General features: G+C 74.4%; 41 protein-coding genes and 1 pseudogene. 21 read left to right on the top strand and 21 right to left on the bottom strand.

Features of this window, described 5'->3' with window-relative positions; translation table 11 throughout:
- Positions 1–111: 111 nt before the first annotated feature.
- Both ACFW1I_RS22165 and ACFW1I_RS22160 read left to right on the top strand, forming a co-directional pair.
- Positions 112–519: pseudogene (locus tag ACFW1I_RS22165) on the top strand (GNAT family N-acetyltransferase); the annotation flags it as partial.
- 102 nt (positions 520–621) lie between these two features.
- The gene (locus tag ACFW1I_RS22160) at positions 622–1,098 is read left to right on the top strand and encodes a GNAT family N-acetyltransferase (protein WP_384672589.1); all 477 of its coding nucleotides are present in this window, start codon (positions 622–624) and stop codon (positions 1,096–1,098) included.
- Positions 1,099–1,179: 81 nt separating this feature from the next.
- Here the strand turns inward: ACFW1I_RS22160 and pssA are convergent, their stop codons facing one another.
- The 9 genes from pssA to ACFW1I_RS22115 form a co-directional block, all read right to left on the bottom strand.
- A complete protein-coding gene (gene pssA, locus ACFW1I_RS22155) occupies positions 1,180–2,055 on the bottom strand; it encodes a CDP-diacylglycerol--serine O-phosphatidyltransferase (protein ID WP_384672586.1) in 876 nt (291 codons plus the stop codon).
- Positions 2,048–2,704: a phosphatidylserine decarboxylase gene (locus ACFW1I_RS22150; protein WP_030497080.1), complete on the bottom strand. Its 657-nt coding sequence runs from the start codon at positions 2,702–2,704 to the stop codon at positions 2,048–2,050. Before ACFW1I_RS22150 ends, pssA begins: the two co-directional genes overlap by 8 nt.
- A 169-nt stretch (positions 2,705–2,873) precedes the next feature.
- The gene (locus ACFW1I_RS22145) at positions 2,874–4,079 is read right to left on the bottom strand and encodes an acyl-CoA dehydrogenase family protein (RefSeq protein WP_031004478.1); all 1,206 of its coding nucleotides are present in this window, start codon (positions 4,077–4,079) and stop codon (positions 2,874–2,876) included.
- A gap of 2 nt (positions 4,080–4,081) precedes the next feature.
- On the bottom strand, positions 4,082–4,594 hold the full coding sequence (locus ACFW1I_RS22140; protein ID WP_318101974.1) for a MaoC family dehydratase: 513 nt from the start codon (positions 4,592–4,594) through the stop codon (positions 4,082–4,084).
- A 5-nt stretch (positions 4,595–4,599) separates the two neighbouring features.
- Positions 4,600–5,574 (bottom strand): HpcH/HpaI aldolase/citrate lyase family protein, encoded by a 975-nt coding sequence (locus tag ACFW1I_RS22135; RefSeq protein ID WP_384672583.1) that lies wholly within the window; start codon positions 5,572–5,574, stop codon positions 4,600–4,602.
- Positions 5,571–7,631: a protein meaA gene (locus tag ACFW1I_RS22130; protein WP_384672581.1), complete on the bottom strand. Its 2,061-nt coding sequence runs from the start codon at positions 7,629–7,631 to the stop codon at positions 5,571–5,573. Before ACFW1I_RS22130 ends, ACFW1I_RS22135 begins: the two co-directional genes overlap by 4 nt.
- A gap of 10 nt (positions 7,632–7,641) precedes the next feature.
- Positions 7,642–8,979, bottom strand: a complete 1,338-nt coding sequence (gene ccrA, locus ACFW1I_RS22125; protein ID WP_384672579.1) for a crotonyl-CoA carboxylase/reductase — start codon at positions 8,977–8,979, stop codon at positions 7,642–7,644.
- A 420-nt stretch (positions 8,980–9,399) separates the two neighbouring features.
- Positions 9,400–10,233, bottom strand: coding sequence for a TetR family transcriptional regulator (locus ACFW1I_RS22120; protein ID WP_384672577.1), 834 nt, complete (start codon positions 10,231–10,233; stop codon positions 9,400–9,402).
- A 100-nt stretch (positions 10,234–10,333) separates the two neighbouring features.
- Complete coding sequence (locus tag ACFW1I_RS22115; protein ID WP_384672574.1) at positions 10,334–12,115, bottom strand: 3-hydroxyacyl-CoA dehydrogenase family protein; 1,782 nt, start codon at positions 12,113–12,115, stop codon at positions 10,334–10,336.
- A gap of 353 nt (positions 12,116–12,468) precedes the next feature.
- On the opposite strand from ACFW1I_RS22115, the gene ACFW1I_RS22110 reads away from it, so the two are divergent.
- Positions 12,469–13,086 carry a HEAT repeat domain-containing protein gene (locus ACFW1I_RS22110; protein WP_384672572.1) on the top strand — a complete coding sequence of 206 codons (618 nt, stop codon included), beginning with the start codon at positions 12,469–12,471 and terminating at the stop codon, positions 13,084–13,086.
- On the opposite strand, the gene ACFW1I_RS22105 is transcribed toward ACFW1I_RS22110, so the two are convergent.
- The 4 genes from ACFW1I_RS22105 to ACFW1I_RS22090 form a co-directional block, all read right to left on the bottom strand.
- Positions 13,033–14,307 (bottom strand): MFS transporter, encoded by a 1,275-nt coding sequence (locus ACFW1I_RS22105; protein ID WP_384672570.1) that lies wholly within the window; start codon positions 14,305–14,307, stop codon positions 13,033–13,035. The two genes, ACFW1I_RS22110 and ACFW1I_RS22105, sit on opposite strands and share 54 nt — an antisense overlap.
- 145 nt (positions 14,308–14,452) lie before the next feature.
- On the bottom strand, positions 14,453–14,896 hold the full coding sequence (locus ACFW1I_RS22100) for a RidA family protein (protein ID WP_384672569.1): 444 nt from the start codon (positions 14,894–14,896) through the stop codon (positions 14,453–14,455).
- A gap of 80 nt (positions 14,897–14,976) precedes the next feature.
- Positions 14,977–16,641, bottom strand: coding sequence for an alpha/beta hydrolase (locus ACFW1I_RS22095; RefSeq protein ID WP_384672567.1), 1,665 nt, complete (start codon positions 16,639–16,641; stop codon positions 14,977–14,979).
- Positions 16,642–16,753: 112 nt separating this feature from the next.
- Positions 16,754–17,785, bottom strand: coding sequence for an Rv2578c family radical SAM protein (locus tag ACFW1I_RS22090; protein ID WP_384672565.1), 1,032 nt, complete (start codon positions 17,783–17,785; stop codon positions 16,754–16,756).
- Positions 17,786–17,949: 164 nt separating this feature from the next.
- Here ACFW1I_RS22090 and ACFW1I_RS22085 point away from each other — a divergent pair, with 164 nt between their 5' ends.
- Positions 17,950–18,393, top strand: coding sequence for an SRPBCC family protein (locus tag ACFW1I_RS22085; protein ID WP_384672563.1), 444 nt, complete (start codon positions 17,950–17,952; stop codon positions 18,391–18,393).
- Positions 18,394–18,667: 274 nt separating this feature from the next.
- Entirely contained in the window at positions 18,668–21,124 is a 2,457-nt protein-coding gene (locus ACFW1I_RS22080; RefSeq protein WP_384672562.1) for an MFS transporter, read from the top strand.
- A 14-nt stretch (positions 21,125–21,138) separates the two neighbouring features.
- Here the strand turns inward: ACFW1I_RS22080 and ACFW1I_RS22075 are convergent, their stop codons facing one another.
- Positions 21,139–22,323, bottom strand: a complete 1,185-nt coding sequence (locus ACFW1I_RS22075) for a hypothetical protein (RefSeq protein WP_384672559.1) — start codon at positions 22,321–22,323, stop codon at positions 21,139–21,141.
- 174 nt (positions 22,324–22,497) lie between these two features.
- On the opposite strand from ACFW1I_RS22075, the gene ACFW1I_RS22070 reads away from it, so the two are divergent.
- The 5 genes from ACFW1I_RS22070 to ACFW1I_RS22050 all read left to right on the top strand — a co-directional run bounded on the left by ACFW1I_RS22070 (position 22,498) and on the right by ACFW1I_RS22050 (position 29,471).
- Positions 22,498–24,207 carry a hypothetical protein gene (locus ACFW1I_RS22070; protein WP_384672556.1) on the top strand — a complete coding sequence of 570 codons (1,710 nt, stop codon included), beginning with the start codon at positions 22,498–22,500 and terminating at the stop codon, positions 24,205–24,207.
- 99 nt (positions 24,208–24,306) lie between these two features.
- Positions 24,307–25,140 carry a M55 family metallopeptidase gene (locus tag ACFW1I_RS22065; RefSeq protein WP_384672554.1) on the top strand — a complete coding sequence of 278 codons (834 nt, stop codon included), beginning with the start codon at positions 24,307–24,309 and terminating at the stop codon, positions 25,138–25,140.
- Entirely contained in the window at positions 25,133–26,473 is a 1,341-nt protein-coding gene (locus ACFW1I_RS22060) for a M20/M25/M40 family metallo-hydrolase (RefSeq protein ID WP_384672552.1), read from the top strand. Before ACFW1I_RS22065 ends, ACFW1I_RS22060 begins: the two co-directional genes overlap by 8 nt.
- 62 nt (positions 26,474–26,535) lie before the next feature.
- The gene (locus tag ACFW1I_RS22055) at positions 26,536–28,536 is read left to right on the top strand and encodes a prolyl oligopeptidase family serine peptidase (protein ID WP_384672550.1); all 2,001 of its coding nucleotides are present in this window, start codon (positions 26,536–26,538) and stop codon (positions 28,534–28,536) included.
- Positions 28,533–29,471 carry an LD-carboxypeptidase gene (locus ACFW1I_RS22050; RefSeq protein WP_384672548.1) on the top strand — a complete coding sequence of 313 codons (939 nt, stop codon included), beginning with the start codon at positions 28,533–28,535 and terminating at the stop codon, positions 29,469–29,471. The genes ACFW1I_RS22055 and ACFW1I_RS22050 overlap by 4 nt, the downstream gene beginning before the upstream one ends.
- A gap of 20 nt (positions 29,472–29,491) precedes the next feature.
- Here the strand turns inward: ACFW1I_RS22050 and ACFW1I_RS22045 are convergent, their stop codons facing one another.
- The 3 genes from ACFW1I_RS22045 to ACFW1I_RS22035 all read right to left on the bottom strand — a co-directional run bounded on the left by ACFW1I_RS22045 (position 29,492) and on the right by ACFW1I_RS22035 (position 32,125).
- Positions 29,492–30,145 carry a GntR family transcriptional regulator gene (locus tag ACFW1I_RS22045; RefSeq protein ID WP_384672545.1) on the bottom strand — a complete coding sequence of 218 codons (654 nt, stop codon included), beginning with the start codon at positions 30,143–30,145 and terminating at the stop codon, positions 29,492–29,494.
- Between the two features lie 52 nt (positions 30,146–30,197).
- The gene (locus ACFW1I_RS22040; RefSeq protein WP_384672543.1) at positions 30,198–31,286 is read right to left on the bottom strand and encodes an adenosine deaminase; all 1,089 of its coding nucleotides are present in this window, start codon (positions 31,284–31,286) and stop codon (positions 30,198–30,200) included.
- Positions 31,287–31,363: 77 nt separating this feature from the next.
- Entirely contained in the window at positions 31,364–32,125 is a 762-nt protein-coding gene (locus ACFW1I_RS22035) for a GntR family transcriptional regulator (protein WP_384672540.1), read from the bottom strand.
- A gap of 159 nt (positions 32,126–32,284) precedes the next feature.
- On the opposite strand from ACFW1I_RS22035, the gene ACFW1I_RS22030 reads away from it, so the two are divergent.
- The 3 genes from ACFW1I_RS22030 (at position 32,285) to ACFW1I_RS22020 (ending at position 33,520) form a co-directional block, all read left to right on the top strand.
- Positions 32,285–32,536, top strand: a complete 252-nt coding sequence (locus ACFW1I_RS22030) for a lipopolysaccharide assembly protein LapA domain-containing protein (RefSeq protein ID WP_384672538.1) — start codon at positions 32,285–32,287, stop codon at positions 32,534–32,536.
- A complete protein-coding gene (locus ACFW1I_RS22025) occupies positions 32,533–32,874 on the top strand; it encodes a hypothetical protein (RefSeq protein WP_384672536.1) in 342 nt (113 codons plus the stop codon). The genes ACFW1I_RS22030 and ACFW1I_RS22025 overlap by 4 nt, the downstream gene beginning before the upstream one ends.
- A gap of 100 nt (positions 32,875–32,974) precedes the next feature.
- Positions 32,975–33,520 carry a GNAT family N-acetyltransferase gene (locus ACFW1I_RS22020; protein ID WP_384672534.1) on the top strand — a complete coding sequence of 182 codons (546 nt, stop codon included), beginning with the start codon at positions 32,975–32,977 and terminating at the stop codon, positions 33,518–33,520.
- On the opposite strand, the gene ACFW1I_RS22015 is transcribed toward ACFW1I_RS22020, so the two are convergent.
- Positions 33,501–33,836, bottom strand: coding sequence for a DUF6204 family protein (locus tag ACFW1I_RS22015; RefSeq protein ID WP_384672532.1), 336 nt, complete (start codon positions 33,834–33,836; stop codon positions 33,501–33,503). The two genes, ACFW1I_RS22020 and ACFW1I_RS22015, sit on opposite strands and share 20 nt — an antisense overlap.
- A gap of 157 nt (positions 33,837–33,993) precedes the next feature.
- Here ACFW1I_RS22015 and ACFW1I_RS22010 point away from each other — a divergent pair, with 157 nt between their 5' ends.
- Positions 33,994–35,955 carry a DUF5107 domain-containing protein gene (locus ACFW1I_RS22010; protein WP_384672530.1) on the top strand — a complete coding sequence of 654 codons (1,962 nt, stop codon included), beginning with the start codon at positions 33,994–33,996 and terminating at the stop codon, positions 35,953–35,955.
- A 7-nt stretch (positions 35,956–35,962) separates the two neighbouring features.
- On the opposite strand, the gene ACFW1I_RS22005 is transcribed toward ACFW1I_RS22010, so the two are convergent.
- Positions 35,963–36,799, bottom strand: a complete 837-nt coding sequence (locus tag ACFW1I_RS22005; RefSeq protein WP_384672528.1) for a methyltransferase domain-containing protein — start codon at positions 36,797–36,799, stop codon at positions 35,963–35,965.
- Positions 36,800–37,276: 477 nt separating this feature from the next.
- On the opposite strand from ACFW1I_RS22005, the gene ACFW1I_RS22000 reads away from it, so the two are divergent.
- The 3 genes from ACFW1I_RS22000 to ACFW1I_RS21990 all read left to right on the top strand — a co-directional run bounded on the left by ACFW1I_RS22000 (position 37,277) and on the right by ACFW1I_RS21990 (position 40,913).
- Positions 37,277–38,479 (top strand): sulfite oxidase, encoded by a 1,203-nt coding sequence (locus ACFW1I_RS22000; RefSeq protein ID WP_384672525.1) that lies wholly within the window; start codon positions 37,277–37,279, stop codon positions 38,477–38,479.
- A gap of 83 nt (positions 38,480–38,562) precedes the next feature.
- Complete coding sequence (locus tag ACFW1I_RS21995) at positions 38,563–39,876, top strand: aminotransferase class I/II-fold pyridoxal phosphate-dependent enzyme (RefSeq protein ID WP_384672523.1); 1,314 nt, start codon at positions 38,563–38,565, stop codon at positions 39,874–39,876.
- Positions 39,873–40,913 carry an MBL fold metallo-hydrolase gene (locus ACFW1I_RS21990; protein ID WP_384672521.1) on the top strand — a complete coding sequence of 347 codons (1,041 nt, stop codon included), beginning with the start codon at positions 39,873–39,875 and terminating at the stop codon, positions 40,911–40,913. The genes ACFW1I_RS21995 and ACFW1I_RS21990 overlap by 4 nt, the downstream gene beginning before the upstream one ends.
- Here the strand turns inward: ACFW1I_RS21990 and ACFW1I_RS21985 are convergent.
- Both ACFW1I_RS21985 and ACFW1I_RS21980 read right to left on the bottom strand, forming a co-directional pair.
- Positions 40,893–41,558, bottom strand: a complete 666-nt coding sequence (locus tag ACFW1I_RS21985; RefSeq protein WP_384672519.1) for a DedA family protein — start codon at positions 41,556–41,558, stop codon at positions 40,893–40,895. The genes ACFW1I_RS21990 and ACFW1I_RS21985 overlap by 21 nt on opposite strands.
- Positions 41,555–42,328, bottom strand: a complete 774-nt coding sequence (locus tag ACFW1I_RS21980) for an MBL fold metallo-hydrolase (protein ID WP_384672516.1) — start codon at positions 42,326–42,328, stop codon at positions 41,555–41,557. Before ACFW1I_RS21980 ends, ACFW1I_RS21985 begins: the two co-directional genes overlap by 4 nt.
- A 112-nt stretch (positions 42,329–42,440) precedes the next feature.
- Between ACFW1I_RS21980 and ACFW1I_RS21975 the strand changes: the two genes are divergently transcribed.
- The 4 genes from ACFW1I_RS21975 (at position 42,441) to ACFW1I_RS21960 (ending at position 47,128) form a co-directional block, all read left to right on the top strand.
- Entirely contained in the window at positions 42,441–42,845 is a 405-nt protein-coding gene (locus ACFW1I_RS21975; RefSeq protein ID WP_384672513.1) for a hypothetical protein, read from the top strand.
- 100 nt (positions 42,846–42,945) lie between these two features.
- Positions 42,946–45,108 (top strand): phage holin family protein, encoded by a 2,163-nt coding sequence (locus ACFW1I_RS21970; protein WP_384672511.1) that lies wholly within the window; start codon positions 42,946–42,948, stop codon positions 45,106–45,108.
- Positions 45,109–45,191: 83 nt separating this feature from the next.
- Positions 45,192–46,577 (top strand): amino acid permease, encoded by a 1,386-nt coding sequence (locus tag ACFW1I_RS21965; RefSeq protein WP_384672509.1) that lies wholly within the window; start codon positions 45,192–45,194, stop codon positions 46,575–46,577.
- A gap of 383 nt (positions 46,578–46,960) precedes the next feature.
- A complete protein-coding gene (locus tag ACFW1I_RS21960) occupies positions 46,961–47,128 on the top strand; it encodes a hypothetical protein (RefSeq protein WP_384672506.1) in 168 nt (55 codons plus the stop codon).
- The last annotated feature ends 4 nt before the right edge of the window (positions 47,129–47,132 follow it).

Here is a 47,132-nt window from a genome sequence, read left to right as displayed (position 1 = left end):
GCTCTCCACCCCCCCAGCCCCCCCGCCCCCCCCGGGCGCGTCGAGCGCCCCCCGCCCCCCCCCCGCCGCGCGCGTCACCTGAAGGAAATCTTCCGGTGTGATGCTCGGATCATGAACCTTGTGATCGAGGAGAACGCCGCACACCCCCGCCTGCCCGCCCTGCTCACCGCCTACCACCTCGCCACCGAGGCCGAGAAGGGCGCCGCGGTGACCGGGCCCGCCGACCTGCCGGCCGCCCGCCGTGCCGAGGCCGAGGACCCCGTCACCGCCTTCGCCGCCGACACCGTGCTGCTCGCCGCCGCGCCGGAGACGGGCGAGGCCGTCGGCTGCCTCGTCCTGAAGGCCGGGCCCGTGCCCGAGGTCAAGCGGGTGTGGGTCGAGCCGGCGGCCCGCGGCCGGGGCCTCGCCGGGGCCCTGATGCGCGAGGCGCTGCGCCGGGCCGCCGCGGCCGGGGCCGAGCGCGTCCGGCTCACCGTCTGGGAGTGGCGCCAGGGCCCCCTCGCCCTCTACCGCAAGCTCGGCTTCGAGTCCGCCCCGTCCTGGGACGACCGCCCCGGCCTGCTCTGCCTGGAGAAGCGCCTCGCGCCCGGCGACCGCGTCGAGCTCCTCACCCCCGACGCCGTGCGGGAGCACACCGGGGGGCTCGCCGCGCTCCTCGTGGACGCCGTCGACGGCGGCGCCTCCGTCGGCTTCCTGGCGCCCGTGGAGCCGGCCGAGGCGGCCGCCTGGTGGGCCGGGACCGCGGGCACCCGGGACGTCTGGGCGGCCTTCGGGCCGGACGGCGCGGTCACCGGGGCCGTCACCCTCGCCCGTACCGCCACCGCCAACGGCCGCCACCGCGGCGAGATCGCCCGGCTCCTCGTCCACCGCTCGGCCCGCGGCCGGGGCCTCGGCCGCCGCCTCCTGGCCGCCGCCGAGGCCCACGCGGCCGCCACCGGCCTCACCCTCCTCGTCCTGGACACCCAGACCGACAGCCCCGCCGAGCGCCTGTACCGGGGCGCCGGCTGGACCGCGGCCGGCACCATCCCGGAGTACGCCGCCGACCCGGCCGGCGTCCTGCGGCCCACCACCCTCTACTACAAGGTCCTGGCGGCATGACGGCATGACGGCATGACGGCATGACGAAGGGCCCGGAAGCGCGATGCTTCCGGGCCCTTCACCCGTTCCGTGCGGCCGGGGTCAGCGCAGCTGCGCCGCCTCCGCCTGCCGCGCCTCCCGGCTCTCCCGCCGGTTGCCGCGGAAGGTGTTGACTCGGCGGGCCGTCGCGAAGAGGGGGATCACGGCGCCCAGCACGACCTGGAGGGCACAGCCGGCCTGGAGCAGGAACTGCCCGCCCGGGGCGTCGAACGCCCAGGCGGCCAGCATGGCCATCGCTCCGACGATCCAGCTGAGCATGGCCGCGGCGAGGACACCCCGCGGCTTGGGGTACTCGACCCGGCTCACCATCAGCCACGCCGTGCCGATGATCGCCAGCAGCGTCGGGATGAACGGCAGCTCAAGGAGGATGATCGAGACCACCGTCAGCGCGCCGAAGGGGCTCGGCATGCCCTGGAACATGCCGTCCTTCATCGTCACGCAGGAGAACCGGGCCAGCCGCAGCACCACGGCGAGCAGCACCACGATCGCGGCGACGGCCGAGACCTTCTGCTGCGCGTCGTCCGCGACCATGCCGTAGACGAGCACGAAGTACGCCGGGGCCAGACCGAAGCTGATCAGGTCCGACAGGTTGTCGAGCTCGGCGCCCATCGGCGAGCTGCGGAGCTTGCGCGCCACGATGCCGTCGAAGAGGTCGAAGATCGCCGCGCACAGCATCAGTATCACGGCGGTGGCGGCGCTGTTCCGCGCCATGCCCGTCTCCGTGCTGCCGGTGAGGTGCGGGATGAGGATGCCCGTGGTGGTGAAGTACACCGCCATGAAGCCACACGTGGCGTTGCCGAGCGTGAGGGCGTCCGCTATGGACAGCCTCAGCGACAGCGGCATCTCCTCCGCCTCTTCGGCCGCCTCCGCCTCGGCGTCGGCGACCCAGTCGGCGGCTCGTGTGTCGGGATCAATCACGGTCAATGCGAGTCACCCCCGCGGTCGTGACCTGTCCGACCTCGACGGCGACCTCGACACCCTCCGGGAGGTAGATGTCGACCCGCGAGCCGAAGCGGATCAGGCCGATCCGGTCACCCTGCTCGACCTTCGTCCCCTGCGGGATGTACGGCACGATGCGCCGCGCCACGGCACCCGCGATCTGGACCATCTCGATGTCACCGAGCTCGGTGTCGAAGTGCCAGACGACGCGCTCGTTGTTCTCGGACTCCTTGTTGAAGGCCGGGACGAAGCCGCCGGGGACGTGCTCGACCGAGGTCACCGTGCCGGCCAGCGGCGCACGGTTGACGTGCACGTTCAGCGGGCTCATGAAGATGGCGACCCGGGTGCGCCCGTCCTTCCACGGCATGATGCTCTGCACCACGCCGTCGGCCGGGGAGATGACGCGGCCCTGAGCGATCTCGCGCTCGGGGTCGCGGAAGAACCACAGCATGCCGGCCGCGAGCGCGGTGGTCGGCACGGCGATTGCCCTGGCGCGCTTCGAGCGGCCGGAGCGCGCGAGGCTGAGCGCCGCCGTGGCGACGGTCGGCAGAAGCCACGGCGATGCTCCGCGTGCGATGCGTACGCCCTTGAGGCTGTCGCGGTGTGCAGAGTTTGGGCTGTGGGGCATGGATGACCTTCGTAGCGGATGATGCCGCGCTGGCAACGGGGGACGGCGGCTTTCCGGCGATGCTATCGGTTGCGGGGCGCAACTGGGCAAGCCAGGAACCGAGTCGACGGCCGGAAGACGAGCACAGTGTGTGATCTTCTTCGCGGCCGAATCGACTCAAAACCGACAATCAGCCCTGGAAGCGGTACTCCTCCAGCAGGCGGCGGCCAATGATCATTTTCTGGATCTCGGCGGTACCTTCACCGATGAGCAGCATCGGCGCCTCACGGTAGAGGCGCTCGATCTCGTACTCCTTCGAGAACCCGTAGCCGCCGTGAATGCGGAAGGCATCCTCCACGACCTCCTTGCAGTATTCGGAGGCGAGGTACTTCGCCATCCCTGCTTCGAGGTCGTTTCGTTCCCCGGAGTCCTTTTTGCGTGCTGCGTTCACCATCATCGCATGGGCGGCCTCGACCTTGGTAGCCATTTCGGCCAGCTTGAACTGGATCGCCTGGTGCTGGGCGATCGGCTTTCCGAAAGTGTGACGCTGTTGGGCATACTGGACGCCGAGTTCGAAAGCACGCTGAGCGACGCCGCAACCACGGGCCGCCACGTTCACGCGGCCGACCTCGACGCCGTCCATCATTTGGTAAAACCCTCGCCCGGTGACCCCGCCGAGGACCCGATTGGCCGGAATGCGCAGGCCGTCCATGATGAGCTCGGTCGTGTCGACGCCCTTGTAGCCCATCTTGTCGATCTTGCCGGGGATGGTGAGGCCGGGGCGGACCTCTCCGAAGCCGGGCTCCTTCTCGACGAGGAAGGTCGTCATCGACTTGTGGGGCGCGGTGCCCTCGGGGTGGCCTTCGTCACTTCGGACGAGAACGGCGACCAGCGTTGACGTACCGCCGTTGGTCAGCCACATCTTCTGGCCGTTCAGGACGTACTCGTCGCCGTCCTTCACCGCCTTCGAGGTGATGGCCGACACGTCCGAGCCGAGGCCCGGCTCCGACATCGAGAACGCGCCGCGCGTCTCGCCGGCCGCCATCCGCGGAAGGAAGTACTCCTTCTGCTCCTGGGTGCCGTGCTGCTTCAGCATGTACGCGACGATGAAGTGGGTGTTGATGATGCCGGAGACCGACATCCAGCCGCGCGCGATCTCCTCCACGCACAGCGCGTAGGTGAGCAGCGACTCACCCAGGCCCCCGTACTCCTCGGGGATCATCAGACCGAAGACGCCGAGCTCCTTGAGCCCGTCCACGATCTGCTGGGGGTACTCGTCGCGGTGCTCCAGCTCGGTCGCGACCGGGATGATCTCCTTGTCGACGAAGTCCCGCACGGTGGCGAGGATCTCCTGCTGGACATCGGTCAGACCGTGGGTCTGGGCGAGTCGCGCCATGACTACTTCCCCTGTTCCTTCAGCTCGGGCCGGCCGGCCTGCTCGCCGCCGCGCGCCTCGATGTACTCGGCGGTCGGGACCATCACCTTGCGGCGGAAGACGCACACCAAGGTGCCGTCCTGCTTGTAGCCCTTGGTCTCGACGTAGACGATGCCGCGGTCGCTCTTCGACTTCGACGGCGTCTTGTCGAGGACCGTGGTCTCGCCGTAGATCGTGTCGCCGTGGAAGGTCGGCGCCACGTGCCGCAGCGACTCGATCTCCAGGTTGGCGATGGCCTTGCCGGAGACGTCCGGCACGGACATGCCGAGCAGCAGCGAGTAGATGTAGTTGCCGACGACGACGTTCTTCTTGAAGTCCGTCGTGTTCTCGGCGTAGTTCACATCCATGTGCAGCGGATGGTGGTTCATCGTCAGCAGGCAGAAGAGGTGGTCGTCGTACTCGGTGACCGTCTTTCCGGGCCAGTGCTTGTAGACGGCACCGACTTCGAACTCTTCGTAGGTACGGCCGAACTGCATCGCTCTCAGGCCTCCGGGATCTCGAACTTGCTGGTGCGCTGCATGCCGGCGGCACGGCCCTTGCCGGAGATGACCAGGGCCATCTTGCGGGACGCCTCGTCGATCATCTCGTCGCCGAGCATCGCGGAGCCCTTCTTCCCGCCGGCCTCGGACGTGTAGTAGTCGTACGCGTCGAGGATCAGCTCGGCGTGGTCGTAGTCCTCCTGCGACGGCGAGAAGATCTCGTTCGCGGCGGCGACCTGGTCCGGGTGGAGCACCCACTTGCCGTCGAAGCCCAGGGCCGCGGCGCGCTGCGCCACCGCCCGGTACCCCTCCTGGTTACGGATCTGGAGGTAGGGGCCGTCGATCGCCTGGAGGTTGTTGGCGCGGGCCGCCATCAGGATGCTCATCAGGATGTGGTGGTACGCGTCCGCCGGGTAGCCGGGCGGCTGCTCGCCGACGACCAGGGACTTCATGTTGATGGAGGCCATGAAGTCCGCCGGGCCGAAGATGATCGTCTCGACGCGCTGGGAGGCCTGGGCGATCGCGTTGACGTTGGTCAGGCCCTGGGCGTTCTCGATCTGCGCCTCGATGCCGATCTTGCCGACCTCGAAGCCCATCGTCTTCTCGATCTGGGTGAGCAGCAGGTCGAGCGCGACGATCTGCTGGGCGTCCTGGACCTTCGGCAGCATGATGCAGTCGAGGTTCTGGCCGGCGCCCTCGACGACGGTGACGACGTCCCGGTACGTCCAGTGGGTCGTCCAGTCGTTGACGCGGACCACGCGGGTCTTGCCGGTCCAGTCGCCCTCGTTGAGGAACTTCACGATGGTGTGGCGGGCCTCGGGCTTGGCCAGCGGGGCGCAGGCGTCCTCCAGGTCGAGGAAGACCTGGTCGGCGGCGAGGCCCTGGGCCTTCTCCAGGAAGCGCGGGTTGGAGCCGGGCACCGCGAGACAGGAGCGGCGGGGGCGCAGCCGGTTCACAGGGGAAGCGGTGCTGGTCATGCGGGGACCTCCGTGCGTTCGAGGGGGTTCAGCTTGTTGGCTTTCCGGATCTCGTCGACGATACGGCCGATGATCTCGGTGATGCCGAAGTCCTTCGGGGTGAAGACCGCGGCGACGCCCGCCCGGCGCAGTTCCTCGCCGTCGGCGTGGGGGATGATCCCGCCCACCACGACCGGGATGTCGGTGGCGCCGGCGTCCCGGAGGCGGTCGAGGACGTCCGGGACGAGCTGGGCGTGCGAGCCGGAGAGGATCGACAGGCCGACGGCGTGCACGTCCTCCTCCAGGGCGGCGTCCACGATCTGCTCCGGGGTGAGCCGGATGCCCTGGTAGACCACCTCGAAGCCGGCGTCGCGGGCCCGGACGGCGATCTGCTCGGCGCCGTTGGAGTGCCCGTCGAGGCCCGGCTTGCCGACCAGGAAGCGGAGCTTGCCGATGCCCAGGTCCTCGGCGGTCCGGTCGACCTTGCGGCGGACCTCGGCCAGCGGGGAGCCGGACTCGGCCGGCACGGCGACCGGGGCGGAGGAGACGCCGGTGGGGGCGCGGTACTCGCCGAAGACCTCGCGCAGCGCCCCGGCCCACTCGCCGGTGGTGACACCGGCGCGGGCGCACTCCAGGGTGGCCTCCATGAGGTTCTCGGTGCCCCGCGCGGCCTCCTTGAGCTGCTCCAGGGCCTGCTGGGTCGTCGGGAAGACGAACGGGTCGCCGTTGCCCTGGCGGTCCGTGGACTCCTGCCGCTCGGCGCGCCAGCGGGTGACGGCGTCGACCACGCGGGCCTCGACGGCCGGGTCGACGGTCTGGATCGCGGTGTCGAGGTCGGCGGTGAGCGGGTTCGGCTCGGTCGTCTCGAAGACGTTCACGCCGACGATCTTGTCCTCGCCGGACTCGATCCGGGCGCGCCGCTCGGCGTGCGAGGAGACCAGCTGGGCCTTGAGGTAGCCGGACTCGACGGCGGCCATCGCGCCGCCCATCTCCTGGATCCGGTCGATCTCGGCCAGGCACTCGTCCACGAGGGCGTCGACCTTGGCCTCGATGACGTGGGAGCCGGCGAAGATGTCCTCGTACTCCAGCAGGTCGGACTCGTGGGCGAGGACCTGCTGGATGCGCAGCGACCACTGCTGGTCCCAGGGCCGGGGGAGGCCCAGGGCCTCGTTCCAGGCCGGGAGCTGGACGGCGCGGGCGCGGGCGTCCTTGGAGAGGGTGACGGCCAGCATCTCCAGGACGATCCGCTGGACGTTGTTCTCCGGCTGGGCCTCGGTGAGGCCGAGCGAGTTGACCTGGACGCCGTAGCGGAAGCGCCGCTGCTTGGCGTCCTCGATCCCGTACCGCTCGCGGGTGATCGTGTCCCAGATGCGGCCGAAGGCGCGCATCTTGCACATCTCCTCGATGAAGCGGACGCCCGCGTTCACGAAGAAGGAGATGCGGGCGACGACCTCGCCGAACCGCTCCTCGGGCACCTGGCCCGAGGCGCGGACGGAGTCGAGGACCGCGATGGCGGTGGACATCGCGTACGAGATCTCCTGGACCGGAGTGGCCCCCGCCTCCTGCAGGTGGTAGCTGCAGATGTTGATCGGGTTCCACTTCGGGATGTTGTTGACCGTGTACGCGATCATGTCGGTCGTGAGGCGGAGCGAGGGGCCGGGCGGGAAGACGTGCGTCCCGCGCGACAGGTACTCCTTCACGATGTCGTTCTGCGTGGTGCCCTGGAGCCTGGTGATGTCCGCACCCTGCTCCTCGGCCGCCACCTGGTAGAGCGCCAGGAGCCACATCGCCGTGGCGTTGATGGTCATCGAGGTGTTCATCTGCTCCAGGGGGATGTCCTGGAACAGCCGGCGCATGTCACCGAGGTGCGAGACGGGGACGCCGACCCGGCCGACCTCGCCGCGGGCGAGGACGTGGTCGGGGTCGTAGCCCGTCTGGGTCGGCAGGTCGAAGGCGACCGACAGACCGGTCTGACCCTTGGCGAGGTTGCGCCGGTACAGCTCGTTGGACGCCTCGGCGGTCGAGTGACCGGCGTACGTCCGCATGAGCCACGGCCGGTCCTTCTGGCGCTCAGTCATCTTCGGGACCTCAGATGTTCCGGAAGCGGTTGATGGCGTCGATGTGCTGGGCGCGGAGCTCGGGGTCGCTGACGCCCAGGCCCTCCTCGGGCGCGAGCGCGAGGACGCCGACCTTGCCCTGGTGCAGGTTGCGGTGGACGTCGTAGGCGGCCTGGCCGGTCTCGTCCAGCGAGTAGACCTTGGAGAGGGTGGGGTGGATCTTGCCCTTGGAGATCAGGCGGTTGGCCTCCCACGCCTCGCGGTAGTTGGCGAAGTGCGAGCCGATGATCCGCTTCAGCGACATCCACAGGTAGCGGTTGTCGTACTGGTGCATGTAGCCCGAGGTGGAGGCGCAGGTGGTGATCGTGCCGCCCTTGCGGGTGACGTAGACGGAGGCGCCGAAGGTCTCGCGGCCCGGGTGCTCGAAGACGATGTCGATGTCCTCGCCGCCGGTCAGCTCGCGGATCTTGGAGCCGAAGCGCTTCCACTCGCGCGGGTCCTGGGTGTTCTCGTCCTTCCAGAACCGGTAGCCCTCGGCGTTGCGGTCGATGACCGCCTCGGCGCCCATGGAGCGGCAGATGTCGGCCTTCTCCGGGGAGGAGACGACACAGATCGGGTTGGCGCCGCCGGCCAGGGCGAACTGGGTGGCGTAGGAGCCGAGGCCGCCGCTGGCGCCCCAGATGAGGACGTTGTCGCCCTGCTTCATGCCGGCGCCGTTGCGGGAGACCAGCTGGCGGTAGGCGGTCGAGTTGACCAGGCCGGGCGCGGCGGCCTCCTCCCAGCTGAGGTGCCGCGGCTTCGGCATCAGCTGGTTGGACTTGACGAGCGCGATCTCGGCGAGGCCGCCGAAGTTGGTCTCGAAGCCCCAGATCCGCTGCTCGGGGTCGAGCATGGTGTCGTTGTGGCCGTCGGAGGACTCCAGCTCGACCGACAGACAGTGCGCGACGACCTCGTCGCCCGGGTTCCAGGCGTTGACGCCCGGGCCGGTGCGCAGGACGACGCCGGCGAGGTCGGAGCCGATGACGTGGTACGGCAGGTCGTGGCGCTTGGTGAGCTCGGAGAGGCGTCCGTAGCGCTCCAGGAAGCCGAAGGTCGAGACCGGCTCGAAGATCGAGGTCCAGACCGAGTTGTAGTTCACGGAGCTGGCCATGACGGCGACGAGCGCCTCGCCCGGGCCGAGCTCGGGCAGCGCGACCTGGTCGAGGTGGAGCGACTTGCGGGGGTCCTTGTCGCGGCTGGCGACTCCGGCGAACATCTCCGCCTCGTCCTTGTGGACGGTGACGGCCCGGTACGACTCGGGGAGCTTGATGTTCGCGAAGTCGGCGGACGTGGCGTCCGGCGACTGGATCGCGTCCAGGATTTCCTTCACGGTGTGCCTCCGGCGGAGAGCGTCCGGGAGCGGACGCCTGAGGGATACGTCGGGGAGTGCTGCTGCTGTGGAGGTGTGCCGTCGGTTCGGCTCGGGTGGTGCGGTGGCGGCGCCGGTGGTGGGGCGCGAGGGTGCCTGTGACGCAGGCGTCCGGGCGCACGGCCGTAGGGCTGCGGGGACAGCCGGAACACGGTCTTTCGCTGTGCTCCGGCCGCCCGGACAACATCAACGTATGGCACGCCGTGTCACGTGACAAGGCACTCGGTGCCAACAATTTCTCTCAGATGCGAAAAGGTGCTCACGGATGAGCGATGATCGATCGAATGGGCCCGTGAGCTGGGACAACGCGACGAGGGCCGCCCCCGGAAAACCGGGGGCGGCCCTCGTGTCGGACCTTCGAAGGTGCGGGAGAAGTGCCTCTCAGCCCTTCGTGAGTGCCTGCTGGATGGTCCGCATGACCTCGTCCAGCGGAGCGTCGGTACGGGCCACGGCGACCACCACGTCACCCGAGGCGGCGACCCGGGCCGGCGGCGCCTCCTGAGGCGTCCGTTCGGCCTGCTGGGGGGAGGGGGCCGGGCGCCCCGCGCCTATGCCCGTCCCGAAGGTCTCCCGGACGATCGCGAAGGCGTGGTCGAGCTGGCTCTCCACGTCGCCCTGGCCGCCGGCCCGCAGCCACCGCCGCAGCACGTGGTTGTGGGCGGTGACCACCGCCGAGGCCGCCACCTCGGCGAGCAGCGGGTCGTCGTTGCCGTCGTGGTGGTCCCGCTCGTCGAAGTGGCCCAGCAGATAGCGGGTGAAGAGCCGCTCGTAGCGGGCCACCGAGGCGATCTCGCGCTCCCGCAGCGTCGGCACCTCACGGGTCAGCCGGTAGCGCGCCACGGAGATCGCGGGAGAGCCCGCGTACATCTTCATGACCTCCTTGATGCCCCGGCACACGGTGTCCAGCGGGTGCTCGTGCGGCGGGGCCGCGTTCAGCACCGCCTCCGCCCGCACCAGCGTGTCGTCGTGGTCCGGGAAGATCGCCTCCTCCTTGGACCGGAAGTGGCGGAAGAAGGTCCGCCGGGCCACCCCGGCCGCCGCCGCGATCTCGTCGACCGTGGTGGCCTCGTACCCCTTCGTCGCGAAGAGCTCCATCGCGGCGGCCGCCAGCTCCCGCCGCATCTTCAGCCGCTGCGCGGCGGCACGGGTCCCCGCCGCGCTCTCCTGAGCGTCGGACGGAGAGGTGGCACGGGGTGTCTTCACGGCCTTGGGCATGACCCGAACGTACTGCATCCGTGCAGGAAGACGCGCCCGCGGGGGCGGGCCGCCGAAGGGCTCGAGCAGCCCGCCCCACCCCTGTCCCGGATCGGTGGGCTCAGCGCCGGGCATATTCGCGGAAGCCGCGCCCCGTCTTGCGGCCGAGGCAGCCGGCCGCCACCAGGTGCTCCAGGAGCGGCGCCGGGGCCAGGCCCGGGTCGCGGAACTCGCGGTGCAGCACCTTCTCGATCGCCAGCGAGACGTCCAGGCCGACCACGTCCAGGAGCTCGAACGGCCCCATCGGGTAGCCGCCGCCCAGCTTCATCGCCGTGTCGATGTCGTCCAGCGTCGCGTAGTGCTCCTGGACCATCTTGACCGCGTTGTTCAGGTACGGGAACAGCAGCGCGTTCACGATGAAGCCGGCCCGGTCGCCGCAGTCCACACCGTGCTTGCGGATCTTCGCGGTGACCTCGCGGACGGTGGCGTGCACGTCGTCGGCGGTCAGCACCGTGCGGACGATCTCGACCAGCTTCATCGCCGGCGCCGGGTTGAAGAAGTGCATCCCGATGACGTCCTGCGGGCGCGTGGTGGCCTTGGCGCAGGCCACCACCGGCAGCGAGGAGGTCGTGGTGGCGAGCACCGCGCCCGGCTTGCAGATCTTGTCCAGGCGGGCGAAGAGCTCCTGCTTGATCCCCAGGTCCTCGGCGACCGCCTCGACCGCCAGGTCGACGTCGGCGAAGGCGTCCAGCGAACCGGCCGGGGTGATCCGGGCCAGCGTCTCGTCACGGGCCTCGCCGGTCAGCCGGCCCTTGTCCACCGAGCGGGCCAGCGACTTGGCGATGTACGCCTTGGCCGCGTCCGCCTTCTCCTGCGAGCGGGCGGCGAGGACGACGTCGTACCCGGCCTTGGCGAAGACCTCGGCGATGCCGGAGGCCATCGTGCCCGAGCCGGCCACGCCCACCGAGCGCACCTCGCGGCCCGCGCCGCCGGCGCCCGAGGCCGCGGGGGTCTGCGCGTCGGCGACCTTCTCGGCCGCGCCCGGCGCCGCGTACGTGTAGAAGCCGCGGCCCGCCTTGCGGCCGGTCAGACCGGCCTCGGAGAGCTGCTTCAGGATCGGGGCGGGGGCGTGCAGCCGGTCGTGGGACGCCTGGTACATCGCGTCGAGGACGGTACGGGCGGTGTCGATGCCCACCAGGTCGAGCAGCTCCAGCGGGCCCATCGGCAGGCCGCAGCCCAGCTTCATCGCCGCGTCGATGTCCTCGCGGGAGGCGTAGCGGGCCTCGTACATGGCCGCCGCCTGGTTCAGGTAGCCGAAGAGCAGGCCGTCCGCGATGAAGCCGGCCCGGTCGCCGACCGCGACCGGCTCCTTGCCGAGGTCCTCGGCCAGTCGGGTGACGGCGTCCACCGCGCGCGGGTCGGTCAGCACCGAGGAGACCACCTCGACCAGCTTCATCGCCTGCACCGGCGCGAAGAAGTGCAGGCCGAGGACGCGCTCCGGGTGCGCCGAGTCGGCGGCGAGCCGGGTCACCGAGAGGGCGTTGGTGCCGGTGGCGAGGATGGCGTCCGGCCGGACGATCCCGTCGAGCGCCCGGAACACCTCCTGCTTGGTCTCGTACGCCTCCGGGACCACCTCGATGACGAGGTCGGCCGCGGCGGCGGCCTGGAGGTCCGAGTAGACGCGGAAGCGCGCCAGCGCGTCCTGCCGCTCGTCCTCGGTGATGCGCTCACGGGCCACGGCGCGGGCGGTGGACGCCTCCAGGGCGGCGACGGCCCGGGCGGCCGCGGACTCGCTGATGTCGATGCCGACGACCTCGCGGCCGGCCCGGACGAGGACGTCGGCGATGCCGGTGCCCATGGTGCCGAGACCGACGACGGCGATGGTGGAGAGAGGGGTGTCCATCAGGGGACTCCTGGGAGGAAGAGTGACGACTGAGGGCGGTGCGCGCGCGGAGGGAGAAGGGGCGCGGGAAATACCGGGAGCGCGGTCGGCCGCCCGGAGGCGGCGCCGCGGTGTACGGGGGTACGGCCCCGGCGCACGGCGGCGAGGGCCTGGGAAAAGAAAGGACGAAGGCTCTGTCCCTGAGCCGCGTCGAGAACTGCCGAACCGACCAGCGCTCACCACGGCTGCGTCACCAGGCCGCGGCGAGAAGTGCGGGGGTTCCCCGCTCACTTGAGATTAACCGGCGGGTAACGAGCGCGCCAGTCCTGGGAAGTCGGGAAAATGTGATGTGGATCGCGGATAGCCTCGGATTCATGGAAAACGCCGAGGGATTCTCCGCGGATCCCGAATTCTGCTCGATGATCGATCGATTGCGGGACGAGATCGAGAACGAAGAAGGAACCGTTCCCGCCGCATTCGGAGAACTCGCCGCCACCACCGATCCCGAGGAACTCCACGCCCGGCTCACCGCCCCGGGGCAGCCGCTCTGGGCCCGCGAGATCGCCGCCTACCGGCTCGGCACGACCGGCGACCCGCGCGCCTTCGAGGCCCTGGTCCTCCTGCTCAACCACCGGGACCCCGAGCGCTGCGTCACCGCCGCCCACGCCCTCGTCCGGCTCGGCGACCCGCGCACCGCCCGGGCCGCCGCCGCCCTGGCCACCAACGAACTCCGGGCCGCCTACGCCCTCTTGCCGGTACGGCTGCTCGCCGACCTGCGGGCCCCGGAGTCCGTCCCGGCCCTCGTCACCGTCCTGGAGCGCCGGCTCGCCGCCGGCGACCCCCACTGGCGGGTCGGCCTGGCCTGCGTCGAGGGCCTCGGCGCCCTGGGCGACCCCCTGGCCCGGGACGTCCTGGAAGCCGCCCTCCCGCACCCCCGGCTAGGCCGCGCCGCCGAGCGCTCGCTGGCCCTGCTCGGCGGCCCGGCGGTCTGACCCGGCGCGGCCCCGGGCCGCGGCGAGGACCCCGGCGAGCCCGACGACGACCGGCGGGAGCGCCGCCAGCGCGAAGCAGACGACCAGCGGGAGCCGGCCCACCAGCAGCCCCGCTCCGGCGGTCGACGCCGTGTTGCCCGCGTTGAAGGCCGTGTTCACCCAGGCGCCGGCCCGGGTGCGCCGCTCGGCCGCGACGGCCTCGTCGGCGAGCAGATACGCGGTCGTGAGCGCCGGCGCCACGCACAGCCCGCCCAGCGCGACCCCCGCGACCAGGACGTACGGATGCGGTGCCAGCCCCGTCGCGCCGAGCACCGCGCCGAGCGCGAGCCCCAGGACCGCGAGCCGGGTCGCGAGCGAGCCCCGCCACGGCACCGCCCCGAACAGCAGACCGCCGACGGCGCTGCCCGCGGAGAGGGCCGCCATCGCCCACGGCATCAGCCCGGGCCGTCCGGCCGCGTCCGTGAACGCCACCACCAGCAGCTCCACCGCCCCCAGGCAGAGGCCCACGGCGGCCGACCCGGCCACCGCCGGGCCGAGACCGCGCAGGGACGTTCCGTCGTGCGGTGCGGCGGCGGGGGCCGCCGCCGCGCCCGGCACGGACCTGGTCAGCGGCGAGGCCGTGAAGAGCAGACCGCCCGTCAGGATCAGGGCCGCGCCCAGCGCGAGCCCGGCCGCCGGCGTCGCCGCCAGCAGCACCAGCCCCACCAGCAACGGGCCCGTGACGAAGAGCAGTTCCTCCGCCACCGTGTCCAGGCTGTACGCCCGCCGCAGCAGGTCCCGGTCGGAGAGCAGCCGGCTCCACAGGGCCCGCATCACCGGCCCCAGCGGCGGCGTCACCGTGCCCGCCACGGCCGACAGGGCCACCAGGACGGCGCCCGGGGTGCCGGGCCGGGCACAGACCGCGGCGAGGGCGGCCAGCAGCGCCCCGTACCCGAGGATCAGCGGCGGGAGGGCGCGGCCGGGGCCGTACCGGTCGACGAGGGAGGCCCGGGCCGGCGACAGCACGACGGAGGTGAGCCCGAAGGCGGCGAGCGCGGTGCCGGCCGTGGCGTACGAGCCGGTCGTCGCCTTCACGGCGAGCAGCAGGGAGAGCGGGGCCGTCCCGTAGGAGAGCCGGCCGAGCAGGGCGGCGCCGAAGGTCCGGCGCGCGTGCGGGGCCCGCAGGACCGCCGCGTACGAGGGGACGCGGGCAGGCGTGAGGGCGGGGGGTGACACGGACATGGTGGTGTTCCTCGAAGGAGGGCGCGCGTCACCCTTCGGGGGAGCGCGCCGGGCGTGCGGGGACGGCGGGACGCCGCGCCGGGGACAGGCCCTGGGCACGGTCGTCGGAACGCCGACTCCTACGCACGGAAGAGGAACACGCGGGTCAACGTATCAGCCGCAGCTCCGGCTGTCCGTCCTGCGGACGCCGCTCCGGGACCAGCGCGAACGCCTCCACCTCCATCAGCAGTTCGGGCCGCACCAGTGCGTCCACCTGCACCGCCGAGCTCGCGGGCAGCGGCAGCCCGGCGAAGGCCGCGTCCCGCGCGTCCCGCAGGGCCGGGAGGTGCGCCACGTCCGTGAGGAAGTAGGTCAGCTTCACCACGTCCCCGAAGCCCGCGCCGGCGGCGGCCAGGCAGCGCTCCAGGTTCGCGAAGACCTGCCGGGCCTGCGCGGCCGGGTCGCCCGCGCCCACCACGGCCCCCGAGGCGTCGAGAGCGATCTGGCCGGAGATCGCGACGAACCGGCCCGTGCCCCAGACGACGTGGCTGTACTGCGGGCTGGGCGCGACGCCCTCGGGAGCGGCGACGTGGGTCAGGTGGCTGGTCATGCCCCACATCCTCGCGCACGCCACTGACAACGCCCGCGCCCTGGAGGGGCGCGGGCGTCAGGAGTGACGAGGAGCACAGGTCAGCGCACGTGCCCCAGGAGTCCGTGCAGGGTCGTCCCGGACGGCAGGACCCGGGCAGACGCCTTCTTGACGGCGGCCTTCTCGGTGACCTTGGTCGCGGGCTTCTCGGTGGACTTCTTCTTCTCGGTGTCCTTCTTCGCAGGTGCCGGGTCGGGCTTCGGCGCCGGGAGGGCGGCGCAGACCGCGTCCACCTCGGACCCGCCCTCGGCCCGCGGCACGGCGCCGGTGGCGAGGAAGGTGCTCAGGTGCTCGTCGAGGCAGTCGTTGCCGGCGAGCGTGACGCCGTGGTTCCCGCCGCCCTCCTCGACGACCAGGCTGGAGCCGCGGACCATCCGGTGCAGGGCGAGTCCGCCCTCGTACGGGGTGGCGGCGTCGTCGGTGGCCTGGAGGATGAGGACCGGCGGCAGCTGGTCGTTGCTGACGTCCGGCGGGGTGAGCGGCTCCACCGGCCAGAACGCGCAGGGCGCGTTGTACCAGGCGTTGTTCCAGGTCGAGAAGGGCGCCTTGGCGTGGACGTCCCAGTTGTCCTTCCGCCAGACGTTCCAGTCCTTGGGCCAGGCGGCGTCCCGGCACTGGACGGCGGTGTAGACGGAGTAGCCGTTGTCGGCGGCGGAGTCGGCCTCGCCGTACCGCTCGTAGGCGGCGGTGAGCGGGGCCGGGTCCCGCTCGTTCACGTACGCCGAGAACGCGCTCGCCAGCTTCGGCCAGTAGCCGTCGTAGTACCCGCCGGGCAGGAAGGTGTCCTCCAGCTCGCCGGGGCCGACCTTGCCGCCGGCCGGGGAGTCGCGCAGCTCCTCGCGCATCCGGTACCAGGCGGCCTCGACGGCGGCCGGGTCGGTGCCGAGGCCGTAGGCGGCGTCGTGCTCGGCCACCCAGGCCATGAAGTCCTTGTGGCGGGTGTCGAAGGCGTAGTCCTGCGCGATGTTGTCCTCGTACCAGACGCCGTTCGGGTTGACGACGGAGTCCAGCGCCATGCGTCCCACCCGCTCCGGGTACAGCCGGGCGTAGACCGCGCCCAGGTAGGTCCCGTACGAGTAGCCGAGGTAGTGGAGCCGCTCCGCGTCGAGTGCCTTCCGGATGAGGTCCAGGTCGCGGGCGGTGGAGACGGTGTCGATGTACGGGAGGACGTCGGCGTGCTTCTTGCCGCAGGCGGCGGCGAACGCCTGGGCGCGCTCCAGGGCGTTGCGTTCGGCGTCGGTGCCGCGCGGCACCGAGTCGGGGCGGACCGGGTCGAAGTGGCCGGGCCGGCAGTCGAGCGCGGGCTCGCTCCTGCCGACGCCGCGCGGGTCGAAGCCGATGACGTCGTACCGGGCGGCGACCTCGGGGGGCAGCGAGGCGGCGACGTAGCCGGCCATGCCGCGTCCGCTGCCGCCCGGGCCGCCGGGATTGACCAGGAGGGGGCCCTCGGAGGTCTTGGCGGTGTGCGGGACCCGGGTCAGCGCGAGCGTGATGCTCCGGCCGGCCGGGTCGTCGTGGACGAGCGGCACCTTCAGGGTGGCGCACTGGAGCCGGGGGTACGCCTTCGTACCGCAGTCGGTCCAGGAGAGGGCGGGGAGGGGGCGGGGGGTCGGGTCACCGGTGCCTGCGGCGGACGCGGGCAGGACGGTGACCGTCCCGGCGACCAGCGCCCCAGCGGCGATCAGCATTCCTGCGCGGGTGGTCATGGAGCGTGGAGTGCCCCGCGGGGCACGGGACACGACCTGTTCCGCCGGTAATCGACCCGAACGGAGGGGGCGATGACGGCGTGTCAGGTGACCTTGCGGCGTGTCGCCGGGGTCAGAGCAGGGTGAGCTGTTCCGGATCGCCGGACGGCGGGGCGGGGGAGGGGTGCGGGACGCGCCGGGGGGCCGCCCGGTGGGCCGGTCCGATGCCGTACTCGGCGGCCAGTTCGTGGACCTGGCGGGTGATCCGGCGCTGGTACCAGGTCGGCGCGTAGGCCCCGCCGGCGTACATCCGCTCGTACCGTCCGACCAGCTGGGGGTGGTGGCGGGCGAGCCAGCTCATGAACCACTCGCGGGCACCGGGCCGCAGATGGAGGACGAGCGGGGTGACGGAGACGGCGCCGGCCTCGGCGATGGCGCGGACGGTGGCGCGCAGCTGCTCGGGGGAGTCGCCGAGGAAGGGGACGACGGGGGCCATCAGGACGCCGCAGCCGATGCCGTGCTCGCCGAGGACGCGGACCACGTCGAGGCGGCGGTGCGGGGAGGGCGTGCCGGGCTCGACGGTGCGCCACAGCTCCTCGTCGGTGAAGCCGACCGAGACGGAGACGCCGACCTCGGTGACCTCGGCGGCCTGGGTGAGCAGCTCCAGGTCGCGCAGGATCAGGGTGCCCTTGGTGAGGATCGAGAAGGGGTTGGCCCGGTCGCGCAGTGCCGTGAGGATGCCGGGCATGAGCCGGTACCGGCCCTCGGCCCGCTGGTAGCAGTCGACGTTGGTGCCCATGGCGATGTGGGCGCCCTGCCAGCGGCGGGAGGCGAGCTGGCGGGTGAGCAGTTCGGCGGCGTTGACCTTGACCACGATCTGGGAGTCGAAGCCGAGGCCGGTGTCGAGGTCCAGGTAGCTGTGGGTCTTCCTCGCGAAACAGTAGACGCACGCGTGCGTGCAGCCGCGGTACGGGTTCACGGTCCACTCGAACGGCATCCGGGAGGCGCCGGGGACCCGGTTGAGGATGGTGCGGGCGCGGACCTCGTGGAAGGTGATCCCCCGGAACTCGGGGGTGTCGAAGGTGCGGGTCGTGACCGCGTCCATGCCGAACAGGGCGGTGTCGGCGGGCGCGGGCGGGGTCTCGCCCAGATGGTCCCAGCGCATGGACGCCTCCTCGATCGACTTCGTTCGTACGTTCGACTCCTGTGGACCCCAGAATAGAACATCTGTTCTCTTGATCGTCGCAACCCGGATTTCGCGCCCCGCGAGGCACGTGGTTCGCTTGGCCCACACCCCTGGAAGAACCCATGACAGCTGGAGGAAATGCGATGGCGCAGGTCGAGGCCACGACGGAACGGATCATCGCGGCGGACGCGGAGACCGTGTTCGACACGCTGGCCGACTACAGCGGCGCGCGCGCGAAGCTGCTGCCCGAGCACTTCAGCGAGTACGAGGTGCGCGAGGGCGGCGACGGCGAGGGCACCCTCGTCCACTGGAAGCTCCAGGCCACCAGCAAGCGCGTCCGCGACTGCCTCCTGGAGGTCACCGAGCCCACCGACGGACAGCTCGTCGAGAAGGACCGCAACTCCTCCATGGTCACCACCTGGACCGTGACCCCGGCCGGCGAGGGCAGGTCCCGCGCCGTCGTCACCACCGTCTGGAACGGCGCCGGCGGCATCGGCGGCTTCTTCGAGCGGACCTTCGCCCCCAAGGGCCTGGCCCGGATCTACGACGCCGTGCTCGCCAACCTGGCGGCCGAGACCGAGAAGTAACGCCCGGGGCGTTCACCGATTCGAGTGGATTCCCCGCCGCCCCCGTACCGGCGCCCGACGCGCCGAGGGGGCGCGGGGAGTTCGCCAAACGCGCTGATGAAGCGCCACAAGTGCCCCCTCGCGCCCCGTCGTTCACCCCCGTCGCGCCACCCTCCGCCCGTACCGCCCGACTTGCTCCCGCTTCGCGCCCGATGCGAAGAATGGCCCGTCCCCGAGTCCGCCTCCCAGCCGAGGCCGCTACCGAGCCGGGGCGCCATGACGAGGGGAGCCGTACGTGGGTGCCATCACGCTGGTGAAAGACGCCGGGGAAGCCGCAGCGCTCCCCGAGGACGGCCCGCCCGCCGGACCCCCGCCGAAGCCCCCGGCCGAGACGCCCCTCGACCCCCGCCGCGTCCGGCTCGTCTTCTTCGGCCTGATGCTCGCGCTGCTCCTCGCCGCCCTGGAGCAGATGATCGTCGCCACCGCCCTGCCGAAGATCGTCGGCGAACTCCAGGGCCTGGACCGGATGTCCTGGGCGATCACCGCCTACCTGCTGACCTCCACCATCGGCCTGCCCGTCTACGGCAAGCTCGGCGACCTCCTCGGCCGCAAGAGCGTCTTCCTCTTCGCCATCGTCGTCTTCGTCATCGGCTCCGGACTCGCCGGCTGGTCCCGCAGCATGGACGAGCTCATCGCCTTCCGCGCCCTCCAGGGCGTCGGCGCCGGCGGCCTCATGATCGGCGTCCAGGCGATCATCGCCGACATCGTCCCGGCCCGCGAACGCGGCCGCTACATGGGCCTGATCGGCGCCGCCTTCGGCCTCGCCTCCGTCGCCGGACCGCTCCTCGGCGGCTTCTTCACCGACCACGTCTCCTGGCGCTGGTGCTTCTACTTCAACGTGCCCTTCGGGCTCGTCACCCTCGCCGTCGTCGCCGCCGTCCTCGAACTGCCCAAGCCGAAGGCCCGCGGCCGCTTCGACGTCCTCGGCACCCTGCTCCTCGCCGCCGCCTCCACCTGCCTGGTCCTGCTGACCAGTTGGGGCGGTACCGAGTACGAGTGGGACGACCGGGTCATCCTGGGCCTCGGCTGCGGCGCCGCCGGAACCGTGCTGCTCTTCCTGGTCGTCGAGCACCGCGCACCCGAACCCCTCATCCCACTGCGGCTGTTCCGCGACCCCGTCTTCACGGTCACCGCGCTCGTCGGCGCCGTCGTCGGCATCGCCCTGTTCGGGGCGGCCAGTTACCTGCCGAGCTTCCTCCAGATGGTCGAGGGCGCCTCCGCCACCGAGTCCGGGCTCCTGATGCTGCCGCTGATGGGCGGGATCGTCGTCGCCTCCGTCGTCTCCGGCCAGCTCATCAGCCGCACCGGCCGCTACAAGATCTACCCGATCCTCGGCTCCGCCCTCGCCGTCCTCGGCATGGCCCTGCTCTCCCGCATGGACATCGGCACCCCCCGCCTCACCCACAGCCTCTGGCAGGCCGTGCTCGGCACCGGCATCGGCCTGATCATGCCGGTGCTCATCCTCGCCGTGCAGAACGCCGTCCGGCCCGCCGACCTCGGCACCGCCACCAGCGCCCACAACTACTTCCGCCAGATCGGCGGCAGCGTCGGCGCCGCGATCTTCGGCACCCTCTTCGCCGCCCGCCTCGACTCCGCCCTCGCCGACCGGCTCCCCGCGGTCCGGAGCTCCGGCGGAGCGGCCGCCCTGCCGCCCGCCGAGGCGATCACCCCGCAGACCGTGCACGCCCTGCCGCCCGCCCTGCGCGACCTCTACATCCAGGCGTACGCGGACGCCATGCCGCGCATCTTCCTCTACCTCGTGCCGGTCCTCGTGCTCGGCCTCGTCCTCGCCTTCTTCCTCAAGGAGCAACCGCTGGTGTCCCACCACACCCCCGCCCCCGAGGCCGTCGACGCCCACCTCGACACCGGCGTCCAGGCCGTCCCGCACGCCCGCCACGCGGCCCCCGCCGCCGCCCCGGCCGCGCACCTCCACACCGGAGTCCCCGTCTGCGGCACCGTCCAGCACCACGACGGCAGCCGCGTCCCGCGCGCCGCGCTCACCCTCATCGACGTCGGCGGGCGCCAGATCGGCCGCGGCGCCAGCGGCGAGGACGGCCGGTACGCGCTCAGCGTGCCCGCCAGCGGCTCGTACGTGCTGATCGCCGCCGCCGGCGGCCACCAGCCGCAGGCCGTCTCCGTCACCGTCGGGGACCGGCCGGTCGACCTCGACGTCGTCCTCGGCGGCGCCGGACGCCTCGCGGGGTGCGTCCTCACCGCCGACGGCAGCCCCGTCCGGGACGCCGCCGTCACCCTCACCGACGTCCGCGGCGAGGTCGTCGCCTCCACCCGCAGCGGCCGCGAGGGCGGGTACGTGATCACCGAACTGGTCGCCGGCGAGTACACCCTCGCGGCCAGCGCCCCCGCCTTCCGGCCCGCCGCCGTCCCGGTCAGCGTCCAGTCCTCCCGCGAGACCCGCCAGGACATCGAACTGGCGGGCGGCGCGGTCCTGCGCGGCACGGTCAGGGCCGGCGGCGGGCGCCCGGTGGAGGACGCCCGGGTCACCCTGCTCGACGCGGCCGGGAACGTCGTCGACACCCTCACCACCGGGCCCGACGGCACCTTCCGCTTCGTCGACCTCTCCTCCGGCGAGTACACCGTCATCGCCGCCGGCTACCCGCCCGTCGCCACCGTCCTCCAGGTGGCCGGCGGCGGCCGCACCGAGCGCGACCTCCAGCTCGGCCACCAGGACTGACGGGCCCGGTCCCGTCAGGGGGCGGTCGGCGCGGCCTTGCGCAGAGCGGCGATGCAGCTGCCGATCGCCTCCTGGAGGGCTTCGAGGCGCTGGAGCATGTCCTCCTCGTAGATCTCCTCCTCCATCACCTCGTCGAGGGTCAGCTCCTCGAAGACCTTCGTGGCCTTCTGGAGCGAGCTGTAGAAGCGGGTCCGCCGCTCCTGGACCCGCAGCGCCGGGTCCTCCTCGACGGCCTTGGCGACGAGCCCCTTCACCGACTCGTACGCCTCGCCGGCCCACTCGCCGGCCTCCTCCGAGTCGTCCAGCTCGTCGATCAGCGACAGATGCCGCTCGGCCTCCGCGCGCACCTCGGGCGGCGCCTCCACGGTCTGCCCGGCGGGCGTCTTGATCTGCCCGTTCTCGACGATCTGGCGGACGTAGCCGATCCGGTCCGCGACCTTCGCCTCGGTCGCGACGGCCTTCTTCAGGTCGTCGGTGCGGGCGATGGCCCGCGCCAGCTCCGTCTGGAGCGCCGGGTCCTCCTTCATCCGGTCGAGCAGCGCCCCGCGCGCCGCCTCGGCCGTCCCCGGGTCGGCGAGGATCGCGGCCCGCAGCGCGGTCGGGTTCTCCGCCACCTCCAGCGCCTTCGTCGGCCGGATGCCCTCCGCCTCGGCGGCGGCGCTGATCGCCTGGCCGCGCACGGAGGAGGCGCTGTTGCGGGAGGTGTAGTACGACAGCCAGACGTCGGCGTCCGGCAGATCGATGTCGGCGCCCGGTTCGAGGAACTCGAACTGCGGCACGAGACCGTCGTCGGCCGCCATGTCCCACGCCTTGTAGTAGCGCATCACGCGGTCCGCCGAGCACCCGGCGAGCGCGGCGAACGCCCGCGCCGACACCTTCCGCGCCGCCGTGCCCTCGGCCGCCTGCCCACCGGGCCGCACGCTGCGCGCCACCTTGAGCGCGAACGCCCAGCCGCCGGTCCGCGCGTACACCCCGAAGTCCTGGGCGTCCCGGACGACGACCGGGTCGTGGTCGGCGGGGTCGGCGGTCACCTCCTCCTCGACGGTCTCCTCGGACGTCCCGGAGGCCTCGGGCGCCTCCGCCGCCCCGGTCTCCTCGGGCGCGGGGGAGGCCTCCGGGACCCAGAAGTTCTCCTCCGGCTCGGGGGAGGCGGCGGCGGTGTCGGGGGTGGTGTCGGACGGATCGAGGGCGATGGTCACCGAGAACACTCCGGTCGGTCGGGCGGGACAACTGCGGCCGACAGCCTATACGTACCCGTTGGCGATGTTTGGCCCGATTCGAAGGTCGGGTCGTCGGAGAAACACCTGGCGTCCGGGAGGCGCCACCGGGCAGGATGCCTCCATGATCCACGGAATCGAGACCCACCCCGCGCGGTGAGCGCCCCGCACGCGCGGCCCACGCCCGCGCCCTCCCTGTACGCGTACGCCAGAAGCCTGCGCGACGCGGCACCCGACACCCCGCCGCCCTGGGGCGGCCACCCCCTCCCCGACACGGCGCGACCGCCGTACGGAACGGGACACCACCCGCCGTACCGGGAAGCCCGCGAGGCCGTCACCCGCCTCCTGCTCGCCCGGCTGACCGCACCCGACACGGACCGGGCCGCCGCCGAGACCGAACGCGCCCTCGTCGCCACCCGCGTCCGCGAACAGCTCGTCTTCCCCACCGCCGCCGCGCTCGACCACGCCGACCCGGCCGCCGCCCGCACCCTCGCCCGGCGGCTCGTCCGCCACGGGACGACCGTCCACGGCGTCGCCGCGGGCCTCGGGCTGCTCGTCCGGCTCGGCGAGCCCGAGGACGTCCCGTACCTGCGCGAACTCGGCGCGCTCGCCGAGACGTTCCGCTACGTCGTCGCCGCCCTCGACCCCCTGGACCGGCCGGGCGCCGCCCTGGTGTGGCTGATCCATCGGGCCCAGGGCGAGGAACTGCGCCGACTCGTCGAGGCCGTCGCCGCGCGGGACCCCGAGGCCGTACGGGACCGGCTGCCCCGACTTCCCGAGGCACCACGGGGTTTCGGACCCGAGACCGCCCGGCGCGTCGCCGAGGCCACCGGCATCGCCGACCGCCTCGCCCGGACGCCCGAGGACCCCGTGCTCCTCGCCCAGGCCGTACGACTCCTCGCCAAGGCGACCGGCCGACGCGCCGACCAGATCGAGATCCTCCGCTACGACCGGGCCCCCGCCCTGTACGGGACGGTCGCCGAACGGGCCCACCTGCTGCCCCCGGACCCCGACCACCAGGCCCGGCTGCTCTCCCTCGCCCAGGACCTCCACAGCGGCCCCTCCCGCCTCCTCGACTGGCCCCCCGGGCGACGCGAGACGGTCCTGCGCCGACTCCTGGACGCCGTGCGCGAACCCGGGGAGACCGGGCGCCGCGCCGACTGGATCCGGCACACCGCCGGGCACCTGCGCGAGCGGGGCCCGGCCGCCCCGGCCCGACTGCGGATCGAGGTCGCCGTCTCCGACCCCGCGGACCCGGAGTTCGTCGAGACCCGCCTGCTGGTCGACGGACGCCCCCTCGTGCCCGAGGTGTTCGTCCACGGGACCGGCGACCCGCCCGAGCGGCTGCTCGACACCGGCTCGCTGCGCGCCGGCACCGAGCCCCGCGAGGTACGGCTCGCCGAGGCGTACTGCACCGAGGGCTGCTGCGGCGCGCTGTACGTCACCGTCCGCCGCGAGGGCCGGCACGTGGTGTGGGACGGCTGGCGGCGGCCCGGCCGGCTGCCGGAACTCCCCGCGTACCGCTTCGACGCCGACGCGTACGACGCCGAGGTCGCCCGCGCCGAGCACGACCACGCCTGGACCTGGCCCGCCCGGCACACCGCCCGCCTGATCACCGCCGGACTCCGTGACCGGCCCGAACTCCTCACCCGCTGGGGACTGCGGCAGGGCTGGATCAGCACCGACTTCGGAGCCCCGGACACCACCGTCGTCACCTTCGACGGACCGCGCCCGGACGGAACGGGCGACCCGCGCCAGTACCTCTGGCGGCTGCCCGACGACGGCAGGCCGCCCGCCGAACGCGCCGCCGAGGCGCTGCGCCGGATGGCCGAGGAGGACCCCCGGACCTTCCCGGAACGGCCCTGACGTGCCGGTACCTCCGCCCCGGCGCCTCCACTGGTCCACTCCAACGGCAGTTGTCCACAGGGGTGGTAGCGGCGCCGGGCGGAGCGTACGGTTCCCTCCATGAAGATCCTCATCAGCGCCGACATGGAGGGCGCCACCGGTGTGACCTGGCCCGCCGACGTGCTGCCCGGCACGCCGCAGTGGGAGCGGTGCCGGTCGATGTTCACCTCGGACGTGAACGCGGCGGCGCTCGGGTTCTTCGACGGCGGCGCCGACGAGGTGCTGGTGAACGAGGCGCACTGGACGATGCGGAACCTGCTCCTGGAGCGGCTCGACGACCGCGTGCAGATGCTCACCGGCCGTCACAAGTCGCTCTCCATGGTCGAGGGCGTCCAGCACGGGGACGTCGACGGGATCGCCTTCGTCGGGTACCACACCGGCGCCGGCGCCGAGGGCGTCCTCGCCCACACCTATCTCGCCAACTCGATCACCGGCGTCTGGCTGGACGGCCTCCGGGCGAGCGAGGGCGTGCTCAACGCCCATGTCGTCGCCGAGTACGGCGTGCCCGTCGTCCTCGTCACCGGCGACGACCTGACCTGCGAGGACGCCCTCGGGTACGCCCCGGAGGCGCTCAAGGTCGCCGTCAAGGACCACGTCTCGCGGTACGCGGCGGTGTGCCGGACCCCCGCCCGCACCGCCGCCGACATCCGGGCCGCCGCCCGCGAGGCCGCCGCCCTCGCCGTCCGGCACGACCCGGTCCACGCCGGACCGCACACCGTCGAGGTCGAGTTCGACGCCGAGCACCTGGGCGCCGCCGCCACGGTGGTTCCCGGCGTGGCGCGGAGCGCCGAGCGGCGCGTCGCGTACACCAGCGCGACGATGTACGAGGCGATCCGCACGTTCAAAGCGGTCACGACGATCGTCTCGGCCGCCGTGGAGGAGCAGTATGGCTAGCAGCACGTCCCCCGCAGGACCCGACGCGAAGGCGCTCGACGAGGTCGTCGCCCTCACCTCGGACCTCATCCGCATCGACACCACCAACCGGGGCGGCGGCGACTGCCGCGAGCGCCCCGCCGCCGAGTACGTCGCCGAGCGGCTCGCCGACGCCGGCCTCGAACCGACCCTGCTGGAGCGCACTCCCGGCCGGACCAACGTGGTCGCCCGCATCCCGGGCACCGACCCCACCGCCCCCGCGCTCCTCGTCCACGGCCACCTCGACGTCGTCCCCGCCGACCCGGCCGAGTGGACCGTCCACCCCTTCTCGGGCGAGGTCCGCGACGACGTCGTCTGGGGCCGCGGCGCCGTCGACATGAAGAACATGGACGCGATGGTCCTCGCCGTCGCCCGCTGCTGGGCCCGCCAGGGCGTCCGGCCGCGCCGCGACATCGTCCTCGCCTACACCGCCGACGAGGAGGACAGCGCCGAGGACGGCTCCGGCTTCCTCGCCGACCGGCACGCCGCCCTCTTCGAGGGCTGCACCGAGGGCATCAGCGAGTCCGGCGCCTTCAGCTTCCACCCGCACCCCGGGATGACGCTCTACCCCATCGGCGCCGGCGAGCGGGGCACCGCCTGGCTCAAGCTCACCGCCCGCGGCCGGGCCGGCCACGGCTCCAAGGTCAACGACGCCAACGCGGTCACCCGCCTCGCCGCCGCCGTCGCCCGCGTCGGCGCCCACACCTGGCCCATCCGGCTCACCGCCACCGTCCGCGCCGCCCTCACCGAACTGGCCGCGCTGCACGGCATCGAGATCGACACCGACGACCCCGACCTCGACGTGCCGCTCCTCCTCGACAAGCTCGGACCGGCCGCCGCCCTCGTCGAGGCCACCGTCCGCAACAGCGCCAACCCGACCATGCTCGACGCCGGGTACAAGTGCAACGTCATCCCCGGCCAGGCCGTCGCCTACGTCGACGGACGGATGCTGCCCGGCGCCGAGGAGGAGTTCGCCGCCACCATGGACCGGCTCACCGGCCCGGACGTGGAGTGGGAGTTCCACCATCGCGAGGTGCCCCTCGAAGCCCCCGTCGACTCCCCGACCTTCGCCAAGCTGCGGGCCGCCGTCGAGCGCTTCGACCCGGACGGGCACGCCCTGCCGTTCACCATGTCCGGCGGCACCGACGCCAAGCAGTTCTCCCGCCTCGGCATCACCGGCTACGGCTTCTCGCCGCTGAAGCTGCCCCCGGGCCTGGACTACGGGGCGCTCTTCCACGGCGTGGACGAACGCGTCCCCGTCGAGGCCCTGCACTTCGGCGTGCGGGTGCTCGACCACTATCTGAGGACCGCCTAGCGGCCGCACCCCGCGCACCGCACACCGCACACGCACCGACCCGTACCCAGGGGGGAACGAGGATGCAGAACACGGCCGCCTACGGCAGCTGGCCGTCGCCCGTCGGAGCCGCGCTGGCGGCCGCCAGCGACGGACGCCCCGAATACCTCGGCACCGTCGGGGACGAGGTGTGGTGGTCCGCCCCCCGCCCCACCGAGGGCGGCCGGCGGACCCTGGTCCGGCGGCGCGCGGACGGCACCGAGGAGACCGTCCTGCCGGCCCCCTGGAACGTACGGAACCGGGTCATCGAGTACGGCGGCCGGCCCTGGGCCGCCGTCGAACGGCCCGGCGCCGGACCCCTGCTGGTCTTCTGCCACTTCCCCGACCAGCGGCTCTACGCCCACGAGCCCGACGCCGGACCCGGCGCGGAGCCCCGGCCGCTCACCCCCGTCTCCGCGGTGGGCGGCGGACTGCGCTGGGCCGACCCCGTGCTCCTGCCCGAGCGGGGCGAGGTCTGGTGCGTCCTGGAGGAGTTCACCGGCCCCGCGCCCACCGACGTCCGCCGGGTCCTCGCCGCCGTCCCCCTCGACGGCTCCGCCGCCGACGACCGGGCCGCCGTCCGCGAACTCTCCGACGGACGCCACCGGTTCCTCACCGGCCCCCGGATCTCCCCCGACGGGCGGCGGGCCGTCTGGCTCGGCTGGGACCACCCCCGGATGCCCTGGGACGGCACCGACGCCGTCCTCGCCGAGATCACCGCCGACGGCACCCTCAAGGACGCCAGGACCGTCGCCGGCGGCCCGGAGGAGTCGGTGCCGCAGGCCGACTGGGACGCGGCCGGCCGGCTCCTCTTCGCCAGCGACCGCACCGGCTGGTGGAACCTCTACCGCGCCGAGCTCGCCGCCGACGGCACCCTCGGCCCGGCCCGCGCGCTCTGTCCCCGCGAGGAGGAGTTCGCCGGACCCCTCTGGAAGACCGGGGTCAGCTGGTTCAAGGCCCTGGAGACCGGCCCGATCGCCGTCCTCCACGGGCGCGGCGACGCCGTCCTCGGCATCCTCGACCCCGAGACCGGCACCCTCTGCGACGCCCCCGGCCCCTGGACCGTCTGGGGCTCCACCCTCGCCGTCCTCGGCACCCGCGTCCTCGGCGTCGCCGCCGCCCCCGACCGCTTCGCCGAGATCGTCGAACTCGACACCCGCACCGGCCGCACCCGGGTCGTCGGCTCCGCGCACCGCGACCCCGTGGACCCCGCCCACTACCCCGAGCCCGTGGTCCGCACCTTCACCGGACCCGACGGCCGCGAGATCCACGCCCACGTGTACCCGCCGCGCAACCCCGCCGCGACCGGCCCCGACGGCGAGCTCCCGCCCTATGTGATCCGCGCCCACGGCGGCCCCACCGGACGCTCCGCCCTCGTCCTCGACCTGGAGATCGCCTACTTCACCTCGCGCGGCATCGGCGCTGTCGAGGTCAACTACGGCGGCTCCACCGGCCACGGCCGCGCCTACCGGGAACGGCTCCGCGAGCAGTGGGGCGTCGTCGACGTCGAGGACTGCGCCGCCGTCGCCCGCGCCCTCGCCGCCGAGGGCACCGCCGACCCCGCCCGCCTCGCGATCCGCGGCGGCAGCGCCGGCGGCTGGACCAGCGCCGCCTCCCTGGTCCGGACCGACGTCTACGCCTGCGGCACGATCGTCTACCCCGTCCTCGACCTCAAGGGCTGGGCCACCGACGAGACCCACGACTTCGAGTCCCGCTACCTGGACGGCCTCGTCGGCCGCCTCGACGAGGTGCCCGAGCGGTACGAGGAGCGCTCCCCGCTCGAACACGTCGACCGGATCACCGCCCCCTTCCTGCTCCTCCAGGGCCTCGACGACGTCATCTGCCCGCCCGCCCAGGCCGAGCGCCTCCTCGCCCGGGTCGCCGGCCGGGGCGTCCCGCACGCCTACCTCGCCTTCCCCGGCGAAGGCCACGGCTTCCGGCACGCCGAGACCATGGTCCGCGCCCTGGAGGCCGAACTCGCCCTCTACGCCCGGGTCTTCGGATTCGACCGGACCGACGTGCCGGAGCTGGAGCTGCGCACATGACCGGCCCCGTGCCGGAACTCGCCCGCCCCGCCCGGCTGCGGCCGGGCGACCGGGTCGCCGTGGTCGCGCCCAGCGGGCCCGTCCCGGAGGCCGCGCTGGCCGCCGGCCTCGACGTGCTGCGCGGCTGGGGCCTCGAACCGGTGGTCGCCCCGCACGTCCTCGACGTCCACCCGGAGATCGGCCACCTGGCCGGCGCCGACCGGGACCGGGCCCGCGACCTCACCGAGGCGTGGTGCGACCCCACGATCGCCGGGGTGCTCTGCGCGCGCGGCGGCTACGGCGCCCAGCGCATGACGGACCTCCTGGACTGGACCGCGATCCGCGCCGCGGGACCCAAGGCGTTCGTCGGCTACAGCGACGTCACCGCCCTCCACGAGGCGTTCGCCGTCCGCGCCGGCTTCGCCACCCTGCACGGGACCATGACCGCCGTGGCCGCCTTCACCGGCGACCCGGCCACCCGGGAGTCGCTGCGCGCCGCCCTCTTCGAGCCCGAGACCGTCCGGGTCCTCGGGCTCGGCACCGCACGGCCCCTCGTCCCGGGCCGCGCCGCCGGCGTCACCCTCGGCGGCTGCGTCAGCCTGCTCGCCGCCGACCTCGGCACCCCGCACGCCCGGCCCTCCGCCCGCGGCGGGCTGCTGCTCCTGGAGGACGTGGGGGAGGAGCCGTACCGCCTGGACCGGATCCTCACCCAGCTGCTGCGCTCCGGCTGGCTCGACGGCGTCGCCGGGATCGCCCTCGGCTCGTGGGAGGAGTGCGGCCCGTACGAGGCGGTGCGCGCGGTCCTCGCCGACCGGCTCGGCGGCCTGGGCGTCCCGGTCGTGGAGGAGCTGGGCTTCGGGCACGGCCCCACCGCGCTCACCGTCCCGCTCGGCATACCGGCGGTGCTGGACGCCGACGCCGGCACGCTCACGTTCGACCGACCCGCGCTGGTCTGAGGCGCGGATCCGGCCGGGGGCTACTCCGCCGCCAGTCGCCGCTGGTGCTCCGCGGCCTTGCTCCGGCTGGTCTCCAGGTGGCGCAGCGCCAGTTCCTCGACGCGCTCCACGTCCCGTGCCTCGATGCCCCGGAACAGCTCCTCGTGCTCCTCGGCGACGACCGTGAAGTCGTCGTGCTGGCCGAGCAGCCAGCGCATCCGGCTCCGCAGGGTGCCCTCCAGCTCGTTCAGGAGGGCGTTGTCGGCGAGTTCGGTGACCGTCTCGTGGAAGTCGGCCGCCGCCCGGCGGGCCTCCGCCCCGTCGCCGCGCTCCGCCGCCGCCCGCTCGGCGTCGAGGACGGCGCGCAGCTTGGCGAGGCCCGCGCGGGTGCGGCGCTGGGCCGCGAGCCGGAACGCCAGGATCTCCAGGGCGGACCGGACCTCGACGAGGTCGGCGATGTCGGAGGCGGTGAACTCCCGGACCACCGCCCAGGTGCGCGGCCGGGGCGTCACCAGCCCCTCGTTGACCAGGTCCTTCAGGGCGTCGCGGACCGGCAGGCGGCTCACGTCCAGCTCGGCGGCGATCTCCCGCTCCACCAGCCGGCTGCCGGGAGCCCGCGTCCCGTCGATGATCTGGTCGCGCAGGGTGCGCGTGATCCGCTCCGACTCGGGCCTGAACTCCTCAGCAGCTGTCATGGCCGCCATTCTTCCACCGGGGAGGGTGGCACCCGCCGCCCTCCCCGGGCGGTCACAGCGCCGCGTACCCGGGGCGCACGATCTCCTCGATCAGCCGCCGGCGCTCCGGCAGCGGCAGGAAGGCGGCCTCCAGGGCGGCGACCGTGAACTCCTCGAAGACCTCGGGGCCGTAGCCGAAGGCGTCCGCCATGTGCTGGAACTCCTCGCTCATGGTGGTGCCGGAGACGAGCCGGTTGTCGGTGTTGAGCGTGATGCGGAAGCCGAGGCGGCGCAGCTCGTCGATCGGGTGGGAGCCGTAGTCCTTGGCGGCGCCGGTCTGCAGGTTGGAGGTCGGGCAGACCTCCAGGGCGATCCGGTTGTCGCGGACGTACGCGGCGAGGCGGCCGAGGGTGCCGTCCTCGGCGATGTCGTCCGTGATCCGCACCCCGTGGCCGATCCGCTCGGTGCCGCAGACCTGCACGGCCTCGTGGATCGACTCGGCGCCGACGGCCTCGCCCGCGTGGATGGTGAAGTGGCAGTTCTCCCGCTTCAGGTGCTGGAAGGCGGGCAGGTGGCGGGCCGGCGGGTTGCCGATCTCGCCGCCGGCGATGTCGAAGCCGGCCACGCCGTTGTCGCGGTGGGCGACGGTCAGCTCGGCGATCTCCAGCGAGCGGTCGGTGTGCCGCATGCCGGTGAGCAGCGCGCGGACGGTGATCCGGCCGCCGGTCCTGCGCTCGCCCTCGCGGAAGCCCTCGTTGACCGCCTCGACGACCTCGTCGAGGGTCAGGCCGCCCTCCAGGTGCTGCTCGGGGGCGTACCGCACCTCGGCGTAGACGACCCCGTCCGCCGCCAGGTCCTCGGCGCACTCGGCGGCGATCCGCAGCAGCGCCTCGCGGGTCTGCATCACCGCGCAGGTGTGGGCGAAGGTCTCCAGGTAGCGCTCCAGGGAGCCGGAGTCGGCGGCGTCCCGGAACCAGACCGCGAGCTCGGCCGGGTCCTCGGTCGGCAGCGCGGTGTAGCCGCACTCCCGGGCCAGCTCGACGATGGTGGCCGGGCGGAGCCCGCCGTCGAGGTGGTCGTGGAGGACGGCCTTCGGGGCGCGGCGGATCCAGTCGGAGACGGCGGCCGGCGCAGGCGTGGCAGGGTTGTCAGACAAGTGCATGGCCGGGAAGTGTACGTCATGACCCGCCGGGCGGGGGAGGCCCCGGCCGGCGGGCGACGGGTCCGGCGGGCGCCGGCTCAGTGGGACTGGAGGACCGGCAGCGCGGGCGCGCCCGTCGGCAGCATGTGCTTGGCGGCCAGGACGGGGGTGTCCCCGACCCGCACCACCTGGGTGACCAGGACCGCGGGGGTGTCGGCGGGGCGGCCCAGCTGCTCGCCGCGGCGCCGCCCGAGGAGGGTGGCGGTGATCCCGCTGTGGGCGTGCAGGGCGACCTCGCGGGAGGCGCCGAGCAGGACCGAGAGCATCGACACGGCGGGGTCCCCCGCCGTCGCCGCCCCGCACTCGCGCAGGGCGGCCGCGAAGGCGGGGTGGACGCGGTCCAGGACCTCGTCGGCCGCCGCCCACTCGTGGCACAGCGCGGCGGGCCCCGACTCGCCGCTCAGCACCGACTCCCAGAACCGCAGCTCGGCGCGGGCCGGGGCCAGCAGGTGCTGGGTGGTGAAGTCGGTGGGCTCCTCCACGGTCCGGAGCAGGGCCCGGACGCGGGACCCGGTGCCGCCGCCGATCAGCTCCTCCAGCGGCTGGACGTGCTCGAAGCCGCGGCGCGGGGGGCGCGCGTTCACCGTCCGGCCCACCCCGCGGCGCACCGTGAGCAGCCCGTCCTCCTGGAGCAGCAGCAGCGCCTCGCGCAGGGCCGGCCGGCTCACCCCCAGTTCGGCGGCGAGCTTCGGCTCGGAGGGGAGGGTGGAGCCGGGCGGGTAGGTGCCGTCGTGGACGGCGTCCGCGATCCGCTCGTAGAGCGCCACCACCGGTCGCCGCCGGTGCCCGCTGAGCGCCAAGGCCCCTCCTCGTCCGTCGTCCGGCCACCACGGTAGCCGCCCCTGGTTGTCTGACAAGTCACCCGGACGGCGCTGTCCACCGTCCCGCCGACGTGCCGGTCCCCCCATTCTGGTCCCACGGGTACGCCCGTGACGGACGACGGAGGAGAGGGGCCGGGCATGAGTCCCAAGGACACGGCAGGCACGAGACGGGGGGACCGGCTCGGCGCCGTCACGCCGGGACGGATCGCGATCGCGGTCGTCGCGGTCCTCCTGCTCGTCTTCATCTTCGAGAACACCCGCGAGGTGAGGATCCGGCTGCTGATCCCCGAGGTGACGATGCCGCTCTACCTCGCGCTCCTCGCCACCGCCCTGCTGGGCGCGGTCTGCGGCTGGTACGCCGCCCGGAGGGGCCCCAGGAGGAGCAAGTGAGGCGCGGCGCCCTGATCGGGGCGGGCGCGGCCCTGGCCGTCGCCGCGGTGGCGGCGGGCGCCGTCGGCGACACGGCCTTCCGGCGGGCCCGGCCCCCGATGCCGGACTTCCGCGGCGGCGGCCTGTGGCGGGTCTTCACCCGCCTGGACCACCGCACCCGCCTCGACGTCCACGACGCCTCAGGCCGCGACCGCCGGGTCCTGTGGCCCCCGAGCTGGCGCGTCTGCACCCAGTACCCCGCCGCCGGCACCGGCCTCGACCGCCGCACCACGGTGGTGATCGGCGTCCTCCGCAAGGGCGAACCCTGCCCGCTCCGCGTGACGACGGCCCGCCGCTGACCCGCCCGCCACCGCCCGCGCCCGCGCCCGCGCCACGAAGGGCGGGCCGGCCGAGCGGGACTTCCGGCGGGCGTCCCGCCGGAGCGCCTAGCCTGGGGGCATGTCCGACGATCTTGACCGCTATCTCGTGGCCGGGTCCCGGGTGGGGCTGCGGCCGTTCACGTCCGGTGACGCGGCGGAGTTCACCGCGCGGGCCGAGGAGAGCGTCGGGCTGCACCGGCCCTGGCTGTTCCCGCCGCGGACGGCCGAGGCGTACGCCGCCTACGCGGGCGCGCTGATCGAGGAGCCGGCGCGGGCCGGGTTCCTCGTGTGCGAGCGGGAGGAGGGCGGGCGGATCGCCGGGTTCCTCACGATCAACAACATCGTCCGCGGCGCCTTCCGCAGCGGCGCCCTCGGGTACGGCGCGTTCGCCCACGCCGCCGGGCGCGGTCTGATGGGCGAGGCGCTCGGGCTGCTGCTCGCGCACGCCTTCGGGCCGATGGGGCTGCACCGGCTCGAAGCGAACATCCAGCCGGGCAACTCCCCCTCCCGCGCCCTCGTCCGCCGCGCCGGCTTCCGGCTGGAGGGCTTCTCGCCCGCCATGCTGTTCATCGACGGCGCCTGGCGGGACCACGAGCGCTGGGCGATCACCGACCCTTGCGGTTGATCTTCATCGTGTCGAGGTCGGTCACCGTGGACTTCAGCCCCTTGTGGCCGTGGCCGAGCGCGGCCAGCGCCGCCTCCACCCGTTCCTCGGCCAGCGCGCCCGCCATCTCGTCGCCGTCCTCCGCGTCCGACTCGACGACCAGCCGGTACGAGAAGTGCTTGAGCGCCCGGTCGTACGTGAGCGAGCCCTCCTCGGTGAAGCGCATCGCCGCCAGGCCGTGCTCCTCCACCTCGGCGAGCAGCCGCTCGCGGCTCTCCGGCGTCAGCCCGTCGAAGGTGCCCCGCACGATGACCCGGTAGGTGTGTGGCGTGCCCATCTCTCGTACTCCCGTGGTGCTCCCGGTGCCCGCCACGGCGGCGGACGACCCTCCACCCTAGGCAGGGTCCCGGGCCGGGCGCGCGCCAATTAAGCGCGGCGGAAGGCCCTGGTCACGCGGTCTGTTCACGGCGGTCCCCGGCGTGTTCCATGGGCGGATGACGACCGTACGACGTGCCGTGCTCACCCTCCCCGCGGCCCCGCTCGGCCCGGACAACCCGCTGCCCGCCCTCCGCACCCCCGGCCCGGCGCACGCGCTCGGTCCCGCCGAACTCGCCGCGCTGCCGCGCGAGATGGCGCGGGGCATCGGCCGGGCGCCGCTGCGCAGCCTGCTGCCCGCCCCGGTCCGCGACGGCTACGGCCGGGACCGCCCGGAGCGCGCGCTCGACGCCCTCGTCCTGGAGAACGACCGGCTGCGGGTCACCGTGCTGCCGGGGCTCGGCGGCCGGGTCCACTCCCTCCACCACAAGCCCACCGGCCGCGAACTCGTCTACCGCAACCCCGTGTTCCAGCCCGCCGCCTTCGCCCTCAACGGCGCCTGGTTCTCCGGCGGCATCGAGTGGAATACCGGCGCCACCGGCCACGGCACCCTCTCCTGCGCCCCGCTGCACGCGGCGACCGTCCCCGCCCCGGACGGCACCCCGATGCTCCGCCTCTGGGAGTGGGAGCGGCTGCGCGACCTGCCGTTCCAGGTCGACCTGTGGCTGCCCGAGGGCTCCGACTTCCTCCTCGTCGGCGTCCGCGTCCGCAACCCGCACGAACGGCCCGCGCCCGTCTCCTGGTGGTCCAACACCGCCGTCCCCGAGCGCCGCCGGATCCTCGCCCCCGCCGACACCGCCTGGCACCACGGCTACGACCGCGGGCTCCGCAGGGTCCCCGTCCCGGCGGGCGAGGACGGCACCGACCGCTCCCGGCCCGGGCACAGCACCCACGCCGGCGACTGGTTCTACGACCTGCCGGACGGCGGCCGGCGCTGGATCGCCGCCCTCGACGAGGACGGCACCGGCCTCGTCCAGACCTCCACCGACGGGCTGCGCGGCCGCAAGCTCTTCGTCTGGGGCACCGGCCCCGGTGGCCGCCGCTGGCAGGAATGGCTCACCGCCCCCGGCACCGAGGGGTACGCCGAGATCCAGGCCGGACTCGCCCGCACCCAGCTCGAACACCTCGAACTCGCCCCCGGCTCGGAGCTGAGCTGGCTGGAGGCGTACGGGCCGCTGGCCGCCGATCCGGGCACCGCGCTCGGCACCGACTGGGCCGCCGCCCGCGCGGAGGCCGAACGCGCCCTGGACCTGGCCCTGCCCCGTACCGCCGTCGACGCCGCGCACACCGCCTGGCGGGAGCGGGCCGCCGACACCGACCCGGCGCCGGACGCGGTCCTGGCGGCCGGCTCCGGCTGGGGCGCCCTCGAAGTCCTCCGCGGCGGCCTCGACCTGCCCGGCACCCCCTTCCCGGAGGCCACGCTCGGCGCCGAGCAGGAACCCTGGCGGGACCTGCTGCGCACCGGCGTCCTGCCGCCGCCCGCGAAGGGCGCCGTGCCGCTGCCGCCGCAGGTCGGCCCCGCCTGGCGGGACATGCTGGAGACCGCGCCCGCCGACCCGTCCACCGAGTACCACCTCGGCATCGCCCAGTGGCACGCCGGCGACCGGGCCCAGGCGGTCCGCAGCTGGGAGCGGGGCCTGGCCGGGGCGGCGGTCCGCTGGCCGCTGCTGTACTGCCTCGCCGTCGCCGACCGTGAGGAGGGGCATCCGGAGCGGGCCGCCCACCGCTTCGCCGAGGCGTGCGCGGAGCTGGACGGGACGGTGGACGGACCGGCCGCCGTCACCGTGGCCGCGGCGCTGACCCGCGAGGCCGTCGAGGCCCAGCTGGCGGCCGGCCGGCCCGAGCGCGCCCGCGCCCTGTGGCGGGCGCTGCCGGAGGAGGTGCGCGACCGGGGCGCGTTCCGGCTCCTGGAGGCCCGGCTCCTGCTCGCCGAGCGGCGGCCGGACGAGGCCCGCGCCGTCTTCGACGCGGGCTTCGAGGTCCCCGACCTGCGCGAGGGCGCCGAGATCCTCGGCGACCTCTGGTCCCGGCTCACCGACGAACCGCTCCCGGCCGTCTACGAGTTCCGCATGCGTCCCTGAGGGCGGGTCAGGGGACGCGGCACAGGATCTCGCCGTGCGGGACCAGGAACCAGGCGTCCTCCCGGGTGCCCCACTCGCGCCAGGCCGCGGCGACCTCCGCCAGCTCGGCGCGGGTGGCATGGCCGCCCTCGACCGCCAGGTCCGCGTAGGACGAGGCGGTCGTGCGGTCCGCCCACAGGCCGCTCCACCAGGCCCGCTCCCCGGGTCCCGCGAAGGTCCAGGCGCTCCCCGAGGCGGCGACGTCGGCGAACCCGGCCTCCCGGGCCCAGGCGAACAGCCGCCGTCCGGCGTCCGGTTCGCCGCCGTTGGCGCGCGCCACCCGGTGGTACAGGTCCAGCCAGGCGTCCAGCACGGGCCGTTCGGGATACCAGGCGAAGGCGCCGTAGTCGCTGTCCCGGGCCGCCACGACCCCGCCCGGCCGGCACACCCGGCGCATCTCGCGCAGCGCCTGGACCGGGTCGCCCACGTGCTGGAGCACCTGGTGGGCGTGGACGACGTCGAAGGAGTCGTCGGGGAAGTCCAGGGCGTGCACGTCGGCGACGGCGAACTCCACGTTCTCCAGGCCCCGTTCGCCGGCCGTCGCCCGCGCCTTGTCGAGGACGTCCTCGGCGCTGTCGACGGCGGTGACCCGGCCCGGGGCGACCAGCGCGGCCAGGTCGGCGGTGATGGTGCCGGGCCCGCAGCCGACGTCCAGCACGTCGAGCCCCGGGCGCAGTTCGCCCAGCAGGTAGGCCGCCGAGTTGGCGGCGGTGCGCCAGGTGTGCGAGCGGAGGACCGACTCGTGGTGGCCGTGGGTGTAGACGGCGGTCTCGCGGGCCTGGGTCCGCTCGGAGGCGTGCGTCATGGAACCGACTCCCTCGGTGTGGGTACGGGGCTCCACCGTAGGGCCACCTGACGCATGGTGAGACGGGTGTCTTGCCATGCGGACGGGAAGGAGGGGCGGGCCGGGGAAATCCGGACTGGAGTTGGCTTCTAGAAAGGACTTCTATATGTTTCCCTCGGGGGGGACGCGCGACGGGGGGCGCGTACCCGCGGGGGCGGCCCGGACCGTTGGGGGAGACCGGGCCGCCGCCGCGCTTTTTTCGCGTTTCTCCGCACGCATCTCCGCGCGTTCCTCCGTGCTTCTCTCCGGGCTCCTCGCCGCCTCTCCTCCCGTCACCTCCCGTCACCTCCCGTCACCTCCCGTCTTTCCTCCCGCGCCGGGCTTCCTGTGACAGCCTCGTGAACGGGTGGCCGGAACCGGACGCCACCGCCCCGCGCGCGCCTACGATCGCCCCGCCGCCGTCCGGCGGTCCGACCCGTGACCGTGCCGAGGAGTCCCGTGCCGAACCCGCCCGCGCCCGTCCGCCGTACGCTCCTGAAGGGCCTCGCCGCCGCCCCGGCCGCGGCCCTCCTCGGCGGCTCCCTCACCCCGGCGTCGGCCGCCCCCGCCGCCCCCGCCGCCCCCGGCATCGTCAAGCCGCTGCCCGAGGCGCACTTCACCGTCCGCGGCACCAACGCCGAAGCCCGCTTCGACGCCTTCGGCGACACCGGCTTCCTCACCCCCGCGGACCGCTTCTTCGTCCGCAACCACACCACCACCCCGGTCCTCGACGCGCAGGACTGGCGGCTCACCCTCTGGGGCGACGGACTGCACGGCCGCGCCCCCGTCCACTTCACCTACGGGCAGCTCCGCGACCTGCCCTCCGTCACCCGGACGGCCCTCGTCGAATGCGCCGGCAACGCCCGCAGCCTCTACACCACCCAGCAGGGCCAGGCCGTCTCCGGCACCGCCTGGACCCTCGGCGCCGTCGGCGCCGCCCGCTGGCGCGGCGTCCGCCTCGGCGAGGTGCTGCGCCGCGCCGGACTCGCCCACGACGCCGTCGACCTGATGCCGCGCGGCCTCGACGACCCGTACGTCTCCGGCGGCACCGACCACGGCCGGGTCCGCCGCCCGCTCCCCGTCGCCAAGGCGCTGGACGACGTGATCCTCGCGTACGAGATGAACGGCGAGCCCCTCCCGTACGACCACGGGCACCCCGTCCGGCTGATCGTGCCCGACTGGGTCGGCATCGCCTCCATCAAGTGGCTCGGCGACATCGAGGTCTCCACCCGTCCGCTGACCAGCCCCTGGTCCACCGACTGGTACCGGCTCCTCGGCGAGGCCCACCCGCCCGGCGGCAGCGCCCCGCTCACCCGGCAGACCCTCAAGTCCGGCTACCAGCTGCCCTTCGGCGCCACCCTGGAGGCCGGCCGCGTCCACCGGCTGACCGGCCGCGCCTGGTCCGCCCACGCGCCCGTCCGCTCCGTCGACGTCTCCACCGACGGTGGCGCCACCTGGCGTCCCGCCCGCCTCCACGACGGCCCCCGGCGCGGTGCCTGGGTCCGCTGGTCGGCGCCCTGGCGGCCGGAGCGCACCGGGCCCGTCACCCTGCTCTCCCGCACCACCGACGCCGCCGGGAACGTCCAGCCCGACCGGGCCGTCCACAACACCCAGGGCTACCTCTTCGACGCGGCCGTCCGTCACCCGGTCGCGGTCGTCTGACGAGGCACACCCGGGCGAACCTCCGTATAAAGGGCACGGGGACGCCGTGCCCGGCGCCCCCGTGCGCTCAGGAGGTACGGGACATGCGGGAGACGGCTCCGGAAGGCCGCGGCCCGGTGCGCTACGGACCTCCCGCGCCCGAGAGCGGCCGGCCCGTCCCCCCGGGGCTCGCCGCGCTCCTCGCGGCCGCCGCCGGACGGACCGACCCCGAACCGCCCGGCGGCGGCCCCGTCCTGCGCGAGGCCGCCGCGGGCTACTGGTGGCGGCGCGGCCTGCGCGGCCACGCCGAGGACTCCCTCGCCGCCCCCGGCGCCCCCGCCCTGCTCCTCGCCCTCCTCGCCGCCCACGGCGGCGACGTGCTGCTGCCCCGGCCCTGCCCCGCCTGGTGGACCCCGCAGATCCGCCTCCTCGGCCGGCCCGCCTACCACGTGCCCACCACCGCCGAGGCGGGCGGCGTCCCCGACCCGTACGCCCTCCTGGAGACCGTCCGCCGGGTCCGCGCCGAGGGCGGCGACCCCCGGGTGCTGCTGCTCTCCGTCGCCGACGACCCGACCGCCACCGTCCCCCCGCCCGAACTCGTCCGCGAGAGCTGCGAGGCCGCCGTCGCCGAGGGCCTGCACGTCATCAGCGACGAGACCTGGCGCGACACCCTCCACCACCCCCGCGACACCGTCCTGCTCAGCCCCGCCGAGATGTGCCCCGACGACGTCACCGTGCTCGCCGACCTCGCCGGCGGCGGCCTCGTCCCCGCCTCCTGGCCCTGCGCGATCGCCCGCTTCCCGCCCACCGGCGCCTCCCGCGCCGACCGGTACGGCGACCCCCGCGCCCGCGCCCTCGACGTCCTCACCGCGCTCGGCGCGGTGCTCCCCGCCCCCGTCGCCCCGGCCGCCGCCCACGCCCTCGACGAACCCGAGGACGTCTCCGTACCCGCCCTGCGCGCCGCCGCCGCCCACGGCCGGCTCGCCGCCGCCGCGCACACCGCCGTCCTCGCCGCCGGGGCCCTCGCCCGGCCCCCGCAGGCCGGCCGCCACCTCTACGCCGACCTCGGACCGCTCCGCCCCGGGCTCGCCGCCCGCGGCGTCACCGACTCCCTGGAACTGGAGCAGTACCTCACCGCCCGCCTCGGCCGGCCCGTCCCCGGCGGCCACCGCTTCGGCGACGAACTCGGCGCGCTGCGCGTCCGCCTCGACACCGGACCGCTGCTCGGCGCCACCCCGCCCGAGCGCGCCGAGTCCCTCGCCTCCCGCGCACCCGAAGAACTGCCCCAGGCGGTACGGGCGCTGGCCGAACTGACCGCCGCCCTCGACGCCCTCGCCGAGCCGCCCACCGCCGAGCCGCCCACCGCCGAGCCGCCCACCGCCGAGCCGCCCACCGCGCAGAACGGAGCCCGCAGATGACCGAACGGACGGCCCGCCCCGCCCCGGCTGCCGGGGCCCCGCACCGGCCCGCGCCCGCCACCCTCCCGACGTCCGTGCTCCAGCCGCTCGGCCGGCTCCGCGCGGACTGGCCCCGCACCTTCGCCGACCGGCTCACCGCGCCCCTGCCCGGCGTCCGCGCCCTCGCCCGGCTCGCCCGCGAGGGAGCCGTACGCCCCCGGCGCGAGGGGCTGCGGGACGTGCCGCTGCTGCCCTTCGAGCCCGGCCCGCTGCCGCCCGCCGGACCCGGCACGGTCGCCGTCACCTGGGCCGGGCACGCCAGCTGGATCGTCCGCGTCGGCGGCCTCACCGTCCTCACCGACCCGGTCTGGTCCCGCCGCATCTTCGGCACCCCGGCCCGGCTCACCCCGGTCGGCGTCCGCTGGGAGGACCTGCCCCCGGTCGACGCGGTCGTCATCAGCCACAACCACTTCGACCACCTCGACGCCCCGACCCTCCGGCGCCTCCCGCGCGCCACCCCGGTCCTCGTCCCGGCCGGGCTCGGCCGCTGGTTCCTCCGCCGCGGCTTCACCCGCGTCACCGAGCTCGACTGGTGGGAGGCGACCGAACTCGACGGCGTCCGCTTCGACTTCGTCCCCGCCCACCACTGGTCCAAGCGGACCCTCGTCGACACCTGCCGGTCCCTCTGGGGCGGCTGGGTGCTCACCGACACCACCGGCCGGCGGGTCTACTTCGCCGGGGACACCGGTTACGGCCACTGGTTCGCCGAGATCGGCCGCCGCCACCCCGGCATCGACCTGGCGCTGCTGCCCATCGGCGCCTACGACCCCCGCTGGTGGCTCAGCGACGTCCACACCGACCCGGAGGAGGCCGTCCGCGCCCACCAGGACCTGGGCGCCCGCCGGATGGCCCCCATGCACTGGGCCACCTTCGTGCTCTCCTCCGAACCCGTCCTCGAACCCCTCACCCGGGTCCGGGCCGCCTGGGAGCGCGCCGGGCTGCCCCGCGAGGACCTGTGGGACCTCCCGGTCGGCGGCTCACGCGTCCTCGTGCCGTAGGACGCCCTCCCGGCCGCCGTCGCGGTCGCCGCGGCCGCCCCGGATCCGCCGCCACGCCACCGGCACCGCGCTGATCAGCAGCGTCAGACCGACCGCCGCCACCACGCCCTGCCACGGCTCCGGGAAGAGCGAGCCGCCCAGGATGCCGATCAGCTGGTACGTCGCCGCCCAGGCCAGACAGGCCGCCGCGTCGCCCCGGGCGAACCGGCGCAGCGGCATCCGGGCCAGCAGGCAGGCCAGCATCACCGGGATCCGGCCGGCCGGGACCAGCCGGGACAGCACGAGCACCGACACCTGGTGGGTGTCCAGGCGCTCCTGCGCGTGGGCCAGCCGGTCCGGCGTCACCCGAGAGCGCAGCGCCGCCAGCCAGCGCGAGCCGTTCCGCGACCGGACGCCCCGCTGCCCCAGCCAGTACAGCGCCAGATCGCCGAGGAACGCGGCGAGCGAGGCCAGCAGGAAGACGAAGAGCAGCGAGAAGGGCGACGACTGGTGGAAGGCGACCACGGCCGCCGAGCTGACGATCGCCCCCGTCGGCACCACCGGCACCAGCGCGCCCAGCGCCACCAGCAGGAACAGCGACGGATAGCCGACCGCCTGCTGGGTCGACTCCGGCGGCAGGTCCCGCAGGGCGGCGAGGAGCGTCACCGGGCGACCTCCGGCCGCACCCGCTCGCCGTGCCCCAGCCGGTGCACCGCCACCTTCGGCGCGAGCCGGGCCGCCTGCCGGACGAACTCGTCGCCCGGCGCGTGGAACTCGTGCGGCCGGACCCCGTCCAGGCCGATCGGCCAGTACGTGCCGTAGTGCACCGGCACCGCCGCCGCCGGCGAGAGCGCCGCCAGCGCCTGCGCCGCGCGGCCCGCGTCCAGGTGCCCGTGCCCCAGGTACGGGCCCCAGCCGCCCACCGGCAGCAGCGCCACGTCCACCGGTCCGACCGCCTCCGCCATGGTGTCGAACAGGCCGGTGTCCCCGGCGAAGTACGTCCGGGCCTCGCCCTCGACGACGTACCCGAGCGCGGGGGAGCGGTGCGGGCCGAACGGCAGCCGCCGGCCGTCGTGCAGCGCCGGCACCGCCCGTACGGTCACGCCCTCCACGGTCACCTCGTCGCCGGCCGCCACCTCCGTCAGCCGCAGCCCCGCCGCGGCCAGCCGGCGCAGCCCCGGCACGGCGTCGGGCGCGCCGCGCGGCACCACCAGCCGGGTGCCCGGCGCGAGCCGGGCGAGCGACGGCAGGTGCAGGTGGTCGGAGTGCAGATGGGAGACGAGGACCGCCTCCGCCACGGCCGCCTCCGGGGGCGGCGGGGCGCCGCGGCGGCGGCGCAGGTGCGCGAGGCGCCGCGCGAACAGCGGGTCGGTGAGGAACCGGACCCCGGAGTCCTCGACCGTGCAGGTCGCGTGCCCCCACCAGGTGACCTCCACCGCATGCCGTCCTTCCCTCGCCCGTCCGCTCCCCGTCGCCGAGAGTCCTGTCGTCGAGAGTAGAGGCCCGGCGGGCCTCCCGTGCGGCACCGCAGGGCAGTAGGGTCGGCGCATGAACGACGTCCGGGTCGCGGCGATCGCCAGCCTCACCCCGCTCGAAGAACTCGATTCCCACCCCTTTCTCGTCGACACCCGCGGCCAGTACGCGGTGTGCGCCCGCTGGGCCGCCGAACGGGGGTACGTCCTCACCCGCCAGCTCCTCTTCTACGGAGTCCGGCCCGACCACGACGAGCTCTGGGCCGACGTCGAGTCCGGCGCGGTCGACCTCTTCGTGGCCGCGAACGAGGGCGTCCTGGCCCGCGCCGTGACCTCGGTCCCGGCGTTCCGCGCGGAGTGCGCCCGGCGGGGCGTCCGGGTGGAGACGGCCGACGCCCCGCCGCCCGCCTACGACTCGGCCGCCCGGGCCGCGGTCCACCGGCGGCTCTCCATGCCGACCGCCGGCTACGACGGCACCTGACGCCCCGGCACGCGATCCGTGCCCGGCCGACGTGCCTTCCGCCACGCGTGGGTAGGTGTGTCAGGGTAGGGGGACGTTTGGGTGAAAGGTGACGGGTGGCGTGGGCGACGGGCGAAGGGGCGGCACCGACCGCTGGCGCACCGCGGGGCGGACGGCCGTCCGGGTGCTCACCGTGTGGGCCGTGTCGACGGTCACGCTGCTCGTGCTCGCCGGGCTGCTGCCGGACTTCCAGCTGCAGTCCGCCGACGGCGACAGCCTCACCCGCACGGCCCTCACCGCCGCGTCCGCGGCCGGCGCGTTCGGTCTGCTGACCGCGCTCGTCTGGCCTCTGGTGGTCCGCGCGCTGCTGCTCGTCCCGGCGCTCGTCCTCGGGACGCTGGTCTTCTTCCTGAACGGCTCGCTGCTGCTGGTCGCGCTCTGGCTGATCCCGGACGGGCGGGGCGCCGCCGACCCGGAGACCGCGGTCGTCGTCGCGGCCGTGATGTCCGCCGTGGCGTCCGCGACCTCCACCGCGCTCGCGGTGCGGGACGACGACGCGTACCGGCGCCGGCTCTACCGGCTGACCGGCCGCACCCGCCCCCGCGACCCCCGCACCGTCCCGGCGCCGCCGCCCGGCACGGTCTTCCTCCAGCTCGACGGGGTCGGCCACGCGGTGCTGCGGGCCGCCGTCGCCGACGGGCTGATGCCGACGGTGGCGGGCTGGCTGGACGCCGGACACCGGCTCACCCCCTGGCGGACCGACTGGTCGAGCCAGACCGGCGCCAGCCAGCTCGGCATCCTGCACGGCAGCAACGAGGACGTGCCCGCCTTCCGCTGGTACGAGAAGGACACCGGCCGCCTCATGGTGTCGAACCGGCCGGCGAGCGCGGTGGAGCTCCAGCGCCGGGCGGTCCGCCGCACCGGCGACGGCGGGCTGCTCACCCTGGACGGCGCCTCCCGGGGCAACCTCTTCAGCGGCGGCGCCGACCAGGTGGCGCTGGTGCTGACGGTGGCGGCGCGCCGGGGCCGCCGCAACCGCTCGCGCGTCGGCTACTTCGCGTACTTCTCCGACCCGGCCAACGCGGTCCGCACCGCCGGCTCCTTCGTCAACGAGGTGGTGCGCGAGGTGGCCCAGTCGGTGCGGGCCAGGATGCGCCGGGAGACGCCCCGGATCCGGCGCGGCGGCACCTACCCCTTCGTCCGCGCCTTCGCCACGGTGATCGAGCGGGACGTGGTGGTCGCCGCGGTGATGGGCGACATGCTCGCCGGCCGGACGGCGGTCTACGCGGACCTGGTGGCGTACGACGAGGTGGCCCACCACTCGGGCCCGCGGGGCCGCGACACGGACCAGGTGCTGCGCCGGCTGGACCGCTCGCTCGGGCTGATCGCCCGGGTCGCCGAGCACGCCCCCCGGCCGTACCGGATCGTGCTCCTCTCCGACCACGGGCAGAGCCCGGGGGAGACCTTCGCGGGGGCGTACGGGCTGACGCTGAAGGACCTGGTCCGGGCGGGCTGCGGACTGCCGGTGCCGCGCCGGGTGGGCCGGACGCGCAGCGGCGCGGAGGCCCGGGACGCTGCTCGGGACGCGCTGCGCAGCGCCCTGCACCGGCCGGTGGAGACGGGCGAGGAGACCGAGCGGGAGCTGCCGGCCCGGCCCTCGGAGCCGGTGGTGCTCGCCTCGGGGAACCTGGGCCTGGTCTCCTTCCCGGACGTGCCGCACCGGATGACGAAGGAGGAGATCGACCGGCGCCACCCGGCGCTGCTGCGGACCCTGGCGCAGCATCCGGGGATCGGCTTCCTGCTGGTGGCGAGCGCGGCGCACGGCGCGGTGGTGCTGGCGGCGGACGGGGTGGAGGTGCCGGTGGCGGAGCTGGCCGACGACGGGCCGCTGGCCGTCTTCGGCCGGGGCGCGGCCGACGCGGTCCGGCGGACGAACGGCTTCCCGCACGTCGCCGACGTGATGGTCAACTCGATGTACGACCCGGCGACCGGGACCGTGCACGCCTTCGAGGAGCAGATCGGCTCGCACGGCGGTCTCGGCGGCGAGCAGGGGCACCCCTTCCTGCTCTCCCCGCCGGAGCTGTCGCCGCCGGTCGGGGAGGGCGAGGAGCTGGTGGGCGCGGAGCGGGTGCACCGGGTGCTGCGCCGCTGGCTGCGGGAGGGCGACGGGCCGCAGGTGCCGGTGGACGCGGCGGCGGGCGCTCCGGAGATTTCCCCGTCGGGGGCCGAAGCGGAATCAGTTCTTCCGGTCGAGGGGCGGGTCCTGCCGGACAAAAACCGCTGATTTGGACGGGTGTTCGCCGTACCCGACCATGGTCCGGTTCCGGAGGATTGTCCGGTACTGCACGACGGAAGGCGCACCACCCCATGACCACGGCCCCCACGGCCCCCGCCGCTCCCACGGCCCCCACCGACCCGCACGGCGAGCCGGGCCGGCAGCACGCCCGGCGGTTCGGGCTGCCCATCGCCACGGCCCTGGTCATGGGCAACATCATCGGCGGCGGCATCTTCCTCCTCCCCGCCTCCGTCGCCCCCTTCGGCACCATCAGCCTGGTCGCCTTCGGCGTCCTCACCGTCGGCGCCCTCGCCCTCGCCCTGGTCTTCGGCGGGCTCGCCCGCCGCCACCCGATGACCGGCGGCCCCTACGTCTACGCCCGCGAGGCGTTCGGCGACTTCGCCGGCTTCCTCGCCGCCTGGTCGTACTGGATCACCACCTGGGTCTCCAACGCCGCCCTCGCCGTCGCCGCCGTCGGCTACCTCGACGTCCTCGTGCCCGTCCACGAGTCCACCGCCGCCACCATCGCCGCCGCCCTGCTCCTCCAGTGGCTGCCCGCGCTCGCCAACCTCGCCGGCACCCGGTACGTCGGCGCCGTCCAGCTCGTCGCCACCGTGCTCAAGTTCGTCCCGCTGCTGCTGGTCGCCGTCGGCGGGTTCTTCTTCTTCGACAGCGCCAACCTCGGCCCCTTCCGGGCCGGCGACGAGAGCGCCCTCGGCGCGGTCTCCGCCTCCGCCGCGATCCTGCTCTTCAGCTACCTCGGCGTCGAGTCCGCCGCCGTCAGCGCCGGCGAGGTCCGCGACCCGCGCCGCAACGTCGGCCGCGCCACCGTCCTCGGCACCCTCGCCGCCGCCGGGCTCTACCTGCTCACCATGGTCTCCGTCCTCGGCACCGTCCCGCACGACGCGCTGGTCTCCTCCTGCGCCCCCTTCGCCGACTCCGTCAACCTGATGTTCGGCGGCTCCTGGGGCGGCGTCGCCGTCGCCTGCATGGCCCTGGTCTCCATGGTCGGCGCCCTCAACGGCTGGACCCTGCTCAGCGCCCAGACCCCGTACGCCGCCGCCCGCGACGGCCTCTTCCCGCAGGTCTTCACCGTGAAGCGGCGCGGCGTGCCCACCGTCGGCGTCGTGGTGACCGTCGTCCTCGCCTCGCTGCTGACCGTGTACAACTACACGGCCGGACCGAGCGGCGTCTTCGAGATCCTGGTCCTCGTCACCACCTTCACCGCCACCGTCCCCTACCTGCTCTCCGCCGCCGCCCAGCTCTACTTCCTGCTCTCCGGCCGGGCGGACCGGGTCCAGCGGTCCCGGCTGGTCCGCGACACCGTCCTCGCCCTCGCCGCCTTCGGCTTCTCCCTCTGGCTGGTCGCCGGATCCGGCTACGCCGCCGTCTACCAGGGCGTCCTCTTCCTCTTCGCCGGCGTCCTCGTCTACGCCTGGATGGCCGCCCGCAAGCGCGCCGCCGCCGGCACCCCCTGACCGGCGGGCTGGTCCAGGAGAGCGGATCTCCCCTCCGGGCCGAGGGGCCGCCCGCCCGGCGGGGCAGTACGGATAACCGTGAGCCCCGCACCCGCGCCGCACCCCGCGCCCGCCCCTCCGGCGGGCCGCCCGGCGCGCGTCCGGCGGCTCCTGCTCCTGGTCTGCGGACTGCTCCTCGTCGTCACCGCCCTGGGAGCCCCGACCGGCGAGGGCGCCGGGGCCGCCGCCGAACCCCGGCCGGCCGGCGCGCCCGCCGCCCCGGACCCGGCCGGCGAGACCTCCGAACCGGGGCCCGCCGAGGCTGCGCTCCCCGGCCGCACCCGGCACCGGCGCACCCGCGTCCGCCCCGTCCCGGCACCCCCGCACCCGCGAGGAGCACCGCCATGCCGTCGTCCGACCCGTACGCCGTCCTCCAGGCCCTGCTGCGCGCCGAGGCCGCCCGCGGCCGCCGCGCCGCCGAGCCCCCGTCCGAACCGGCCCCCGCGCCGGCCCCGGAGCCCGCACCCGCCCGCGCGGCGGCGCACCCGCACCGGGAGCCCCCGGCCCGCTGACCGC

Origin of the sequence: Streptomyces sp. NPDC058955 (assembly GCF_042741435.1) — a bacterium.
Lineage (GTDB): Bacteria > Actinomycetota > Actinomycetes > Streptomycetales > Streptomycetaceae > Streptomyces.
Note: the sequence above shows the minus strand (reverse complement) of the source record. Positions and strands in the feature narration are given on the sequence as shown.

Bases quoted from the DNA above. Each gene is read 5' to 3' on its own strand.
- ACFW1I_RS22150 (WP_030497080.1), bottom strand. From the start codon at position 2,704: ATGCCCCACAGCCCAAACTCTGCACACCGCGACAGCCTCAAGGGCGTA.
- ACFW1I_RS22145 (WP_031004478.1), bottom strand. From the start codon at position 4,079: ATGGCGCGACTCGCCCAGACCCACGGTCTGACCGATGTCCAGCAGGAG.
- ACFW1I_RS22140 (WP_318101974.1), bottom strand. From the start codon at position 4,594: ATGCAGTTCGGCCGTACCTACGAAGAGTTCGAAGTCGGTGCCGTCTAC.
- ACFW1I_RS22135 (WP_384672583.1), bottom strand. From the start codon at position 5,574: ATGACCAGCACCGCTTCCCCTGTGAACCGGCTGCGCCCCCGCCGCTCC.
- ACFW1I_RS22130 (WP_384672581.1), bottom strand. From the start codon at position 7,631: ATGACTGAGCGCCAGAAGGACCGGCCGTGGCTCATGCGGACGTACGCC.
- ACFW1I_RS22120 (WP_384672577.1), bottom strand. From the start codon at position 10,233: ATGCCCAAGGCCGTGAAGACACCCCGTGCCACCTCTCCGTCCGACGCT.
- ACFW1I_RS22115 (WP_384672574.1), bottom strand. From the start codon at position 12,115: ATGGACACCCCTCTCTCCACCATCGCCGTCGTCGGTCTCGGCACCATG.
- ACFW1I_RS22110 (WP_384672572.1), top strand. From the start codon at position 12,469: ATGGAAAACGCCGAGGGATTCTCCGCGGATCCCGAATTCTGCTCGATG.
- ACFW1I_RS22105 (WP_384672570.1), bottom strand. From the start codon at position 14,307: ATGTCCGTGTCACCCCCCGCCCTCACGCCTGCCCGCGTCCCCTCGTAC.
- ACFW1I_RS22100 (WP_384672569.1), bottom strand. From the start codon at position 14,896: ATGACCAGCCACCTGACCCACGTCGCCGCTCCCGAGGGCGTCGCGCCC.
- ACFW1I_RS22095 (WP_384672567.1), bottom strand. From the start codon at position 16,641: ATGACCACCCGCGCAGGAATGCTGATCGCCGCTGGGGCGCTGGTCGCC.
- ACFW1I_RS22090 (WP_384672565.1), bottom strand. From the start codon at position 17,785: ATGCGCTGGGACCATCTGGGCGAGACCCCGCCCGCGCCCGCCGACACC.
- ACFW1I_RS22085 (WP_384672563.1), top strand. From the start codon at position 17,950: ATGGCGCAGGTCGAGGCCACGACGGAACGGATCATCGCGGCGGACGCG.
- ACFW1I_RS22065 (WP_384672554.1), top strand. From the start codon at position 24,307: ATGAAGATCCTCATCAGCGCCGACATGGAGGGCGCCACCGGTGTGACC.
- ACFW1I_RS22060 (WP_384672552.1), top strand. From the start codon at position 25,133: ATGGCTAGCAGCACGTCCCCCGCAGGACCCGACGCGAAGGCGCTCGAC.
- ACFW1I_RS22055 (WP_384672550.1), top strand. From the start codon at position 26,536: ATGCAGAACACGGCCGCCTACGGCAGCTGGCCGTCGCCCGTCGGAGCC.
- ACFW1I_RS22050 (WP_384672548.1), top strand. From the start codon at position 28,533: ATGACCGGCCCCGTGCCGGAACTCGCCCGCCCCGCCCGGCTGCGGCCG.
- ACFW1I_RS22045 (WP_384672545.1), bottom strand. From the start codon at position 30,145: ATGACAGCTGCTGAGGAGTTCAGGCCCGAGTCGGAGCGGATCACGCGC.
- ACFW1I_RS22040 (WP_384672543.1), bottom strand. From the start codon at position 31,286: ATGCACTTGTCTGACAACCCTGCCACGCCTGCGCCGGCCGCCGTCTCC.
- ACFW1I_RS22030 (WP_384672538.1), top strand. From the start codon at position 32,285: ATGAGTCCCAAGGACACGGCAGGCACGAGACGGGGGGACCGGCTCGGC.
- ACFW1I_RS22020 (WP_384672534.1), top strand. From the start codon at position 32,975: ATGTCCGACGATCTTGACCGCTATCTCGTGGCCGGGTCCCGGGTGGGG.
- ACFW1I_RS22015 (WP_384672532.1), bottom strand. From the start codon at position 33,836: ATGGGCACGCCACACACCTACCGGGTCATCGTGCGGGGCACCTTCGAC.
- ACFW1I_RS22010 (WP_384672530.1), top strand. From the start codon at position 33,994: ATGACGACCGTACGACGTGCCGTGCTCACCCTCCCCGCGGCCCCGCTC.
- ACFW1I_RS22005 (WP_384672528.1), bottom strand. From the start codon at position 36,799: ATGACGCACGCCTCCGAGCGGACCCAGGCCCGCGAGACCGCCGTCTAC.
- ACFW1I_RS21995 (WP_384672523.1), top strand. From the start codon at position 38,563: ATGCGGGAGACGGCTCCGGAAGGCCGCGGCCCGGTGCGCTACGGACCT.
- ACFW1I_RS21990 (WP_384672521.1), top strand. From the start codon at position 39,873: ATGACCGAACGGACGGCCCGCCCCGCCCCGGCTGCCGGGGCCCCGCAC.
- ACFW1I_RS21975 (WP_384672513.1), top strand. From the start codon at position 42,441: ATGAACGACGTCCGGGTCGCGGCGATCGCCAGCCTCACCCCGCTCGAA.
- ACFW1I_RS21965 (WP_384672509.1), top strand. From the start codon at position 45,192: ATGACCACGGCCCCCACGGCCCCCGCCGCTCCCACGGCCCCCACCGAC.
- ACFW1I_RS21960 (WP_384672506.1), top strand. From the start codon at position 46,961: ATGCCGTCGTCCGACCCGTACGCCGTCCTCCAGGCCCTGCTGCGCGCC.